At 64.0% G+C, this 56,832-nt stretch carries 50 protein-coding genes, 1 rRNA gene and 1 pseudogene (1 of these 52 only partly in view); 28 read left to right on the top strand and 24 right to left on the bottom strand.

The features are described from left to right. The 4 genes from IZU87_RS11500 to IZU87_RS11485 all read left to right on the top strand — a co-directional run. On the top strand, positions 1 to 1,039 hold the 3' portion of the coding sequence (locus tag IZU87_RS11500; protein WP_213114589.1) for a sn-glycerol-3-phosphate import ATP-binding protein UgpC. 77 nt of this gene lie to the left of the window's left edge; the window shows 1,039 of its 1,116 coding nt (coding positions 78-1,116); the start codon falls outside the window, past its left edge; it ends in the stop codon at positions 1,037 to 1,039. Positions 1,040 to 1,219: 180 nt separating this feature from the next. Beyond that, positions 1,220 to 2,047 carry a glycerophosphoryl diester phosphodiesterase gene (locus IZU87_RS11495; protein ID WP_213114588.1) on the top strand — a complete coding sequence of 276 codons (828 nt, stop codon included), beginning with the start codon at positions 1,220 to 1,222 and terminating at the stop codon, positions 2,045 to 2,047. Next, positions 2,044 to 2,865, top strand: coding sequence for a DeoR/GlpR family DNA-binding transcription regulator (locus IZU87_RS11490; RefSeq protein WP_213114587.1), 822 nt, complete (start codon positions 2,044 to 2,046; stop codon positions 2,863 to 2,865). The genes IZU87_RS11495 and IZU87_RS11490 overlap by 4 nt, the downstream gene beginning before the upstream one ends. A gap of 105 nt (positions 2,866 to 2,970) precedes the next feature. Further along, entirely contained in the window at positions 2,971 to 3,789 is an 819-nt protein-coding gene (locus IZU87_RS11485; RefSeq protein ID WP_213114586.1) for an HAD-IIB family hydrolase, read from the top strand. Positions 3,790 to 3,943: 154 nt separating this feature from the next. Here IZU87_RS11485 and trpC read toward each other — a convergent pair whose 3' ends face one another. The 5 genes from trpC to IZU87_RS11460 form a co-directional block, all read right to left on the bottom strand. Continuing rightward, positions 3,944 to 4,768, bottom strand: coding sequence for an indole-3-glycerol phosphate synthase TrpC (gene trpC, locus IZU87_RS11480; RefSeq protein ID WP_213114585.1), 825 nt, complete (start codon positions 4,766 to 4,768; stop codon positions 3,944 to 3,946). Beyond that, complete coding sequence (gene trpD, locus IZU87_RS11475) at positions 4,768 to 5,814, bottom strand: anthranilate phosphoribosyltransferase (protein ID WP_213114584.1); 1,047 nt, start codon at positions 5,812 to 5,814, stop codon at positions 4,768 to 4,770. The genes trpC and trpD overlap by 1 nt, the downstream gene beginning before the upstream one ends. A 77-nt stretch (positions 5,815 to 5,891) precedes the next feature. Beyond that, on the bottom strand, positions 5,892 to 6,527 hold the full coding sequence (locus tag IZU87_RS11470) for an anthranilate synthase component II (RefSeq protein WP_107336649.1): 636 nt from the start codon (positions 6,525 to 6,527) through the stop codon (positions 5,892 to 5,894). 322 nt (positions 6,528 to 6,849) lie between these two features. Next, complete coding sequence (gene trpE, locus IZU87_RS11465) at positions 6,850 to 8,337, bottom strand: anthranilate synthase component I (protein ID WP_043335326.1); 1,488 nt, start codon at positions 8,335 to 8,337, stop codon at positions 6,850 to 6,852. Positions 8,338 to 8,528: 191 nt separating this feature from the next. Next, positions 8,529 to 9,233 (bottom strand): phosphoglycolate phosphatase, encoded by a 705-nt coding sequence (locus IZU87_RS11460; protein ID WP_213114583.1) that lies wholly within the window; start codon positions 9,231 to 9,233, stop codon positions 8,529 to 8,531. Positions 9,234 to 9,484: 251 nt separating this feature from the next. On the opposite strand from IZU87_RS11460, the gene IZU87_RS11455 reads away from it, so the two are divergent. Continuing rightward, positions 9,485 to 10,786, top strand: coding sequence for an NAD(P)/FAD-dependent oxidoreductase (locus IZU87_RS11455; RefSeq protein WP_043335266.1), 1,302 nt, complete (start codon positions 9,485 to 9,487; stop codon positions 10,784 to 10,786). A gap of 87 nt (positions 10,787 to 10,873) precedes the next feature. Here IZU87_RS11455 and IZU87_RS17725 read toward each other — a convergent pair whose 3' ends face one another. Next, positions 10,874 to 11,215 carry a GIY-YIG nuclease family protein gene (locus IZU87_RS17725; RefSeq protein WP_349305184.1) on the bottom strand — a complete coding sequence of 114 codons (342 nt, stop codon included), beginning with the start codon at positions 11,213 to 11,215 and terminating at the stop codon, positions 10,874 to 10,876. A 4-nt stretch (positions 11,216 to 11,219) separates the two neighbouring features. Next, complete coding sequence (gene rpe / locus IZU87_RS11445; protein ID WP_043335268.1) at positions 11,220 to 11,927, bottom strand: ribulose-phosphate 3-epimerase; 708 nt, start codon at positions 11,925 to 11,927, stop codon at positions 11,220 to 11,222. A gap of 341 nt (positions 11,928 to 12,268) precedes the next feature. On the opposite strand from rpe, the gene ggt reads away from it, so the two are divergent. The 3 genes from ggt to IZU87_RS11430 all read left to right on the top strand — a co-directional run bounded on the left by ggt (position 12,269) and on the right by IZU87_RS11430 (position 16,300). Further along, positions 12,269 to 14,029 carry a gamma-glutamyltransferase gene (gene ggt / locus IZU87_RS11440; protein ID WP_213114581.1) on the top strand — a complete coding sequence of 587 codons (1,761 nt, stop codon included), beginning with the start codon at positions 12,269 to 12,271 and terminating at the stop codon, positions 14,027 to 14,029. 165 nt (positions 14,030 to 14,194) lie between these two features. Beyond that, entirely contained in the window at positions 14,195 to 15,478 is a 1,284-nt protein-coding gene (locus IZU87_RS11435) for an MFS transporter (RefSeq protein WP_349305183.1), read from the top strand. 216 nt (positions 15,479 to 15,694) lie between these two features. Further along, the gene (locus tag IZU87_RS11430) at positions 15,695 to 16,300 is read left to right on the top strand and encodes a YajG family lipoprotein (protein WP_052384762.1); all 606 of its coding nucleotides are present in this window, start codon (positions 15,695 to 15,697) and stop codon (positions 16,298 to 16,300) included. Positions 16,301 to 16,437: 137 nt separating this feature from the next. Here IZU87_RS11430 and tmpT read toward each other — a convergent pair whose 3' ends face one another. Next, on the bottom strand, positions 16,438 to 17,109 hold the full coding sequence (tmpT, locus tag IZU87_RS11425) for a thiopurine S-methyltransferase (RefSeq protein ID WP_225996460.1): 672 nt from the start codon (positions 17,107 to 17,109) through the stop codon (positions 16,438 to 16,440). Positions 17,110 to 17,149: 40 nt separating this feature from the next. Continuing rightward, a complete protein-coding gene (locus tag IZU87_RS11420) occupies positions 17,150 to 17,848 on the bottom strand; it encodes a TIGR04211 family SH3 domain-containing protein (protein WP_082388145.1) in 699 nt (232 codons plus the stop codon). A gap of 834 nt (positions 17,849 to 18,682) precedes the next feature. Here IZU87_RS11420 and miaB point away from each other — a divergent pair. From miaB to IZU87_RS11390, 7 genes and pseudogenes are all read left to right on the top strand, one after another. Then, the gene (miaB, locus tag IZU87_RS11415; protein ID WP_043335279.1) at positions 18,683 to 20,032 is read left to right on the top strand and encodes a tRNA (N6-isopentenyl adenosine(37)-C2)-methylthiotransferase MiaB; all 1,350 of its coding nucleotides are present in this window, start codon (positions 18,683 to 18,685) and stop codon (positions 20,030 to 20,032) included. 273 nt (positions 20,033 to 20,305) lie between these two features. Next, positions 20,306 to 21,415, top strand: a complete 1,110-nt coding sequence (locus tag IZU87_RS11410) for a PhoH family protein (RefSeq protein ID WP_052384763.1) — start codon at positions 20,306 to 20,308, stop codon at positions 21,413 to 21,415. A 32-nt stretch (positions 21,416 to 21,447) separates the two neighbouring features. Continuing rightward, a pseudogene (gene ybeY, locus IZU87_RS18155) lies at positions 21,448 to 21,774 on the top strand (rRNA maturation RNase YbeY); the annotation flags it as partial. 6 nt (positions 21,775 to 21,780) lie between these two features. Then, positions 21,781 to 22,221: an rRNA maturation RNase YbeY gene (gene ybeY / locus IZU87_RS18150; RefSeq protein ID WP_502711610.1), complete on the top strand. Its 441-nt coding sequence runs from the start codon at positions 21,781 to 21,783 to the stop codon at positions 22,219 to 22,221. Positions 22,222 to 22,349: 128 nt separating this feature from the next. Further along, positions 22,350 to 23,258 carry a CorC family transporter gene (locus tag IZU87_RS11400; protein ID WP_052384764.1) on the top strand — a complete coding sequence of 303 codons (909 nt, stop codon included), beginning with the start codon at positions 22,350 to 22,352 and terminating at the stop codon, positions 23,256 to 23,258. Positions 23,259 to 23,344: 86 nt separating this feature from the next. Continuing rightward, the gene (lnt, locus tag IZU87_RS11395; RefSeq protein WP_213114579.1) at positions 23,345 to 24,862 is read left to right on the top strand and encodes an apolipoprotein N-acyltransferase; all 1,518 of its coding nucleotides are present in this window, start codon (positions 23,345 to 23,347) and stop codon (positions 24,860 to 24,862) included. A gap of 103 nt (positions 24,863 to 24,965) precedes the next feature. Next, entirely contained in the window at positions 24,966 to 25,718 is a 753-nt protein-coding gene (locus IZU87_RS11390; protein WP_043335281.1) for a YdcF family protein, read from the top strand. 124 nt (positions 25,719 to 25,842) lie between these two features. Here IZU87_RS11390 and IZU87_RS11385 read toward each other — a convergent pair whose 3' ends face one another. Then, positions 25,843 to 27,057, bottom strand: a complete 1,215-nt coding sequence (locus IZU87_RS11385) for a tetratricopeptide repeat protein (RefSeq protein WP_213114578.1) — start codon at positions 27,055 to 27,057, stop codon at positions 25,843 to 25,845. Beyond that, positions 27,057 to 27,737 carry a zinc ribbon-containing protein gene (locus tag IZU87_RS11380; protein WP_324691608.1) on the bottom strand — a complete coding sequence of 227 codons (681 nt, stop codon included), beginning with the start codon at positions 27,735 to 27,737 and terminating at the stop codon, positions 27,057 to 27,059. Before IZU87_RS11380 ends, IZU87_RS11385 begins: the two co-directional genes overlap by 1 nt. An 11-nt stretch (positions 27,738 to 27,748) precedes the next feature. Between IZU87_RS11380 and IZU87_RS17905 the strand changes: the two genes are divergently transcribed. From IZU87_RS17905 to IZU87_RS11360, 5 genes are all read left to right on the top strand, one after another. Then, positions 27,749 to 27,880, top strand: coding sequence for a hypothetical protein (locus tag IZU87_RS17905; RefSeq protein ID WP_283248899.1), 132 nt, complete (start codon positions 27,749 to 27,751; stop codon positions 27,878 to 27,880). 176 nt (positions 27,881 to 28,056) lie between these two features. Then, the gene (gene leuS, locus IZU87_RS11375) at positions 28,057 to 30,657 is read left to right on the top strand and encodes a leucine--tRNA ligase (RefSeq protein WP_213114577.1); all 2,601 of its coding nucleotides are present in this window, start codon (positions 28,057 to 28,059) and stop codon (positions 30,655 to 30,657) included. A gap of 185 nt (positions 30,658 to 30,842) precedes the next feature. Beyond that, positions 30,843 to 31,388, top strand: a complete 546-nt coding sequence (locus IZU87_RS11370) for an LPS-assembly lipoprotein LptE (RefSeq protein ID WP_213114576.1) — start codon at positions 30,843 to 30,845, stop codon at positions 31,386 to 31,388. A 322-nt stretch (positions 31,389 to 31,710) separates the two neighbouring features. Next, complete coding sequence (gene holA / locus IZU87_RS11365) at positions 31,711 to 32,769, top strand: DNA polymerase III subunit delta (RefSeq protein WP_043335288.1); 1,059 nt, start codon at positions 31,711 to 31,713, stop codon at positions 32,767 to 32,769. Positions 32,770 to 32,790: 21 nt separating this feature from the next. Next, positions 32,791 to 33,141 (top strand): hypothetical protein, encoded by a 351-nt coding sequence (locus tag IZU87_RS11360; protein WP_213114575.1) that lies wholly within the window; start codon positions 32,791 to 32,793, stop codon positions 33,139 to 33,141. A gap of 225 nt (positions 33,142 to 33,366) precedes the next feature. Here IZU87_RS11360 and IZU87_RS11355 read toward each other — a convergent pair whose 3' ends face one another. From IZU87_RS11355 to fadB, 3 genes are all read right to left on the bottom strand, one after another. Next, positions 33,367 to 34,299 (bottom strand): amidohydrolase family protein, encoded by a 933-nt coding sequence (locus tag IZU87_RS11355; RefSeq protein ID WP_213114574.1) that lies wholly within the window; start codon positions 34,297 to 34,299, stop codon positions 33,367 to 33,369. Positions 34,300 to 34,490: 191 nt separating this feature from the next. Beyond that, a complete protein-coding gene (gene fadA, locus IZU87_RS11350; protein ID WP_043335293.1) occupies positions 34,491 to 35,669 on the bottom strand; it encodes an acetyl-CoA C-acyltransferase FadA in 1,179 nt (392 codons plus the stop codon). Positions 35,670 to 35,762: 93 nt separating this feature from the next. Then, positions 35,763 to 37,913, bottom strand: coding sequence for a fatty acid oxidation complex subunit alpha FadB (gene fadB / locus IZU87_RS11345; RefSeq protein WP_213114573.1), 2,151 nt, complete (start codon positions 37,911 to 37,913; stop codon positions 35,763 to 35,765). A 424-nt stretch (positions 37,914 to 38,337) separates the two neighbouring features. Between fadB and IZU87_RS11340 the strand changes: the two genes are divergently transcribed. Both IZU87_RS11340 and slyA read left to right on the top strand, forming a co-directional pair. Beyond that, positions 38,338 to 39,450 (top strand): DUF5924 family protein, encoded by a 1,113-nt coding sequence (locus IZU87_RS11340; RefSeq protein ID WP_192838300.1) that lies wholly within the window; start codon positions 38,338 to 38,340, stop codon positions 39,448 to 39,450. Positions 39,451 to 39,667: 217 nt separating this feature from the next. Beyond that, complete coding sequence (slyA, locus tag IZU87_RS11335) at positions 39,668 to 40,114, top strand: transcriptional regulator SlyA (protein ID WP_043335305.1); 447 nt, start codon at positions 39,668 to 39,670, stop codon at positions 40,112 to 40,114. 124 nt (positions 40,115 to 40,238) lie between these two features. On the opposite strand, the gene IZU87_RS11330 is transcribed toward slyA, so the two are convergent. Beyond that, the gene (locus IZU87_RS11330) at positions 40,239 to 40,787 is read right to left on the bottom strand and encodes a hypothetical protein (protein ID WP_054555152.1); all 549 of its coding nucleotides are present in this window, start codon (positions 40,785 to 40,787) and stop codon (positions 40,239 to 40,241) included. Between the two features lie 209 nt (positions 40,788 to 40,996). On the opposite strand from IZU87_RS11330, the gene IZU87_RS11325 reads away from it, so the two are divergent. Further along, positions 40,997 to 41,449 (top strand): universal stress protein, encoded by a 453-nt coding sequence (locus IZU87_RS11325; RefSeq protein ID WP_043335309.1) that lies wholly within the window; start codon positions 40,997 to 40,999, stop codon positions 41,447 to 41,449. A 183-nt stretch (positions 41,450 to 41,632) separates the two neighbouring features. Here IZU87_RS11325 and IZU87_RS11320 read toward each other — a convergent pair whose 3' ends face one another. Further along, the gene (locus IZU87_RS11320) at positions 41,633 to 43,570 is read right to left on the bottom strand and encodes an ATP-binding cassette domain-containing protein (RefSeq protein WP_213114572.1); all 1,938 of its coding nucleotides are present in this window, start codon (positions 43,568 to 43,570) and stop codon (positions 41,633 to 41,635) included. A 326-nt stretch (positions 43,571 to 43,896) separates the two neighbouring features. On the opposite strand from IZU87_RS11320, the gene IZU87_RS11315 reads away from it, so the two are divergent. Then, positions 43,897 to 44,847: a TatD family hydrolase gene (locus tag IZU87_RS11315; RefSeq protein WP_213114571.1), complete on the top strand. Its 951-nt coding sequence runs from the start codon at positions 43,897 to 43,899 to the stop codon at positions 44,845 to 44,847. 48 nt (positions 44,848 to 44,895) lie between these two features. Beyond that, complete coding sequence (locus IZU87_RS11310; RefSeq protein WP_249330554.1) at positions 44,896 to 45,462, top strand: hypothetical protein; 567 nt, start codon at positions 44,896 to 44,898, stop codon at positions 45,460 to 45,462. Positions 45,463 to 45,553: 91 nt separating this feature from the next. Here IZU87_RS11310 and IZU87_RS11305 read toward each other — a convergent pair whose 3' ends face one another. From IZU87_RS11305 to IZU87_RS11285, 5 genes are all read right to left on the bottom strand, one after another. Further along, a complete protein-coding gene (locus IZU87_RS11305) occupies positions 45,554 to 47,128 on the bottom strand; it encodes a DEAD/DEAH box helicase (RefSeq protein ID WP_213114570.1) in 1,575 nt (524 codons plus the stop codon). 216 nt (positions 47,129 to 47,344) lie between these two features. After that, positions 47,345 to 47,881 carry an HPP family protein gene (locus IZU87_RS11300; RefSeq protein ID WP_043335366.1) on the bottom strand — a complete coding sequence of 179 codons (537 nt, stop codon included), beginning with the start codon at positions 47,879 to 47,881 and terminating at the stop codon, positions 47,345 to 47,347. Positions 47,882 to 47,994: 113 nt separating this feature from the next. After that, positions 47,995 to 49,803, bottom strand: coding sequence for an ABC transporter permease (locus tag IZU87_RS11295; RefSeq protein ID WP_249330553.1), 1,809 nt, complete (start codon positions 49,801 to 49,803; stop codon positions 47,995 to 47,997). Between the two features lie 141 nt (positions 49,804 to 49,944). Next, on the bottom strand, positions 49,945 to 50,991 hold the full coding sequence (locus tag IZU87_RS11290; protein WP_225347558.1) for a Fe(3+) ABC transporter substrate-binding protein: 1,047 nt from the start codon (positions 50,989 to 50,991) through the stop codon (positions 49,945 to 49,947). 236 nt (positions 50,992 to 51,227) lie between these two features. Next, positions 51,228 to 51,800 (bottom strand): elongation factor P hydroxylase, encoded by a 573-nt coding sequence (locus IZU87_RS11285; RefSeq protein ID WP_249330552.1) that lies wholly within the window; start codon positions 51,798 to 51,800, stop codon positions 51,228 to 51,230. A gap of 378 nt (positions 51,801 to 52,178) precedes the next feature. Between IZU87_RS11285 and IZU87_RS11280 the strand changes: the two genes are divergently transcribed. Both IZU87_RS11280 and IZU87_RS11275 read left to right on the top strand, forming a co-directional pair. Further along, on the top strand, positions 52,179 to 53,618 hold the full coding sequence (locus tag IZU87_RS11280) for an MATE family efflux transporter (RefSeq protein ID WP_249330555.1): 1,440 nt from the start codon (positions 52,179 to 52,181) through the stop codon (positions 53,616 to 53,618). Positions 53,619 to 53,935: 317 nt separating this feature from the next. Then, a complete protein-coding gene (locus IZU87_RS11275) occupies positions 53,936 to 54,670 on the top strand; it encodes a hypothetical protein (protein WP_052384769.1) in 735 nt (244 codons plus the stop codon). Between the two features lie 41 nt (positions 54,671 to 54,711). On the opposite strand, the gene tusA is transcribed toward IZU87_RS11275, so the two are convergent. Next, positions 54,712 to 54,957 carry a sulfurtransferase TusA gene (tusA, locus tag IZU87_RS11270; protein ID WP_054555155.1) on the bottom strand — a complete coding sequence of 82 codons (246 nt, stop codon included), beginning with the start codon at positions 54,955 to 54,957 and terminating at the stop codon, positions 54,712 to 54,714. Between the two features lie 62 nt (positions 54,958 to 55,019). On the opposite strand from tusA, the gene IZU87_RS11265 reads away from it, so the two are divergent. Next, the gene (locus tag IZU87_RS11265) at positions 55,020 to 55,304 is read left to right on the top strand and encodes an antibiotic biosynthesis monooxygenase family protein (RefSeq protein WP_043335322.1); all 285 of its coding nucleotides are present in this window, start codon (positions 55,020 to 55,022) and stop codon (positions 55,302 to 55,304) included. A 123-nt stretch (positions 55,305 to 55,427) separates the two neighbouring features. Here the strand turns inward: IZU87_RS11265 and rlmM are convergent, their stop codons facing one another. Both rlmM and rrf read right to left on the bottom strand, forming a co-directional pair. Then, positions 55,428 to 56,501, bottom strand: coding sequence for a 23S rRNA (cytidine(2498)-2'-O)-methyltransferase RlmM (gene rlmM, locus IZU87_RS11260; RefSeq protein ID WP_043335379.1), 1,074 nt, complete (start codon positions 56,499 to 56,501; stop codon positions 55,428 to 55,430). 210 nt (positions 56,502 to 56,711) lie between these two features. Next, positions 56,712 to 56,827 (bottom strand): 5S ribosomal RNA (rrf, locus tag IZU87_RS11255). Positions 56,828 to 56,832: the final 5 nt, after the last annotated feature.

Here is a 56,832-nt window from a genome sequence, read left to right as displayed (position 1 = left end):
TTTCGGCGAAGGCGAGCTGATCGTCATCGTCGGCCCGTCTGGCTGTGGCAAGTCGACCCTGCTGCGCACTCTGGCGGGCCTGGAGGACACCTCCGAGGGCGATCTGGAGATCAACGGCAAGCGTGTCAATGAGCTGGAGCCCGCCGAGCGCGACATCGCGATGGTGTTCCAGAACTACGCGCTCTACCCGCACATGAGCGTGTTCGACAACATGGCCTACGGCCTCAAGAACCGGCGCACGCCCAAGGACGAGATCCAGCAGCGCGTCAGCGAGGCCGCCGAGCTGCTGGGCCTGACGGAGCTGCTCGATCGCCGCCCCAAGCAGCTCTCCGGCGGCCAGCGTCAGCGAGTCGCCATGGGGCGCGCCATCGTGCGCAAGCCGCAGGTCTTCCTGTTCGATGAGCCGCTCTCGAATCTGGACGCCAAGCTGCGCGTGCAGATGCGTCTCGAGATCCGTCGCCTGCAGAAGCGCCTCAAGGTCACTTCCGTCTACGTGACCCATGATCAGACCGAAGCCATGACCCTGGCGGATCGCCTGGTGGTGATGAATGGAGGCCATGTCGAGCAGTTCGGCACGCCGATGGCGCTCTACGATCAGCCCGCCAGCCAGTTCATCGCCGGCTTCATCGGCTCGCCGGCGATGAACTTCCTGAGCGCCACCCAGGCACAGACCGGCCTTGCGCTGCCGTGTGGCGCAACCATTGCCCTGCAGGGCGAAGGCCTGGCCACGGGCGCTGAGCTGACCCTCGGCATTCGCCCCGAGCACCTGCAGGTACTGGGAACAGCCGATGCCCTGCCCGCAGGGGCCGCGGAGCTTGAGGCGCGCATCGAGCTGGTCGAACCGCTGGGCGCGGACACCCTGGCGTACTGCCGACTGCAAGGCCAGAGCGAGCCGCTGGTGGTGAGACTCGATGGCGAGCACGCCGTCGCGGAAGAACAGACGCTGCGCCTGGCCATCCTTCCGGCGCGTGCCCATCTGTTCGGCACCGACGGCAAGCGGCTGGCAACCCGCGAGCAGGCGACAGCGGCCATCGAATGAGCGCTGTCGTCCTGTCGCGGGGCGACGGAACCCCTTGCCCTGATAACGTCATCATTGGATGGTAATGCTTGAGACCTGCCCTGATCCGTCTCGCGTCTGAGCATCAGTGATCCGCCTCGACCGATCAGCGCCACAGCTGCGTGGCGGGCAGACATGCCATTCTTTCTGTGAGGATTCACCATGGTTTCATCGTCACATTCAGCCGACGCATCACATTCAACTGACAGCGTCCTGTCCCTGCCCCTGGCGATCGCACATCGCGGCCTGTCGGCCTATGCGCCGGAAAACACCCTGGCCGCCATTCAGGCGGCGCATGAGGCCGGCTTTCAATGGGTGGAACTGGACGTGCAGTTGCTGGGCGATGGCACGCCGGTCATCTGGCACGACGCCGGCGTGAATCGCTGCTCGGATGGGCGTGGCAAGCTCAAGAATCTCGATTGGGACAGCGTGCAGACCTTCGATGTCGGCAGCTGGTTCAATGCGTGCTTTGCCGGTGAGCGCATGGCCTCTCTCAAGCAGGCGCTGGAGCTGATCGCACGCCTGGACATGCGCCTGAATCTGGAACTCAAGCTCAGCCCTGGCCACGATGCCCAGGCGCTGGTCGATGCCGCCATCCCGATGGCCAGCGCCCATCTGCCCGCCTCACACCTGATCATCTCGTCGTTTGATCCCCAGGCGCTGCGCCTGACGCGTCAACGCGACCCGCAGGTGCATATCGGCCTGCTCTACGATGACATCCCCGACGACTGGCAGAGCCTGGCCGATGAGCTGAACGCAAGTTCCGTGCATGCCGACTGGCGCGCCCTGACGCGGGCCGCGGCCAGTGACATCACCAGCCGTGGCCACAAGCTGCTCTGCTACACGCCCAACGATGCAGCCGCCTTTGCACCGCGCTGGGCCTGGGGTGTGGATGCCGTCATCAGCGATGACCCGGCCATCTTCAGCGAGGAGGATCGCGAGCCCACTCTACCGAACAACACCACCACGCAAGGGCTACCCCAGACATGACCCCGGGCATCGAGCGCGACAGTCGCAGCGTTGAACACGCCAGCAATGAAGCACTGACGCCGCGCCAGCAACAGATTCTCGAGCGACTGGCCCGCGAGGGCCAGCTGGCGGTCGACCCGCTGGCCCACGCCTTCGACGTCACGCCCCAGACCATCCGGCGTGACCTGGGCGTGCTGTGTGAGCGCGGGCTGGCGCGTCGGCGTCACGGCGGCATCGAGCGCCCACCGGGCGGCTACAACCTGGGACATTCCCAGCGCATCATGCTGGCGCGCACTGCCAAGCAGGCCATGGCCGCCAGCGTGGCCGCCGAGATTCCCGATGGCGCCACCCTGGCACTGGGCATCGGCACCAGCGTGGTGGCGGTCGCCGAAGCCTTGCTTGCCCGGCGCGGCCTGCGCGTGATCACCAACAATCTGCAGGTGGCCCAGGCGCTCTCGACCCACCCGGATGTCGCCGTCCAGTTGGCGGAAGGACAACTGCGCCCACAGGATCTCGATGTGGTCGGCAGTGCCACCGTGGCCTTCTTCGCGCGCCATCAGGTCGATATCGCGGTCCTCGGCTGTGGCGGTCTCGATGCCGGTGGACTGCTCGACTTCGACCCGGAAGAGGCCGCGGTCAGCCGTGCGCTGGTCCATCACGCCCAGCGCCGGATTCTGGTCGCCGATGCCAGCAAATGGGGCCGCGCCGCCATGTGCCGCATCGCCCCGCTCGAGGAGATCGACCTGCTGGTCACCGATGAGCTGCCCCATCAACCCGATTATCGCAGCGCGCTTGAGGCTGCCAGCCAGCAGAGCCTGTCGGTGCGCTTCACTGCCTGAACCGAGGCGCGTCGCGCAAGCCGGCACGCATCGACGATACTGAAGGGACACGCGACTGATGACAGCCGCGCTCCCGCTTACCTTCTGAGGATTTCTGGAACCACCATGCAAGCCTTCGCCCACTGTCCTGCCAGCACCCTGTCGGGTATCCGGTATCTGTTGACCGATATCGATGACACCCTCACCCATGAAGGGCGTCTCGCGGCATCGACGCTGGCGGCGCTGGAGCGCCTGGATGCCGCCGGCATCAAGGTCATCCCCGTCACGGGCGGCTGTGCGGGCTGGTGCGATCACATCGCACGCGCCTGGCCGGTCGCCAGCGTGATCGGTGAAAACGGCGCCTTTGCCTTCCGCCGCCAGGGGCAGCGCATCCTCACCACCTGGTGGGAAGACGAGCAGCGCCTGCGCGCTCGCCAACGCCATGTCATGACCGTCGCCCGCCAGCTGCTGCTCAACCATCCGCGCGCGGCACTGGCGCAGGACCAGCCCTTCCGCTTCGCCGATGTCGCGGTGGACCACTGTCAGGCGGTCGGCCCGCTGGTCCAGAGCGAGATTCGCGCCATCATCGCCGGTTTCACGGCCGCCGGTATTCAGGCGCGCGCCAGCTCCATCCACATCAATGCGTGGCAGGGCGAGTTCGACAAGGCGCGCATGGCGGTGCGAGTCCTCACCGAGACCTTCGGCCTGGACCGCATGCAGCTGGAGCAGGAGGTGATGTACGTCGGCGATGCCCCCAATGATGCGCCGATGTTCGCCACCTTCCGCCACACCGTGGGCGTGGCCAACATCATCCAGCACCGCGCGGCACTCGGCTGGGAGCCCAGCTGGGTGACACGCCACAGTCATGGCGCCGGGGTCGAGGAAATCGCCGAAGCTCTGCTCACGGCACGCAAGGGAGTCGAGAGCGTCAAGACAGACGCCTGACCCTGTGACTGAAGGCAGCCACAGGCCTCCAGCAGGATGACGGCCACAGGCCTTTGGACAGAAGTCAGCAGACAGGCATGAAAAAAGCCCGCATGGCATTGCCATGCGGGCTTTTGTTATCCATAAGATAACGAATAACGCCAACTACCGGCTATCAATCCCCGAAAAACAATCCCCGCAGACCCTCGCCCGGATCATCAAAGCGCATGAAGGCTTCTCCCACCAGGAAGCCGTGGACGCCAGCGTCGCGCATCTTCGCCACATCGTCACGGGTATGGATGCCAGATTCGGTGACCACACGCACGCCCTGCGGCATGTCGGTCAGCAGGTCCAGCGTCGTCTCCAGCGACGTCTCGAAGGTGCGCAGGTCGCGGTTGTTGATGCCGACCAGCTCGATGCCCAGCGCCAGTGCACGCTTGAGCTCTTCGCCGTCATGCACCTCGACCAGCACATCCATGCCCAGCTCACGCGCCTGACGATACAGAGCACTCAGGCGCGCATCGTCCAGCGCCGCGACGATCAACAGGATGCAGTCGGCGCCGATGGCACGTGCTTCCAGCACCTGATACGGGTGGATGATGAAGTCCTTGCGAATCACCGGAATCGAGACGGCGTCGCGCGCCTCGATCATGAAGTCCTCATGCCCCTGGAAGAAGTCGGCATCAGTGAGCACCGACAGGCAGGCCGCACCGGCCTGCTCGTAGGCCACGGCGATCTCGGCGGGCACGAAGTCTTCACGGATCACGCCCTTGGAGGGTGACGCCTTCTTCACTTCGGCGATGATGGCCGGCTCGCCACGGTCGATGCGCGACGTCAGCGCCTCGATGAAGCCGCGCGGCGCGCTCTGCTTCTCGATCAGGGTCTGCAGGTCCGCCTCGCTCACCGCGGCGCTGCGCTCGGCGATCTCTTCTTCCTTGCGCGCCAGAATCCTGGCCAGGATGGTCGGCAATGCCTTGTCAGTCGTCTGCTCGGTGCTCATCAGCGGGTCGCTCCTTGATCATTGACCTGGGCGTAGACACGGGTGAAATCCGCCAATTCCTTCATCTTCTCGAATGGCAGCTTGCTGGCCTGCACGTCCTCGGCAATGCTGACACCCTCCTTGAGACTGTCCGCGATGCCCGCCACGTAAAGGGCCGCGCCGGCATTGAGTGCCACGATGTCGCTGGCCGGGCCTTCATCACCGCGCAGCGCCTGCTGCACCAGCTTGAGGCTGGCATCCGAGGTCTCCACCGCCAGACTTTCCAGCGACTGGCGCGCAATACCGAAGTCTTCCGGCGCGATGCGGTATTCGCGGATCTCGCCATCCTTGAGCTCATTGACCAGCGTCGGTGCCGCCAGCGAGATCTCGTCCAGACCATCATCGCTGTGCACCACCAGCACATGCTCGGCCCCGAGGCGCTTGAGCACCTCGGCCATCAGCGGTACCAGCGCCGGGTCATAGACCCCCAGCACCTGTCGGGTGGCGCCGGCCGGATTGGTCAGCGGACCGAGGATGTTGAACATGGTACGCACCCCCATCTCGCGGCGCGGGCCGATCACGTGCTTCATGGCGGCGTGATGATTGGGCGCGAACATGAAGCCGACCCCGATATCATCGATGCAGCGTGCGACCTGCTCGGCGTCCAGCGCCAGATTGATGCCGGCCGACTCAAGCAGGTCGGCACTGCCGGACGATGACGAGACACTGCGGTTGCCGTGCTTGGCCACATGGCCACCGGCGGCCGCCACCACGAAGCTTGCCGCCGTGGAGACATTGAACAGGTTGGCACCATCACCGCCGGTGCCGACGATATCCACTGCATCGGTGGCGCGCACCGTGACCCGCGTCATCAGCTCACGCATCACCTGGGCGGCGGCGGCCAGCTCATCGACGGTCTCGCCCTTCATCGACAGCGCCATCAGCAAGGCCCCGATCTGCGCCTGGGTCGCCTCGCCGGTCATGATGGCCGTCATGACCGCATGAGTGTCGTCGTAGCTCAGGTGCTGGCGGCGCATCACGGCGCCAATCGCCTCACGCATCTGCATGTTGTGTCTCCGCAGGCGCCAGCCTCGGCGGCTGACGCATGAAAAAATAGGATGTGACTCTTGCGATCAACGCACGCTCAGGCGGCTTTCGCAGCCTCGCCGCGACGCAGGAAGTTAGCCAGAAGCTCATGACCCTGCAATGTCAGGATCGACTCAGGGTGGAACTGGACACCTTCGACATCCAGCTCGCGATGGCGCAGGCCCATGATCAACTGCGGCGTGACATCGTCATCATCCGTCCAGCTGGTGACGATCAGACACTCGGGCAGGCTTTCGCGATCGACCACCAGCGAGTGATAACGCGTGACTTCCAGCGGCTCGGCCAGCGCGGCAAAGACACCGCTGTTGTCGTGACGCACGGCGGAGGTCTTGCCGTGCATCACCTGGGGCGCACGTACCACCTTGCCGCCGTAGACCTGACCGATGGCCTGGTGACCGAGGCACACGCCCAGAATCGGCAGCTTGCCGGCGAAGTGGCGAATGGTTTCCAGCGTGATGCCGGCCTCGTTGGGCGTACACGGCCCCGGGCCCAGCACCAGATGTGATGCACCGAGCGCCTCGATCTGCTCGAGCGTGATGGCGTCATTGCGCACGGTCAGCACTTCCGCGCCCAGCTCACTCAGATACTGGACGATGTTGTAGGTGAAGCTGTCAAAGTTGTCGATCATCAGCACGCGTGGCGTGCTGGCGTCCTGCGAAGTGAATGTCTGCATGGTCAGTGTCCATTCTCGGGAGCGGATCATGCGCCGTGTTTGACCGGCCTGCCCGCTCTCCTGTGGTGTCGTTCCCGCCGTCCAGCAACAAAAATGCCGCCCTGGTCGGCGGCATTCTTCTGGTCGTACGTCCTCGAACTTCAGACATGCGAAAGCCGCCCCCTTGTCAGGAGCGCCACCACTGCTGGCTGAGGTCGTGCGGGTTACGTAGCGTCATGGGTCAATAGTGCGTTGAGCTGCCAGGAGTGTCAATCACATGCGCCGTTGCAGGGAGTGACCCGCGAACACTGGCGAGTCACTCCCGAAATGCGTGGCGCGCCGATCAGTCCAGATTGTCCAGACCGCGCTCCGCCATCGCCACGGCACGGAACAGGGCACGCCCCTTGTTGAGGGTCTCGTCCCACTCGGACTGCGGCACGGAATCGGCCACGATGCCGGCGCCGGCCTGGACGTGCAGCACCTTGTCCTTGAGCACCGCGGTGCGGATCGCGATGGCGGTATCCATGTTGCCGTGCCAGGAGAGATAGCCCACCGCGCCGGAATAGATGCCGCGCTTGACCGGTTCCACCTCATCGATGATCTCCATGGCGCGAATCTTCGGCGCGCCGGACAGGGTGCCGGCCGGGAAGGTGGCCCGCAGCACGTCCATCGGCCCCAGGCCTTCCTTCAGCTTGCCGGTGACGTTGGAGACGATGTGCATGACGTGGGAATAGCGCTCCACCACCATCTGGTCCGTCACCTTGACGCTGCCGGTCTGACTGATGCGACCGGCGTCGTTGCGGCCCAGATCGATCAGCATCAGGTGCTCGGCGACTTCCTTGGGGTCTGACAGCAGGTCCTTCTCCAGCGCCAGGTCTTCCTCTTCGGTGGCGCCGCGCACGCGGGTACCGGCGATCGGGCGCACCGCGACCTCGCCATCCTCGAGACGCGAGAGAATCTCCGGCGACGAGCCGATGACGTGGTGGTCATCCAGATTGAAGAAGAACATGTACGGCGAAGGATTCAGGCTGCGCAGTGCACGGTAGAGATCCAGCGGCGCGGCGCGGTAGGGAATCGACATGCGCTGCGACGGCACGCACTGCATGACATCACCGGCCAGCACGTATTCCTTGATCTTCTCCACTGCGCCCTTGAAGCCTTCCTCGGTGAAGCCGGAGGTGAAGTCGGTCTCCTTGACCGGCTCGCCGCCGGTGCCGGGGCTGACGGTGTTCAGCGTCGCGCTGCGCAGCTGGATCTCGAGGCGCTCGAGACGCTCGCAGGCGGCCTCGTAGGCGTTCGGCGTTGCCGGGTCGGCGTGGGTCAACAGCGTCAGACGCCCGGACAGGTTGTCGAAGATCACCAGCTCGTCGGCGACCATCAGCAGGATGTCCGGCACGCCCAGCGGGTCCGGCTTCTCGACGCCGCGCAGGCGCGGTTCGATATAGCGCACGGTGTCATAGCCGAAGTAGCCGACCAGGCCGCCATTGAAGCGCGGCGCACCGTCGATGACCGGCACGCGGAAGCGGGTCTGGAACTGCTCGATCCAGTCGAGGGGGTCCTCGACCTCGGTCATGCCGGTCTGCTCGCCATTGATCAGATGCGAGACCACCTGGCCACGCACCTCGATGCGCTCACGACACGGCAAGCCGATGATGGAGTAGCGCCCCCACTTCTCTCCGCCCTGCACGGACTCCAGCAGGAAGGTCCACGGCATGTCGGCCAGCTTGAGATAGGTAGACAGTGGCGTGTCGAGATCCGCCAGCACGTCACGGGTGACGGGAATGCGGTTGTAACCGGCTTCGGCCAGTTCAGCGAAGTGTTGTGGGGTCATCATGACCTGCAGTTCCTTCCACGGAGGGTGCGTTGCCGACACGGGGCCGGCTTGTCTGGGACTCAGTCTATCATCGCGGATCGCTGGCGGCAGCGCTGGTGGAGGCAAGTTCTGCCATCTCATGCCTCACTGTGCGCCCGAGCGGGACACCAGCCTTGCTCTGTCAATCAATTCCCATCAATCAGCGTCACTCAGCCATCCACGACCAGCTCGGCGAGTGAGTCGACGAGGTAGTCCGGGTGGCTGCGCGCGATCGGCTCGCCATGGTTGTAGCCGTAAGGCACCGCCAGGGTGCGGAAACCGGCGGCGCGGCCTGCCGCGATATCGTGGCGCGAGTCACCGACCATCAAGGCCTGACGCGGCACCACTCCCAGCCGCTCGGCGGCGAACAGCAGGGGCGCGGGGTCCGGCTTGCGCGTCGGCAGGCTATCGCCGCCCAGCGCCAGCGCGAAATGCTCGCTCAGCGCGAAGTGCGAAAGCAGCGGCTCGATGAAGGCTTCCGGCTTGTTGGTGATCAGCACCAGCGGGATCCCGGCCTGGCGCAGCCCCTCCAGGCATTCCCGCACGCCGGGATAGAGTCGCGTACGCGAGCTGGGGTCGGCGGCGTAATGTGCCAAAAAGCTCTGATGCGCCTGCTCGACCCGCGCCAGGTCATCGGTCGCCAGGCCATGTGCTGCCAGGGCGCGCTCCACCAGTACCCGCGACCCATTGCCGACAAAGTCGCGTACCCGCGCCTCCCCCAGCGCCGTCAGCCCCTCTTGCTCAAGCATGCAGTCGATCGCATGGGCGAGGTCCGGCACCGAATCGATCAGGGTGCCATCGAGGTCGAAGGCGACCATCTCGATCGCCCTGAGCGACGGATGTACCGGACCTGTGAATGTGGGATGATCGTGCATCCTTGCTCCTTTTCAGCGACAGAATTCGTGTAGGTGCCAAAAGCGCAACACCGAGTTCTCGCGTGCTCATGGCGAATATACGTAAAATAACGACATTTCGCGCATGCAGCACTATTTAGCACGCTCATTATCTTGTTATCATAGCGGTATCGCGACGCCAGTTATCGACTCCGGGCCTTGCATGTCCTGACTCGATAGCCGGCCGACACTTTTCACACCTTCCCATCAATCTTGTCACTGAGGAGCACTCAATGGCCATTCCCCGCATCGTAGTCGTTGGCGGAGGCGCCGGCGGTCTGGAACTCGTCACCAAACTGGGCCACAAGCTGGGCCGCAAGAAGAAAGCCGAGATCATTCTGATCGACCGCAATTCCACGCACATCTGGAAGCCGCTGCTGCACGAAGTGGCCACCGGCGTGCTGGATTCCGGTCTCGATGAAGTCTCCTACCAGGGCCATTCCAAGGCCCACGGCTACAAGTTCCAGCGCGGCACCCTGGAAAGCCTGGAGCGTGAAGAGAAGCAGCTGACCCTGGCCGCCATCCATGACGCCAAGGGCAACGTGCTGCTGCCCGCCCGCCAGCTCAGCTATGACTATCTGGTACTGTCACTGGGCAGCGTATCCAATGATTTCGGCACCGAAGGCGTCGCCGAGCATTGTCACTTCCTGGACAGCCCGCAGCAGGCCGAGAAATTCCGCCGCGACATGCTCGACACCTTCCTGCGCTTCAGCGCCAACGGCGAGGAATGTGAGCGCCAGCAGCTCAACGTCGCCATCATCGGTGCCGGCGCCACCGGGGTCGAGCTCTCCGCCGAGCTGTTCGATGCCTCCAAGATGCTGCACAGCTACGGTTTCTCCTCGCTGGAAGACCGCCAGGTCAAGGTCCACCTGATCGAGGCCGCACCGCGCATCCTGCCCGCCCTGCCGGAACGCATCGGCAAGCCGGTCGCCAAGGAGCTGACCAAGCTGGGCGTCGATATCCACGTCGATACCCGGGTGACCTGCGCCGACTCACGCGGCATCACCACTGCCGATGGCACCCTGATCGAAGCCGACCTGAGCGTCTGGGCCGCCGGTATCCGTGCGCCCGCCTTCCTGTCCGAGCTGGGTCTGTCCACCGAGCGCAACCATCAGGTCAAGGTGCACCAGACCATGCAGAGCATCGATGATGAGTTCATCTTTGCCCTCGGTGACTGTGCCAGCTGCCCGCAGCCAGATGACAAGCGCGTCCCGCCGCGCGCCCAGGCCGCTCACCAGCAGGCCAGCCTGATGGTCAAGAACCTGCGCGCCGCGATGGCCAACAAGCCGCTCAAGGACTTCGTGTTCAAGGACCACGGCTCGCTGATCTCGCTGGCACACTTCGATGCCGTCGGCTCGCTGATGCGCGGTGCCTCGGCGCGTTCGCTGTTCATCGAGGGCCGCCTGGCCAAGTTCTTCTACGCCTCGCTGTATCGCATGCACCAGATGGCGATCCACGGCGTGGTCAAGACCGGCATGACGGTGGTGGTCGATGGCCTGAACCGCTACCTGCGTCCGAAGATGAAACTGCATTGATCGCTCGCCAGTAACGCAAAACGTAAAACGCCCCCGACGGATTCCGTCGGGGGCGTTTTCATTTCACGCATTCAATCAAGCAGACCGTCAGGTCTCGCCAAGCAGGCTGTCCAGTGTCATCTCGCCGGCGATCAAGCGACGCTTGGCCGCCACACTCAACTGCTTGACGCGATACTCGAGCTTGAGCGCCCGCGAGCGATCGCCGACCACCTGTTGATAACACAGCGTCAGCGGCCCCTTGCCGCGCAGCGCTCGCGCACCGCGCTTGCCGCCCTCATGCTCGCTCAGGCGGCGCGCCACATCGGTACTGATACCGGTATAGAGGCGCCCCTGGGCCGTCTCGAGCACATACAGCGACCACTCGCTGAGCGCCGCGCCGTGAGCCGAGCCGTCGGCTGCCTCGCCAGCTCGCGCGCTGTCATCCGTCACGCGATCAGCTGCGCACGCTGGCAAGCTCGGCACGCAGCTTCGCCAATACACTGTCGTAGCGGTTGGCATCGCTGTCACTGCGCGCATTGAAGATGGCGGAACCGGCCACGAAGGTGTCGGCACCGGCACGCGCGATCTCGGCGATGTTGTCGACCTTGACGCCACCATCGATCTCGAGACGGATGTTGTAGCCGGAGGCATCGATGCGACGACGCGCTTCACGCAGCTTGTCGAGGGTACCGGGGATGAACGACTGGCCGCCGAAGCCCGGGTTGACGCTCATCAACAGGATCATGTCGACCTTGTCCATCACGTAGTCGAGGTAGGAGAGCGGCGTGGCCGGATTGAATACCAGACCGGACTTGCAGCCCGCATCACGAATCAGCTGCAGCGAGCGATCGACGTGATCGGAGGCTTCCGGATGGAAGGTGATGTAGCTGGCACCGGCCTCGGCGAAGTCACCGATCATGCGGTCGACCGGCGTGACCATCAGGTGGGCATCGATCTCGGCGCTGATGCCGTAATCACGCAGCGCCTTGCACACCATCGGCCCGATGGTCAGGTTGGGCACGTAATGATTGTCCATCACGTCGAAGTGGACGATATCGGCCCCGGAGGCCAGCACATCCTCGACCTCCTGCCCCAGGCGGGCGAAGTCAGCGGACAGGATCGACGGGGCAATCTTGAAGTCATTCGGCAGTAGTTCAGACATGTCATCAGGCGCCAGCGAGAAGTGGAAGGGGCATTTTACGCCACCCTCTCACAAAAGACAGGCGCTGTGTGAATGTGCACCGCCAGCCTGCTGGTCCGTCGCTGCCGCCCTACATCTGCCTCCCTACTGAGAGTCACTCCCCCCAAAGTCGCCACATCGCCTTTCCAAATCAGACACCAACAAGAATATTGCCGTGCAAAGTTGAAATTGGTGCATTAGCAACTGATAGTTAAGCTGTTCTCTCGGCCCAGTGAGCAGCTCGCTGGCCTTCTGCGCATGTTCCTCGCACTGCACGCGTCATGTCGCATCTCTTATAACGATAACAGGAACCGACACCTCTCATGTTCGACACCTCTCTCGCAAACCGCAGACATCTCAAGGCGCTGGCCGCCGCCGCACTGTTGCCGCTGGCCGGCCTGCTGCCGACGGCGATCCCCGCCGCCTTCGCCGAGTCTTCCGCGATTCTGGAAGGCGAGCGCTTCCACCCCCAGGAAGGTCAGCACGGCATGGTCGCGACCAGCCACTATCTGGCCTCTCAGGTCGCACGCGATGTGCTGGCCGATGGCGGCAACGCCGTCGACGCCGCCGTGGTAGCAGGCTTCGCGCTGGCCGTGACCCAGCCGCGTTCAGGCAACATCGGTGGCGGCGGCTTCATGCTGGTGTCGGATGAGAAGACCGGCGAAGTGGTGGCCATCGACTACCGCGAGAAGGCCCCGGCGGCGGCCAGCGAGACGATGTTCCAGGACGAGAATGGCGAGGCGGTCTCCGAGTGGTCACGCTTCACCCACCGTGCGGCAGGCGTGCCCGGCACCGTCGCCGGCCTGGCCAAGGCGCTGGAAGACTACGGCACCCTGAGTCTCGAGCAGGCGCTCGCCCCGGCCATCAAGCTGGCCGAAGACGGCTTCGTGATTCCGACGCGCTTCGCCAAGGGCTTGAGCGATGCCAAGGACCGCCTGGCCAAGTGGGACAGCACCGCCAAGGTGTTCTACAAGCCGGATGGCAGCAACTATCAAGCGGGTGAGCTGTTCAAGCAGCCGGAACTGGCCGCGACCCTCAAGCGCATCGCCGCCAATGGTCCGCGCGAGTTCTACGAGGGCGAGACCGCCCGGCTGATCGTGGCCGAGATGGAGCGCCACGACGGCATCATGACGCTGGATGATCTGAAGGCCTACGAGCCGGCCATCCGCGAGCCGGTCCACGGTACCTATCGTGGCTATGACATCTTCTCGATGAGTCCGCCCTCCTCCGGCGGCGCGCACATCGTCGAGATTCTCAACATGCTCGAAGGCGATGATATCCAGGCGATGGGCTTCAATTCCGCCGCCACCCTCCACGTGATGGCGGAAGCGATGCGCCGCGCCTACGCCGACCGCTCCGAGTATCTGGGCGACACCGACTTCGTCGATGTGCCGCTGTCGGGCATCATCTCCAAGGACTACGCCAAGGAATTGCGCGCCCAGTTCGAGCTCGACAAGGCAACGCCCTCCAGTGAGGTCAAGCCCGGCAAGCCACAGCCGTATGAGTCCAATCAGACCACCCACTTCTCGATTGCCGATGGCAATGGTCTGGCCGTTTCCAATACCTACACCATCAACTTCAGCTACGGCTCCGGCATCGTGGTCGATGGCGCAGGTTTCCTGCTCAACAACGAGATGGATGACTTCTCCGCCAAGCCGGGCGTGCCGAATGCCTATGGCCTGATCGGTGGCGTCGCCAACAAGATCGAGCCGAACAAGCGCATGCTGTCTTCCATGAGCCCGACCATCGTGATGAAGGATGGCAAGAACTTCCTCGTCACCGGTAGCCCCGGCGGCTCGCGCATCATCACCACTACCCTGCAGGTGATCATGAACGTGATCGACCACGGCATGAACATCCAGTCGGCGGTCAGCGCACCGCGCATCCACCACCAGTGGCTGCCGGACGAGATTCGCATCGAGGCGGGCATCAGCAAGGACACCATCCGTCTGCTCGAGGCGATGGGCCACAAGGTGGTGACCAAGGACGCCATGGGCGCCATCCAGTCGATCATGATCGACGACGGCACCTTCTACGGCGGTGCCGACCCACGTCGCTCCACCTCTTCGGCCATGGGGCTGTAGACGACGGCTGCGACGGGGTAGCCTCTGCACCGCATCACCGAGCTGCCCCATCAATGACGCCTTGACCCCATTGATGGGGCGGGCTATCTGTGACGGGCGACACTTCAGTGTCGCCCGTTCGCGTCTTGCTGCGCCATCACGCCCTCTGCCCTACAAGGTGCCCTCGTGTCCTCAACCAAGTCACTCACGCCACCCATCTCTGGCTGGCGGCAATGGGCCAACCGCTATCCGGTCGCCTTGATCGCCCTGGCGCAGCTGTTCGGCACCAGCCTGTGGTTCACCCCCAATGCAGTACTCACGCCGATGCTGGCGAGCTGGGGCTTCGCCGGCGATAGCGCCGCGGCACTCGGCCAGCTGACCTCCTCGGTGCAGGGCGGCTTCATCGTCGGCACCCTGGGGCTGGGGCTTGCCGGCCTGGCGGACCGCTTCGCGGCGCGCCATCTGTTCATGGCTTCCTGCGTGCTGGGCGCGCTGACCAATCTGGCGTTGCTGATCGCGCCGGGACTGCTGAGCGCCTCAGGCTTGCGCGTGCTAACGGGGCTGGCACTGGCCGGCATCTACCCCATCGGCTTGAAGCTGATGGTGCAGACCGCACCGGACCGTGCCGGTGCCGCACTCGCCTGGCTGGTCGGCATGCTGGTGCTTGGCACCGGGCTGCCGCATGCGCTGGCCGCACTGCAACAGGGCGAAGGCATGCAGCTGCCGTGGGGCGCGGCCATCAGCACCGCCTCGCTGCTGGCCATCGTCGGTGCCGGTCTGGTCGCCTTGCTGGCTCCACCGGTGGCGAAAGCCACCTCAGCGCCCCGCCAAGCACCAGCGGCGAAAGACAGCCGCAACACCTTTCTGGCCCGCGCTACTCGGGGACTGGCGGCCTGGCAATATCCCGGCTTCGTGCGCGGTGCACTGGGCTACTTCGGCCACATGTGGGAGCTGTACACCCTGTGGGCGCTGACACCTCTGCTGCTGCCCCAGATGGCCAGCGCGACAGGCGTGACGCTCTCTCCTGCCACCCTGGCCTGGCATAGCTTCCTCGTCATCGCCATCGGCGCGCCCGGCTGCGTCATCGGGGGCTGGCTCTCGCGCAGCCGAGGCAGCCTGTGGGTCGCGCGTCTCGGGCTCGCCGGTTCGGTGACGCTGACGTTGGTCTTCGTCGCCGCCACGCAGCTTGAGGCCGGTTACGGCGTGCTGCTGGCACTGCTGGCGCTGTGGAGCCTTCTGGCCGTGATCGACTCACCGCAGTTCTCGGCGCTCGCCGCGGGCGGCACCCCGGTCGAGCTGCAGGCCAGTGCCCTGGCGATGATGAATGCCTTCGGCTTCAGCCTGTCGCTGGTCTCGATCGCCTTGCTCACGCCACTGATCGCCGGCCACGGCAGCCTGCTGCTGCTGGCCTTGCTGCCCGGCCCGCTGCTGGGCCTGCTGGCCTTGAGCAGACGCGTCGACGGCGCATGAGCCATGGACCATGGGCTACGGGCTACGGGCCATGAACCTCGACCACTGTCGCTTGCAGAGGACAGCCGTGAGCCTGAATTTCCACTACGCTCAGGCGCCATTCTGGCCCTATACTCGCGCCATTGTGCTCCGGCCATCCCGCGCGGCAGGCGAGATATTGGCAACGGATGGCCGAGATGACTCCCATGACAACCGGCCTCAGGCCCAGGAACCCCGATGATGATGCACAAGTTGCGCACCACCTGCATGAGCGTGGCACTGATCGCCACGGCGGCACTTCTCAGCGCTTGCGGCACCAGCCCGCAGCGCCTGTACGTCAATCCGCAGGTCGGCGAGATGGGCGTGGTCGGTCACGGGCAACAGGTGGTGGTGGACGTGCTCGATGAGCGTCCGTCAGAGCGCATCGGCTCTCGCGATGGCGCCACCAATGCCTCGAGCTATCTGGTCGTGCCGACCGGCGACCTGACACCCAAGCTTGAGGCCCAGACCGTCAGCGCCCTGCGCCGCATGGGCTTCGTGCCGGTGTCCGCCGAACAGGCCAACCAGGGCGCAGCAGAGCTGACCATCTCGCTGACCGAGCTGGCCTATGGCGTGAAGCGTGGCGGCCTGATCACCGATACCGCGACACTCAATGGCGTGATCAAGGCCGTCGCCGTGTCCGGCAAGCAGCGCTATACCGGCAGCTACACCGCGACGCGTGACCAGGGCTATGCCCTCAAGCCGAGCCAGGAGAAGAACACCGAGATGGTCTCTGAGGTGATCGGCGATGCGCTGACTCGCGCCTTCCAGGACACCACGCTGATCCGCCAGCTCGACCAGTAGGCTTGATCAGCAAGCTCGATCAGCAGCTCGCCACCAACGAAAACGCCACCGCCGCCCATTGGGCGGCGGTGGCGTTTTTCATGAGGACTGAACCTTCATGAGGACTGGACCTGACTGACAAGGTCACCCCTGAGTCGTCAGCGACGCGGTCCCTTGCGCACTAGACTCCATACCGTCTCACGCAAACCGCGCTCATCCGGGGCGCGACGCTCCAGCACCTCAAGCGTGAAGTTGGCGCTCAACAGCTGACGAATCTCGTCTTCAGCGACATGGAACGGCGGCCCCTGATGCTGCTCCGTCTGCCGCTCGAGACTGATCAACAGGCCACGCGCGCCCGGGGGCAGCAGCTGCGCCAGATGGAAGGCATAGCGCTGCCGGGTGGCCGGCGGCAAGGCGATCAGCGCGGCGCGATCATAGAAGGCGTCCAGATGATCGACATGGTCGATATGGAAGTGGAAGAAGTCTCCGCACCACAGCTCGACCATGCCCTGGCGGAAGCATTCGAAGTGCTCCAGCCGATAGCGCGAGACATCACCGGCGCCTTCGGCGACGAACTGCTCGCAGGCCTGGCGCGCAAGCTCGATGCCCAGCACCGGATAGCCCTGCGCCGCCAGCCAGCGCATGTCGAGACTCTTGCCACACAACGGCACCAGCACCTTGGCGCCCGCCGCGATCTCAAGCCGCGGCCACCAGCGCTCCAGCGCCGAATGCGTGGCGGGCAGATGAAAGCCGATCCGCCCTTCCTGCCATCGCGCCAGCCAGGGGTCACTGGCCGGCGTCGCGTCCATCGTCGTGTCTTGTGCCGACATGAGCTGGCGCACTCCCTCTGCTATCGGTTACCGGGATGCCTTACAGGAAGCCGTGACGCTTCTTCTTGCGACGCGGCAGGTGCGGCACGATCAGGCCGACCAGCAGGCCGACCCCAGCCACGCCACCGCCGTACATGAAGTAGCGCATCAGCAGGTCCTGCTTCTTGGTATCGAGCTTGGTTTCCATGTCCTGCATCTTGCTGCGCGCCTGGGCAAGCTCGGCTGACTGGCTGTTGCTGGCCTGCTCAAGCTCTTCGATGCGCGCCTGACGCGTCTCGAGGCCGGTCTTCATGTCCTCGACACGGGTTTCCCACTCTTCATTGATGCCATCGAGCTTGGCAGTCAATTCCTTGACCCTGGCGCTCAGCTCGGGCACCCGGGCATTGACGCTCTGGGTGTCCTGCAGGTCAGCGGAGGGAATCCACACCACGTCGCCGCTGGCGGTGCGGATCTTGCTGTAGTCATTCTGGACCTCGAGCAGCTCGACCGGCTGGCCGGCTTCCACCGTGCCCACGATGCGGTAGCCATCCGTCGGGCCACTGCGCACGAAGGTGGTGAGGTCATCGGCGACCCAGCGGTCGGTGGCCGCATTGGCCAGCGGTGCGCCCAGCAGCAGGCTGCCGGCGACGCCAGCCCCCAGCACCACACGGCGCAGTGAGCGCGCAAGCGTCGAACACGGCGATCGGGGTGACAGGAGACCGAAAGATGAAGGGGTGCTGGTAATGGAGAATCGCGTCATATCGTGTTCTTCATGGCTGTCTAAGGGCGTAAGCCGACCGTGTCAGGCGTGTGGGCACGAGGAGCAAGCGCGCTGAATCCTGCGTCCCCACATGCCGAACATGATCGACCGCTTTTGGGCGAAGGAAGGCTCGCCCTGTCTGCCCATGCGGTGTCTGCCAGGTTGCGCAATGCAAGGCGTCCTGCCTGGCATCGCTGTCGCGCTTGGACGTACGGTAACGAAATTGCCGCGAGAAAAATCCGAGACTGTCATTTCAGTGTCTTCAGACATCCACACTTTCTGTGGATAAGTCTTGGGACAACCTCAAAGGGGCAGGTCTGCGCACGGCGAAATGCCTGCCCCGCCAACAAATCGATCAAATTTTAACCAGCTCAGGCAGCCGGGCTATCGGCATGAAAACCTCAACAAATCAAGCCATTGACAGCCTGATGTGCGTTGCGCAACACCTGCCTGATAACTATGAAACATGCCAAGCCCCTGTTGTAGCGTCAGGGCATGCGCGGGCTTTCTCGTGAGGATACCACAGCCACCATCAGGCTGAACCGGTGGTTGGCAGGCATCCTCCTCATTGCTGACAGCGATGCGACAGGGCTGGCCGCATGGCCGGCAGACTCCTATACTGTGCCGTCCCGATTTTGGCCTCGACCCGATCAGCATGCCGCTTGGCACAGTATCGTCGCGCCCTCGATTCCCGGCCAGCCATCGGCGCCGGGGCTCATTCATTACAAGTCGCGCCCGCTTCTCCTGACCGCTGACGCTGCCCGCCACCACCATGTGCCCGGGCGCGAGGCGCACGAAGCCCGGGCGCGCAGCTCAGAGCGTTCACACAAGGCAATGGCGAAGAAACTCTTCATCAAGACTCACGGCTGCCAGATGAACGAGTATGACTCCGCGCGCATGGCGGATCTGCTCGGCGAATCGCATCAGATGGAAGTCACCAGCGACGAATCCGAAGCAGACGTCATCCTGCTCAACACCTGCTCCATCCGCGAGAAGGCGCAGGAGAAGGTGTTCCACCAGCTGGGACGCTGGAAGAAGCTCAAGGAAAAGAACCCGGAGCTGGTGATCGGCGTCGGCGGCTGCGTGGCCAGCCAGGAAGGCGACAACCTGCGCAAGCGTGCCCCGCATGTGGACATGGTGTTCGGCCCGCAGACCCTGCACCGCGTGCCGAAGATGCTCGACACCCGCCGCGACAGCCTCAAGCAGATTTCCGTGGTCGACGTGACCTTCCCCGAGATCGAGAAGTTCGACAACCTGCCCGCGCCCAAGAGCGACGGTGCCAGCGCCTTCGTCTCGGTGATGGAAGGCTGCTCCAAGTACTGCACCTTCTGTGTGGTGCCCTACACCCGCGGTGAGGAAGTCTCGCGTCCCTTCGAGAAGGTGATGGATGAAGTCATCCACCTGGCCGACCAGGGCGTGCGCGAGATCAACCTGCTGGGCCAGAACGTCAACGCCTACGCCGGTCTCAACCAGCTGGGCGAGGAGATCGACCTCGCCGAGCTGATCAGTTGCGTGGCGCAGGTCGAGGGCATCGACCGCATCCGCTTCACCACCTCGCATCCGCTGGAGTTCAAGGACTCGCTGATCGAGGCCTTCGGTGAGATCCCGGAGCTGGTCAGCCACCTGCACCTGCCGGTGCAGTCGGGCTCCAACCGCATCCTGGCGGCCATGAAGCGCGGCCACGAGCGTGACCTCTACATCGACAAGCTCGAACGCATCCGCGCGCTGCGTCCGGACATCAGCTTCTCCTCCGACTTCATCGTCGGCTTCCCGGGCGAGACCGATCAGGACTTCATGGACACCATGGACCTGATCGGCCAGATCGGCTTCGATCACTCCTTCAGCTTCATCTACTCCGCGCGTCCGGGCACCCCGGCGGCGAATCTGGAAGATGACACTCCGGAAGAGGTGAAGAAGGAGCGCCTGCTCATCCTGCAGGAGCGCATCAACCAGCAGGCGATGCAGATCGGTCGCAAGATGGTCGGCACCACCCAGCGCATCCTGGTCTCCGGCTTCTCGCCGCGTGACCCGGGCCTGCTGTCCGGGCGCACCGAGAACAACCGGGTGGTCAACTTCCGCGCCGCCAACCCGACCGAGCTGATCGGCTACCTGGTGGATGTCGAGATCACCGAGGCCTACCCCAACTCGCTGCGCGGTGAGCTCAGCTCGCCCTACCGCTATTGATCGCTCCTCGCTCACGACATTGACGAGGCGCCATCAGCCCCCACTATCAAGCAGATAGCCACGCTGGCCGTACAGGACAATTGCCCTGTACGGCCATCGCGCATTAAGCTCTCTTGAGACTTCGGCAACGCGTCACCATTGACACTGAAATGGCGCCGTCATGCGCCGTGGCGGGCAGAGCGCCCCGTGCATAACGCGCAGGTATCCGCCATCGCGGCTGCCCCTCATCGCCAAGCATCATCGTCACTCATCACTATCAGGATATTCGACGCCTTGAGCCACCAGTCACAGCAAGCCAATCGCATTCTCAACATGACGCTTGAGCCGGCAGACCCGCAGCGTCTGGCCAGCCTGACCGGCCAGCGCGACGAGCATCTCAAGCTGATCGAATCCCGGCTCGGTGTCACCCTGCGCAATCGCGGCAACGACTTCCAGATCGCAGGCCCCGCGGCCGCCGTGAAGGCGACCGCCAACGTGCTGGAGCATCTGTATCGCGAGACCGGCGCCGGCGAAGTCGATGCCGAGACCGTTCATCTGTTCCTGCAGGAATCCGGCGTCGAGGCGCTGGTCGAGGCCGCCGAAGACCAGGGCGCCACCTACGGTGATGTGGTGATCCGCACGCCCAAGGTGCTGGTGCGCCCGCGCGGCTTCAACCAGCAGGGCTATGTCACCGAGATGCGCAATCACGACATCAACTTCGGCATCGGTCCTGCCGGTACCGGCAAGACCTATCTTGCCGTCGCCGCTGCCGTGGAAGCGCTCAACAACAACGAAGTGCGACGCATCCTGCTGGTGCGTCCGGCGGTCGAGGCCGGCGAGAAGCTCGGCTTCCTGCCGGGGGACCTGGCCCAGAAGATCGACCCCTACCTGCGCCCGCTCTACGACGCCCTGTACGAGATGCTCGGCTTCGAGCACGTCAACAAGATGATCGAGCGCCAGATCATCGAGATCGCGCCGCTGGCCTACATGCGCGGCCGGACGCTCAACAACGCCTACATCATTCTCGATGAGTCCCAGAACACCACGCGCGAGCAGATGAAGATGTTCCTGACGCGCATCGGTTTCGGCTCCACCGCCGTCATCACCGGTGACGTCTCGCAGGTCGATCTGCCACGTGGCACCCAGTCAGGTCTCGCGCACGTGATGGAGGTCCTCAAGGACACGCCGGGGATCAGCATCACGCGCTTCCTGGCCAAGGACGTCGTGCGTCACCCGCTGGTGCAGCGCATCGTCGAGGCCTACGACACCTTCGAAGCCGCGGAAGAGCAGCAGGAAGGCGAGCGTCGCGAGCAGCGTCAGGCCGAGCGCGAAGCCCGCATGGCGGCGCTGAATGCCCAGAGCAACGTGCCGCCTGCCAGCACCCCGACGGGAGGTAGCCAGTGAGCGAAGCCCCTGCGGTCGTCGTGGACCTGCAACTGGCCATCGGCGAGAGTGAATTCGATGGCCAGCCGCTGCCGGCCAGCCATCAGCTGGAAGCCTGGGTGGCGGCTGCGCTGCTGGCCGCCGCGGAAGACGGCGCGCTGGAGCGCGATGCCAGCGACGCCGCGGCGCCGTACGAGCTGACCGTGCGTCTGGTGGAAGAAGCCGAGAGTCAGGGCCTCAATCGCGATTATCGCGGCAAGGACTCCCCGACCAACGTGCTGTCCTTCCCGCATGAGCCGCTGGATCTGGACGACTTCGCCCTGCCGCCGGAACTGGCCGCGCGCTTCGCCGAGGAAGGCGATGACGACAGCCTGCCGCTTGCGGGCATGCCGGAGGGCGATCTGGACGCCGGCGAAGAGGAAGGTCTCGACGGTCACAACAGCGACGATGTCATGCTGGCGTCAGACGCCATGAGCGAAGCTGATGAGGCAGACGTCTCTGATGCCTCGACTTCTGACGCCGCGTCTTCTGCCCTCGGCTCTGCGGCCACCGAGACCGCGGCTGAGCAGGCTCTTGATGAACAAGCTCTTGATGAGCAGCGCTTTCTGGGCGACCTGATCATCAGCGTGCATGTCGTCGCCCGCGAAGCGCGGGAACAGGGCAAGTCGCTGGAAAATCATTTCGCCCACATGCTGGTTCATGGCACCTTGCACTTGCTCGGCTATGACCATATCGAGGACGATGAAGCCGAACGCATGGAAGCGCTCGAGCGTCATGTGCTGGCAGGGCTCGGCATCGCCGACCCCTACCGGGAAGAGAATCACTGATGCCGGCGCTCCTGCGCATCGGCAGCACCCGCCGTCGGGTGACTCGGGACTTGTCCCCGGATCGCTCGGCTGCCCCGATACCACCACGACGATGGGGTATCGCCACCGAGGAAAAGAGAAACTAACGCATGAGCGAAGACCGATCGGGAAGCCAATCGAAAACCTGGCTCGATAAGCTGTTCGGCGCCTTCTCAAGCGACACCGACGAACCCAGCTCCCGTAGCGAGCTGCTCCAGTTTCTGGCTGAGGTAGGCCCACGCCTCAACCTCGATCAGGACGCCATCGCCATCATCGAAGGCGCGCTGGAAATCAGCGACCAGCAGGTGCGCGAGGTGATGATCCCCCGCTCCCAGGTGCAGGCCATTCAGGTCGATCAGCGCCCGGAGGAGTACCTGCCGCTGATTCTCGAATCGGCTCACTCCCGCTATCCCGTCATCGACGAGAACCTCGACGAGGTGCTCGGCATCCTGCTGGCCAAGGACCTGCTGCCGCTGATTCTGCAAAATGACAGCGAGCGCAAGCGCTTCGATCTGCGCGAAGCGATCCGTCCGGCGATGTTCATCCCCGAATCCAAGCGCCTCAACAGTCTGCTCAAGGAATTCCGCGAGACCCGCAATCACATGGCGGTGGTCATCGACGAGTACGGCGGCACGGCAGGCCTTGTCACCATCGAGGATATCCTCGAGCAGATCGTCGGGGATATCGAGGATGAGCACGACACCGATGAGGATGAGGACATCCGCGAGCTGGGCGATGGCCAATTCGCCGTCAGCGCGCTGACCACCATCGATGACTTCAATGAGCACTTCGATACCGACTTCTCCGATGAGGAATTCGACACCATCGGCGGTCTGATGATTCAGCGCTTCGGTCACATGCCGCGCCGTCAGGAATCCACCGATTTCGCCGGCTGGCGTTTCACGGTGCTCAATGCGGACAATCGTCGCATTCGTCAGGTACAGGTATGCCGTCTGGAAGATGCCACCGGTGACGCGCCGCCCTCGGCCGAGCATCGTGCGCACATCAGCGGCGAGTGATTCATGGCCTGATCACAGGCTGACCCGATAGAGGACAATGCCAGACACATCCGCCGATGTGTCTGGCATTTTACAAGGAGAGCGGCATGTCAGATTCCCCCCGCGCGAGGAGCTTCCCGGGCGCCTCGTTGCTGGCCAATGTACTGGCGATCATTGCCGGGGTACTGGTCACCTTGAGCTTTGCCCCCTTTGAACAGTGGTGGCTGGGCCCGATCGGCGCAGGCCTGCTCTACGGGGCGCTGCGCATGGAAGGCGGTGGCTTCCTGCGCGCCTGGTGGTTCGGGGTCGGCCTGTTCGGCAGCGGGGCCAGCTGGGTCTACGTCTCGATCCATGATTATGGCTATACCGGCATGCCGCTGGCGGTGCTGCTGACGATGCTGTTCGTGGCCTGCATGGCGCTGTTCCCGATGCTGTGGCTGGGCCTGTGGCAGCGCTTCTGCTCACGCAAGCTCGATGTGCTGTCATTCGCCGCGGTATTCGTGCTCAGCGAGCTGTTCCGCACCTGGGCCTTCACCGGCTTCCCGTGGCTGCTGCTGGGCAACAGTGCCGTGGGCTCACCGCTTGCCAGCTGGGTGCCGGTGCTTGGCGTCTACGGTATCTCGCTGATCATCGCGCTGTCCGGGGCGCTGCTGTGGAATCTGGCGCTGCGTCGCCGCTGGTGGGCGATCGCGCCGCTGCTCGTGCTGTGGAGCGCGGGTCTGCTGCTGCCGACCGACTGGACACAGTCCGGCGGCCAGCCGGCGCGCGTCGCCCTGCTGCAAGGCAACCTGCCGCAGTTGATCAAGTGGAGTGCCGAAGGGCAGCGTCGTGCGGCCAATACCTACGCCGCGATGACGCGCGCCGTGCAGGACGATGCCGACCTGATCGTCTGGCCGGAGACAGCACTGCCGATGCTGCGCGACCAGGCCGAGCCCTTCCTCGAGCGCATCCAGGCAACTCTGCCGCCCAAGACCGGTCTGATCACCGGGATCGTCGAGCGTGACGCCGACAATCGCTTCTACAACAGCGTGATTCCCATCGATGACCCGTCGGCCCAGTATCGCAAGGAACACCTGGTGCCCTTCGGCGAGTATGTGCCGCTGGAAAGCTGGTTGCGGGGCATCATCGGCTTTTTGGACCTGCCGATGTCGAGCATGCAGTCAGGCGACAGCCAGCAGCCGCCACTGATGGTCAGCGGTCTGCGTATCGGCGTGGCGATCTGCTACGAGATCGTCTATCCGGAGCTGGTCCGCCAGCGCGCCTTGAGCTCTACCGTGCTGCTGACCGTCTCCAATGACACCTGGTTCGGTCACTCCATCGGCCCGCTGCAGCACCTGCAGATGGCTCAGCTGCGCGCGCTGGAAAACGGCCGCTATCTGCTGCGGGCCACCAGCAATGGCGTCACGGCGATCATCTCGCCGCAGGGTGAAATCATCGCCCGGGCACCTCAGTTCGAGGAGGCCACCGTCACTGGCGATATCCGCCTGCAACTGGGCATGACGCCCTGGATGCACTACGGCCTGCTGCCGGTGTGGATCCTGATCGCGCTGCTGCTGGCGCCGGGCCTTGTGCTGGGCATCAACGAATGCCTCAAGTCGCGCCGTCAACGCCCGCAGGACGCCTGAGGGCCAGAACGTGTGAGCCCGCAGGGCCTCAGACGCTTGAACGCTCAACCTTACCCGTTGCCGGGCCGATGCCCGGCACTGCCTCTGCACAAGCGAGACCACAATGGGCATCACCGAGTTACTCGGCATCATCAAGGACCTGGTATTGCCGCCCGGCGGGCCTCTCCTGCTGCTGTTCCTGGCCATGCTCGTGCTCAAGCGCTGGCCGGGCCTGGCACGCGCCATGATGGTCGTGGCCATCCTGGGCATGTGGCTGCTGTCCTCGCCGGTCGTCTCCACGCGCCTGATGTCAGGGCTGGAGCGCATTCAGCCTAGTGAACCGGCAGAGTGGATCCAGGCGCAGGCCGTGGTCGTGCTTTCCGGCGGACGCTACTACGACGCCCCGGAACTGCAGGGCCGTGATCGCATCAATGGCGAGACGCTCAGCCGTCTGGACGAAGGCGTCCGCGTGGCCCGCAACGCGGAGCTGCCGATTCTGCTCACCGGTGGCAAGGTATCGTCTTCCGATGACGGCACCCTCGCCGAGCTGATGCAGCGCTCGCTGATCGATGAATTCGACTACCCGGCGCGCTGGCTGGAGAACCGCAGCGAGAACACCCAGCAGAATGCGCTCTTCACGCGCGAGATGCTCGAGCAGGACGACATCAACAAGATCGTGCTGGTGACCAGCGCCTGGCACATGCCGCGCGCGATGCGCAATTTCCAGAACCAGGGCTTCCGCACCATCATCCCGGCGCCGGTGGGCTACACCACGGTCTCCGGGCTGGGCATCGATGCCTGGATCCCCAACAGCTCCGCGCTGACCCAGTCACGCTGGGCACTGCATGAATGGATCGGCTGGCTGGTGGGTCGCTAGACCCGACAGCACTGCTGGCAAGACAATCGAAGGACTGCTGGCAAGACACACGAAGGGCTGCCCATGGGCAGCCCTTCGTGTGTCTATATAACCCGCTCATCAGTCGCTTATCGCAGGATTGTGCTCATTCGCTGTCACGCATCCAGCTGGCCTCCTTGAGCCACGGCCCCAGCTGGCGGAGCTGGAAGGCGCGATCGCGCGTCCACTCGTCACTGCCGACATGCGCCGTGCCGCCAGGTGCTTCTCCCAGCACATCATCCGGGAACTTCAGGCTGTCGCGCCCCTTGATCAGCAGCGAGTAACACCGGTCGTGGCTGACCAGACTTTCGCGCAGGTAGCGCCACACGCATTCCTTCATGAACCACTGATCGATATTCGGCGTCTCGACATGCTGTGGCTGCCACTGGGCCAGCAATGTCTCGAGTGGCGGCAGGACACCGGCCACCCCGCCCCACAGCCCCGCCAGCACCAGATCGGTATGACTCCACCAGTCACGCATGACATGGAAGAAGCGCCCGGAGGTCAGCCACATCTGCACCGCGCGCACTTCGCGCAGACTGATGACGCTGTCGCAGTCGCGAACCACGAAGTAGCCCACCGTCGGGTCATCGGCGACCGCGAAGCGCCAACACAGCCGCTGTCTCAGGGTGTCACTGGAGGGACGCTCGATCAGCTCGGCGTCCAGTTCCCGCGCCAGGGCCAGGAAGTCGTCGGGCACGCTGTCATCGTGATAGAGCCAAACCCGCCACCCCGGATACAGCACCGGCGCCAACAGCAGGTTATGCAGCATGCCGTTCAAGTAGCGCGGCCCCTTGCCCCAGAGGCCGAAGGACAGCACACGCGTCTTGCCGGCGGCGACTGCCGAGGGGGATTCAGCGGGCAGTCGCCAGCCCTTCGCCAACGGCAGCCCCCCATGCTGCTCGTCCTTGAGCGCCAGGGCGCGACTGCCATGCTCGCGTGCCTCGTCATGACGCTTGAGTCTGGCCGCACTGCTGGCCAGCGAGTCGAACAGCACCGGATTGAGGCAGCCTCGTGCGGCCAATGCCTCACCGGCCGCCAGCGAGCCGGCGGCATCATTGGCGCGCGACAGACACACTACCTGATTGAGCGCGATCTCTTCATCGGCCGGACACTCCACATGCCCCTGGGCCAGAATCTGGCTGGCCGAGCGATAATCCGCGAGCAGAAACAGGTAATAGGAGATCTGCTTGAAGAGACCCGCCTCACGTGGATGCGGGCGCTGATTGAAGTGATCGATCAGCTGTTGCAACGCCTTGTGGCGCTGCCCGGCGCTCCAGGTGGCATGCGCCGGGGCGAACCAGTCTGACGGTGTCGCCATCAGCCCTGATCACTCTCATCGGCCGCGGGAGGCTGACGAGTGACGGGCGGCGCGCCACGCGAGAAGAATCGATGTCCACAGGCATGGCAGGGTTCCAGCACGCTGGGCCGCGTGAGCGTGGTGGTCGACTCACAGTGCACGCAATGCAATAGCCCCGGCGCGATGACCTCGCCGCTGGTGTAGTCGGCGCGCGCGGCCTCGAGGTCTTCCTCGAAGTGGGCGCGGTCCACCACGGTGCGGTCCGCGATCGACATCAGCGCGGAACTGACACTGCGCGACAGCACCGAGAGGTCGATCCCCAGCCAGCTGGCGATCCCTTCTCCACCGGTCGCCAGATGGCGGCGGAATTCACGCATGTCACGCTCGACCCAGGCACGCAGCAGCGCCAGCTCGTCGAGCGTGAATTCCTCGACCTCGGCCTCGAACTTGACCGCCTCATCCAGCTCGGCCTTGAGGCCATCCCACGACAGCTCACCGCTGCTGTCTTCCAGCCGCGTCAGGATTCGCCCATAGGCATCGCCGAGACGTCCTTCACCTTCGCCCTGCGGCTGACTGGAGGCTGAGCGCGAGGGCATCGGCGTATCTTCAAAGCCACTGTCGTGCGAGGACGTGGCAGCCGTATCACGATCCGTGGCGCTGATCGGCTCATGGGGATCGCGGGGTTCACGTGGTTGGCTCATGGACTCTCCTTGTGTCTTCACCTTCTCCCGTACTGCGGGAGGGCATGGCGCTCTACCTTCAGCATGGTGGCGTTGGCGTTGCGACACAAGCCACACGCTTCCACTCCCTGACACGCATCAAGGGCGTGGCACTGGCAGCATGAAGCGCATTCGCCTGGCGCCACAGCACTCGCCTCCCCTACCTGAGTCCTGGCGTCTGGGGTAGACTTGACCCCATCGCAGACAGCGGCGGCCCATCCCGATGTGACCGCCCACCTCTTCACGCCCTGCCTGTCCCTGGTGACGGGTAGCGGCCAAAGCCAAGGTAGTGACGGACCCGATGGATTCACAGGATACTTCTCAACAGTACGCTCCCGATCAGATCGAACAGGCTGCCCAGCAGTACTGGGAGAAAAATCAGTGTTTCAAGGCGGTGGAAGATGCCAACCGCGAGAAGTTCTACTGCCTGTCGATGTTCCCCTACCCCAGCGGCAAGCTGCACATGGGTCACGTGCGCAACTACACCATCGGTGACGTGATCTCGCGCTTCCAGCGCATGCAGGGCAAGAACGTCATGCAGCCGATGGGCTGGGACGCCTTCGGCCTGCCGGCGGAAAACGCCGCGATGAAGAACAACGTCGCGCCGGGCAAGTGGACCCACGAGAACATCGCCTACATGCGCGATCAGCTCAAGGCGCTGGGCTTCGCCTACGACTGGAGCCGTGAGTTCGCCACCTGCGACCTGGAATACTATCGCTGGGAGCAGTGGTTCTTCGCCAAGCTGGTCGAGAAGGGTGTCGTCTACAAGAAGAGTTCCATCGTCAACTGGGACCCGGCGGACCAGACTGTGCTCGCCAATGAGCAGGTCATCGACGGCCGTGGCTGGCGTTCCGGCGCGCTGATCGAGCGCAAGGAAATCCCGCAGTGGTTCCTGCGCATCACCGATTACGCCGAAGAGCTGCTGGCCGACCTCGACAAGGTCGAGTGGCCGGAGCAGGTCAAGACCATGCAGCGCAACTGGATCGGCAAGTCGCGCGGTGTCGAGCTGAGCTTCGGCCTCGATGCCAAGGCCAGCCAGGTGCAGGAATCCCTGACCGTCTTCACCACCCGTCCAGACACCCTGATGGGCGTGACCTACGTCGGCGTCGCCGCCGCTCACCCGCTGGCCAAGGCCGCGGCGGAGCACAATGCGGAGCTTGCCGAGTTCAACGCCGAGTGCGCGCGTGGCGGCACCAGCGAAGCCGACATGGCGACCATGGAAAAACGCGGCATGGATACCGGCTTCAAGGCCATCCACCCGCTGACCGGCCGTGAAGTGCCGGTCTTCGTCGCCAACTTCGTGCTGATGGAATACGGCACCGGTGCCGTGATGGCCGTGCCGGCCCACGACGAGCGTGACCACGAATTCGCCACCAAGTACGACCTGCCGATCGAAGCCGTGATCGCCGATGCCGACGGCAATGCGCCTGACGTCAGCGAAGCCGCCTTCACCGAGCACGGCGTGCTGATCAACTCCGGTGACTTCAATGGCCTCGACTTCGAGAGCGCCTTCGATGCCATCGCCGCGCGCCTGGTCGAGCAGGGTCGTGGTGAGGTCAAGACCAACTTCCGTCTTCGCGACTGGGGCGTCTCCCGTCAGCGTTACTGGGGCGCGCCGATTCCGGTCAAGAATGGCCCGAACGGTGAATCCATCCCGCTGACCGACGACGAACTGCCGGTCGCTCTGCCGCTGGAAGTCGAATTCGACGCCTCCGGTGGCTCGCCGATCAAGAAGATGCCGTCCTTCAGTGACCTGGGCGATGGCTGGCAGCGCGAGACCGATACCTTCGACACCTTCATGGAGTCCTCCTGGTACTACGCGCGCTTCTGCTGTGCGGACAACGCCGATGCCATGCTGGACGAGCGCGCCAACTACTGGCTGCCGGTCGATTACTACATCGGCGGCATCGAGCACGCCATCCTGCACCTGCTCTACTCGCGCTTCTTCCACAAGCTGATGCGTGACTTCGGTCTGGTCGAAAGCGACGAGCCGTTCAAGCAGCTGCTGACCCAGGGCATGGTGATCGCGGACACCTACTACCGCATCAACGCCAAGGGCGGCCGTGACTGGTTCAACCCGCTGGACGTGGACGTCGAGACCGACGACAAGGGCCGCGCCATCAAGGCCGTACTGAAGTCCGATGGTCTGCCGGTGGAAATCGGTGGCACCGAGAAGATGTCCAAGTCCAAGAACAACGGCGTGGACCCGCAGTCGATGATCGACCGCTTCGGTGCCGACACCGTGCGCCTGTTCATGATGTTCGCCGCGCCGCCGGAGCAGTCGCTGGAATGGTCCGATTCCGGTGTCGAAGGCGCACACCGCTTCGTCAAGCGCGTCTGGCGTCTGGTCCACGAGCATGTCGCCGCCGGCACTCCGGGCGCGCTGGACGTGACTGCCCTGAACGATGATCAGAAGGCGCTGCGTCGCAAGACACACGAGACCATCGCCAAGTGCAGCGATGATATCGGCCGCCGCACCACCTTCAACACCGCCATCGCGGCCGTGATGGAGCTGGTCAACGCCATCAGCCGCTTCGAGGACACCTCCGAGCAGGGCCTGGCCGTCAGCCGTGAAGCCGTCGAGGCCTGCGTGCTGCTGCTGTCGCCGATCATCCCGCATGCCAGCCACTCGCTGTGGGCGACACTGGGCCACGACGAAGCCGTGATCGACGCCAGCTGGCCGGCCGCCGATGCCGAGGCGATGAAGAAGGACAGCATCGAACTGGTCGTGCAGGTCAACGGCAAGCTGCGTGCGCGCCTGTCCTTCGCCGCCGATGCCGATCGCGATGCCATCGAAGCCGCGGCGCTGGCAGATGCCAATGTCACCAAGCACACCGATGGCAAGACGGTGCGCAAGGTGATCGTGGTGCCGGGCAAGCTGGTCAATATCGTCGCCAACTGATAGCGACCCGACCAGGCAGAGCAAGATACCGGCGGCCCGAGTCGCCGGTCCCGTCAGAGGCCGACAGGCAGCTGGAAGGATGTCGGTCTCTGACGGCCATATTCCGTGCGCTGCGTGATGCTGACAGGCCCCACGCAGCGCTCTCGCAAGATATTCATGACACTCGTTCATGACAGGAGGTCACGGTGACGCAAGCGAAGTCTTCCAGTGTTTCAGCAGACACATCAGAGCGTGCATCCCGCGGCCTCGGCCGCCGTCGTGTGCTGGCCGCCCTCGGCGTCGGCCTGGCGCTGACACTGAGCGGCTGCGGCTTCCAGCTGCGCGGCGTGAACGATGCGCCGATGGCCATCACCGAGCTGGACGTCCAGGCACCGATCACCAAGACCCACGACGCCCTGCGCGACGCTCTCGAGCGTGCCGACGTCCGGTTGAGCGACAGCGCCCCGCTGACCCTCAATCTGGGCAAGGTTCGTGAGAACGTGCAGCAGATCACCTACGGCGATGCCGGCAGCATCAAGCGTGAACTGACCTATCGCCTGACCTACTCGCTGCAGCGCAAGTCCGATGGGGCCTACCTGGCCAACCAGCAGGAGCTGCAGGCCAGCAGCTTCTTCTATACCAACGATGATGACCTGCTCAACACCGACAACGTACATGAGCGTGCGGCCGGGGAAGTCAATCGTGACCTGAGCCGTCAGTTGCTGGAGCGCCTGCGCGCGATCAAGCCCTGAGCTCCACGCTCCCGCACTGAGGCACCCCGTTCCTAAGTCATGAGTCGTGATCCATAAGTGCTGAAAGGCCAGACGATTGACGACAAGCCGATTGACGACAGGCGAAGCCGGGAGAAGCGGAAGGAAGCAGGCAGCAGTTGGTAGAGATTGGAAGTCGCAACGTTCGCCAGGCACGGCTCCACGATATCGGGCAACCGATCATCATGGGGCCGTGCCTGTTCAGGGCCACCATCACGCCGGGGCTAGCACCCTGCTCGTGACTGGCCGCCCGAGCCTTTAGGCGCACTTGCCCACCAGACCCGCGCAGTATCGAAGGACATTCATGAAGGTCTATCCCGACAAGCTCGACGAGCAGCTCAACAAGCGCCTGTCTCCCGTCTATATCGTGGCCGGTGATGAGCCACTGATTCACCAGGAAAGCTGCGACGCCATCCGACGTGCGGCACGCGCTGCCGGTGTCGAGGAGCGCGAGGTACTGCATGTCGAGAACGGCTTTCAGTGGGGCCGTTTGACCGAGTCTGCCGCCAGCATGTCTCTGTTCGCCTCGCGCAAGCTGATCGAGCTGCGCATGGGCACCCAGAGTGCCGGCCAGGAAGGCAGCAAGGTCCTCAAGGCCTACGCAGAGCGCATCGAGAAGGATGGCGACATCCTGCTGATCACCGCAGCGCGCCTCGACCGCAAGGTGCAGCAGACGGCGTGGTTCAAGGCATTGGAGAAGGTCGGCGTCTTCATCGCGGTGTGGCCGGTGGACCATTCCCGCCTCGGCTTCTGGATTCGCGATCGCGCCCGTCGTCACGGCCTCGAGCTGAATCAGGACGCCGCTCGCCTGCTGGCCGAGCGCATCGAGGGCAATCTGCTGGCCGCGGATCAGGAGCTGCAGAAGCTGGCGCTGCTGCACCCGCCGGGCGCACGCCTGGATGGCAATGCCATCGTCCAGGGCGTCGAGGACAATGCCCGCTATGATGTCTTCACGCTGGCCGATGCGTGTCTGAAGGGGGAAGTCGAGCGCAGTGGCCGCATCGTGCTCGGGCTGCGGGGAGAAGGCGTCGAGCCGCCGGTGATCCTGTGGGCGCTGACCCGCGAGCTGCGCACCCTGCTCTCGCTGCGCCAGCACCTCGATCAAGGCCAGAGCTTCGAGCATGCCTGCAAGGCGCAGAAGCCGATGATCTTCGACAAGCGTCGCCCCTTCTATCAACAGGCGCTCAACCGCCTGCCCCACAAGCGCCTGCACAAGCTGCTGCTGTTCTCGCAGCGACTCGACATGGCGATCAAGGGCGGGATGACGCTGCCCATCTGGGACGGGATGGTCGATCTCGCCCTGACGCTCGCCGGCGGACGCGGCCCACTGGCCGAGCTGCCTCACGCCTACAAGGTGGTGTGATTCAGACACCCGGGAGAACGCATGCAGACTTCCTCCAGCACGCTTGGCGAAGCCGTCGACGTCAAGACCCTTCGGCTGTGGCTCGCCGAGGGCAATACCCTGACAGTGGAAGTGCAGACGCTGGATCAAGGGCTTCATGTGGTTCGCCTGCATCACGCCGCAGGCATCAGTCGCCTGGTCGATGACAACGGCCAGTCCCTGAGTTTCACCGGCACCCAGTGGATCAGTCGCCTGCTGTTGCCGCTGGGGCTGACCCACGGCGTGCAGACCTGGGCGGAAGTGCAGGGTGAGATGATCGGCCTGCCCACGACGCCGATCGACAATGCCAGCCTGCTGGCCCATGGCACGCGCGTGGCCTTCCAGACCCGCTAGACGCTGCGGGCCACGCCTCTCCTCGCTTGACTTGCTCCCCTGCTCCTCGCTTGTCTTTCTCTTCGGCTCCCCTCTTGTCTTTCTTCGCCAATCATCAAGACGCCCCCACCAGCAGGCTGATGGGGGCGTCTTGTCATTCGGATTCTGTGCCTTATGCGGCTTTTCGGCTTACACAAGTGATGCCGCGTCACTCAATTGCGCCCTGCGAGCGTGGCAACTCTTCGCTCAGTGCGCCGCATCCGCGTTGGACTTCACGAACGCCTTGTAGCCATAAAGCTTGCGCGGGTTGTCGCGGAAGATCTTCTCGCGCATCTCGCGCTCCGGCAACCAGCGCTGCATCAGCTCGGCCAGGGTGTCCTCCTCCGGCATCTCGACGCCGATATAGGGATGCGGCCAGTCACTGCCCCACACCACGCGCTCCGGATTGGCCGCCACCAGCGCCCGCACCAGCGCCGTGACATCGGAGTAAGGCAAGCGACCACGCGTGGTCAGCCGGTAAGGCGCCGACAGCTTGACCCAGGTGCGCCCCTGCTTGAGCAGTCGACACAGCGCGGCAAAGCCGGGACATTCAGGGCCACGCGTGGCCGCCAGATGGCCCATGTGGTCGATCACCACCGGCACCGGCAAGCTGCCGAGGCGCGCTTCCATGTCACGAAAGGTCGAGACATCGATCAGACATTCCAGGTGCCACTTGAAGCGTGCCAGGCGATCCGCCAGCAGCACCACATCACGCCAGCGCAACCCGCCGGCGAAGATCAGGTTGAGGCGAACGCCACAGACACCCAGCTCGGAGAGCCGCTCAAGCTCGGCATCACTGATGTCGGGGGTGACAACCGCCACGCCACGGTAATCCAGCCCACGCTCACGACAGCTCTGCAGGCTGTCGCACAGCAGGCGATTGTCATAGCCATAGACACTGGGCTGTATCAGCACGCCGTGGCTGGCGCCCAGTGCATGATGCATCTCGAGTGCTTCATTGAGCCCCACGGGGGCCGGGTCATAGGTTCTGTCCGCCGCCAATGGGTAACGCACCGGGTCACCAAACAGGTGAAGGTGACAATCTATACTGCCCGCCGGCAACCGGAAGGTCAGGGGGTGTGGCAAGGGTCTGGGCGGCGTGGCGCGCGGCAGATCCTGCTCGACATGATTCCAGTCCATCGATGCGACTCCCTCGCGTAACCTCAATCATCAAGCCCGGGGCGACGTGACGCTCGATCGCCCATTGCCACGATACTGCGCCGCCCCTCTCGTTTCCAGACAAAAGCCTGCCGACGAAAAAGCGGCATGTCCGAAGACATGCCGCTTGAGGTATCAGGCGAGGCCTGATCGCTTGTCGAAGACGCTGACGTTCAGTCGAGGCGCTCGAACACGGTCGCGACGCCCTGGCCCATGCCGATGCACATGGTCGCCAGACCCAGGCGCGTGTTCTGCTGCTTCATGACGTTGAGCAGCGTGGTGCAGATACGCGAGCCGGAACAGCCCAACGGGTGGCCCAGTGCGATGGCGCCGCCGTTGAGGTTGACCGCCGTATCGACACGCTCCAGCAGGCCAAGGTCCTTGAGTACCGGAATCGACTGCGCCGCGAAGGCCTCATTGAGCTCGACGGTCTGGATGTCCTCGATGGTCAGGCCTGCCGCCTTGAGCGCCTGCTTGGAGGCCGGCACCGGCCCGTAACCCATGATGGAGGCGTCACAGCCTGCCACGCCAGTGGACAGCACGCGAGCGATGGGCTTGAGGCCCAGCGCTTCGGCGCGCTCGGCACTCATCACCGCCATGCCCGAGGCGCCCACCGACAGCGCGGAGGAGGTACCCGCCGTCACGCTGCCGCCCTTGGGATCGAACACCGGCTTGAGGTTGCCCATGGATTCCATGCTGGCATCGCCACGGATGACCTCATCACGGGTCACCATCACGCGACGCCCCTCGGCATCATGGCCCTCGACGCCGATGATCTCGTCATCGAAGCGACCTTCATCGGCGGCGGCCTGGGCACGCTGATGAGAGCGCACACCGAACTCATCCTGCTGCTCACGACTCACGCCATGCATCTTGCCGAGCAGTTCAGCGGTCAGGCCCATCATCATCGCCGCCTTGGCCGCATGCTTGCTGGCCGCCGGGTTGACGTCGACCCCGTGTGCCATCGGCACGTGCTCCATGTGCTCGACACCGCCGATGATATAGAAGTCACCCATGCCGGCCTTGATGTTGGCGGTGGCGATATGCAGGGCGCTCATCGAGGAGCCACACAGGCGGTTGACCGTCTGCGCCGGCACGGTACGCGGAATGCCGGTCATGATGGCGGCGTTGCGCGCGATGTTCATGGACTGCTCCAGGGTCTGGTTGACGCAGCCCCAGATGATGTCGTCGACCTCTGCCGGCACCAGGCCGGGATTGCGATCGAACAGCGCCTGCATCACCGCGGCGGACAGATTCTCGGCGCGCACGTGTCGGAAGGCGCCGTTCTTGGCCTTGGCCATGGCGGTACGCACGCCATCGACGATTACCACATCTCTCGGATTCAGATTCATTGTCTGGCTCCCTCATGGCCCTCGCTGTCGCGAGGGCCGAAAATTCTGGTCGGATAGTGCTGGCGGCCACTCGGGCGCTCAGCCATCAAAGGCTCAGGAGTAGAAGGCTTCGCCACGCTTGGCGCGCTCGCGCAGCGCCTCGGTCGGGCGATACAGCGGCCCCAGCTCATCGGCCAGGCTGTCGGCCAGCGCGACGAACTCGGCCACGCCCATGGCATCGACATAGCGCAGCGCGCCACCACGGAACGGCGGGAAACCGATGCCGTAGATCAAGGCCATGTCGGCCTCGGCCGGGCTGCCGACGATGTCGTCTTCCAGGCAGCGGATGGTTTCCATGCACAGCGGCACCATCATGCGCGCGATGATGTCTTCATCGGAGAACTCGCGCGTCTCGCTGACGACCTGTGCCACCAGCGCCTGAGCCTCATCATCCGCCAGCTTCTTCGGCTTGCCCTTGCGGTCTTCCTCGTAGCGGTAGAAGCCCAGATCGTTCTTCTGGCCGAGGCGCTGGTTGTCATACATCACCTGGATGGCCGTCTTGCCGTCTCGCGCCATGCGGTCCGGGAAGCCTTCCGCCATCACGGCATTGGCGTGTACCGCGGTATCCATGCCGACCACATCCAGCAGGTAGGCCGGACCCATCGGCCAGCCGAACTTCTCCATCACCTTGTCGACGCGCTGATAGTCGGCGCCCTTCTCGACCAGCAGGCTGAAGCCACCGAAGTAGGGGAACAGCACACGGTTGACCAGAAAGCCCGGGCAGTCGTTGACGACGATCGGCGTCTTGCCCATCTGGCGGGCATAGGCGACGGTCGCGGCGATGGCCGCATCGCTGGACTTCTCGCCACGGATGACCTCGACCAGCGGCATGCGGTGCACCGGGTTGAAGAAGTGCATGCCGCAGAAGTTCTCGGGACGCTTGAGCGACTCGGCCAGCCGCGTGATGGAGATGGTCGAGGTGTTGGAGGTCAGGATGGCGTCCTCGGCGACGTTGTCCTCGAGCTCGGCCAGCACAGAGGCCTTGACCTTGGGATTCTCGACCACCGCCTCGACGACCAGGTCCACATTGCCGAAGTCACCGTAGGACAGCGTCGGGCGGATGTTGGACAGGCCCTGCGCCATCTTCTCGGTGGTCAGCTTGCCGCGCTCGACGCCCTTGCCGAACAGCTTGCGAGCCTCCTTCAGGCCCAGTTCGATGGCCTCGCCATTGATGTCCTTCATCAGGATCGGCGTGCCCTTGCTGGCGCTCTGATAGGCGATGCCGCCGCCCATGATGCCGGCCCCCAGCACGGCAGCCTGCTTGATCTCGCTGGCCTGCTTCTCGTAACCCTTGGCCTTCTTCTTGACCACCTGATCGTTCATGAACAGGCCGACCAGATTGAAGGCCACGTCGGTCAGCGCCATCCTGGCGAAGGTCTTGGCCTCGATGGCCTGGGCACGCTCACGCGATTCCCCCGCGCCCTTCTGGATGACCTTGATGGCCTCCACCGGCGCCGGATAGTGCGGACCGGCCTTGCCGGCCACGAAGCCCTTGGCGGTCTCGAAGGCCATCATCTGCTCGATGGCATTGAGCTTGAGTGGCGAGGTCTTCTCGAGACGACGCGCCTGATAGTCCAGCTCGCCGGCGTTGGCACGCGCCAGAATGTCGAGTGCCGCCGCGTCCAGCTCGGCCACCGGCAGGACGGCATCGACGGCGCCCACTGCCAGCGCCTTGTCGGCACGGTTCTCGGTGCCACCACAGATCCACTCGATGGCGTTGTCTGCCCCGATCAGACGCGGCAGTCGTACACAGCCCGCCCAGCCCGGGATGATGCCGAGCTTGGTTTCCGGCAGGCCGATCTTGGCGCTGTCGGCCATGACCCGGAAATCGGTGGTCAGGGTGATCTCGCAGCCGCCGCCCAGCGCCAGCCCATTGATGGCAGTGACGGTGGGGAACGGCAGGTCTTCGATGGCATTGAAGATGCCATGGATGTTCATGTTCATGTCGATGAGGAAGGCTTCATCCTTCTCGAACATCTGATGGAACTCGGTGATGTCAGCACCGACCACGAACGCTTCCTTGGCGGAGCGGATGACCAGCCCCTTGAGATCGGACGTCGCCTTGATGGCCTCGACCGCCTCTCCCAGCTCCTTGAGTACGTAGCTGGCCAGCTTGTTGACCGATTCGCCTTCAAGGTCGAGGGTCAACAGGGCGATGGCGTCCTGATTGGCCTCGACGGTTAGCGTTTTGCCTGAATAGATCATCCACGGATCTCCACAAGAGAAAGAGGTGAAGGGGCTGCCCGGCGCTCGAGGGTCACTGCCATTTGGCGTTGGCCATGAGGGCGCTGGCAACCGGCCTCGCCGGACTCGCCGCTGGCAGAGGCACCGCGCGAGAGTCATCTCTCATCACAGCGCTTCATACAAGCGTTTGAATACAGCCAGCTTGGGCCAGTGACGGGCAAAGATCAAGCCTGCGGACATTAGCGAAAGGTCGGGGGTCACGGGCCGTCTGTATACTGGCCCGGGCAGACTGGCGCACGCCATCGACAGCCGATGTAGGCAAAGATCGACGCTACACCGCGCAAGGCAGCCGCGTTACCCTGAACGCTTTCCCAATCCGCAGGCTGGCCGCGACACCTCCTCGCGCGCCAGCGGCTTTCATAGGCCTCATCGATATCATGCTTTCATGAGCAGCACTCTCACCGCCCTGTATCTGCGCCTGACCGGCCTTGTCGAACGCACCAAGCGCTGGCACTGGCTATGGCCGCCCATCGGCTTCGCCGCCGGCATCTGCAGTTTCTTCCTCGTCAATCGTCAGCAATGGCTGGGTGGCATGCTGGCGCTGGGCATGATGCTGGCCTGGTTGATCCTGATCGCCGAAGGCCTGTGGAGCCGTCTGCGCCGCCATCGCGGCCAGAATGCCCTGCCCCGCAAGCTGGCGACCTTCGTGGCCCAGCTGATCCAGCAGGAGACACTGTGTTTCACGCTGCCGTTCTTCCTGGCGACCACCGACTGGGCCAGCGGCCAGGCGGGCTTCACGCTGCTGCTGTGCGGCGCGACCCTGCTGTCGATTCTCGATCCCTTCTACTACCGGCTGGCCGAGCGCCATCGCTGGCTGTACTTCGGCTTCCACGCCCTGTGCGTGTTCGTGGTGGTACTGGTCACCCTGCCCCTGCTGCTGGAACTGACCACGGGCGAGAGCCTGCTGGCCGCCTGTGCCGCCATGAGCCTGTTCGCGCTGCCCAGCGTCGCCAACCTGCGCATCGCGCGTGGGGTGGTCGGCGGTCTGGCGATGATCGGCATCAGCGTGATGCTCGGGGTAGGCGCATGGGGGGCACGCGCCTGGATTCCGCCCGCCACGCTGTGGATCAATGCCAGCAGCCTGTCGCCGGACTTCGATACCGCGGCGCGCGCACCGCGTGGCGAGATGCAGCTGACGCCTGCGCAACTCTCCGCCCGAGGTCTCTACGCCTTCACGGCCATCCGCGCGCCGCGCGGCCTGTCGGAGAAGGTCTATCACGTCTGGCGGCATGACGGCGAAGTCGTCGATCGCATCGCCCTGAACATCAACGGCGGGCGCAGCGAAGGCTACCGCGCCTGGACGCACAAGACCGCCTTCCCGCAGGGCAGCGAGGGCGAGTGGCGCATCGATGTCGAGACGATGAACGGACAGCGCATCGGCAGTCTGCGCTTCGTGGTCAGCGATGATCCGCAGCTGGCGACCCTGGCCGACAGCACCATCAGCCAGCCACCCGGCATCCCCGGCTGGCGTATCACCAACCTGATTCCGGGTTTGTGACAGTCGCCATCATGAGTCACTTTGCAAGCGGGAACGCTGAGTTACTCGACCTTGGACGTAAAATTCGTTCGCAGGCTTGTAATTATCCAGACTGCCTAGCATGCTGATGTGAAGGGCGGCGCGCACAAGGAATCAGTCTCATTCAGGTTTGAGTGATACTGGACGCGCGCCAATGACAAAAGCCCCTTCACATTTGCACTCAGCGGACGACCTATCCATGCATGAAGATATCGGACTCAAGCTTTCCCGCCTGCCGCGCCTGTGGCGCGCCATTCTGGACCAGCGACTGTCCCCACTAGGGCTGACCCAGACTCGCTGGATGACGCTGGTACACCTGTGGCGCATGGGCGATGGTCAGCCCCAATGTGATCTGGCTCGCTCCATCGGTATAGAAGCCCCATCGCTGGTTCGCACCCTGGACCAACTGACCGAACAGGGCCTGGTCGAGCGCCGTGCCTGTGAGGAAGACCGCCGCACCAAGCGCATCTTCCTGACCCGCAAGGCGCTGCCACTGATCGAGAAGATCGATGCCATCGCCGAGCAGACTCGCATCGAGATGCTCGAGGGTCTGAGCGAGGCGCAGGTCGATCAATTCTGTGAATGCCTGCGCGTCATGGAGCGCAATGGCCTGGAAATCTCCGAGAAGGTGCCGGAGAGCGCCTGAGCCTATACGCCGACCGGAAGTTGCCGGCCGCGCCAGCAGGACATGAGCGCAAGCGGGACATGAAAAAGCCCCCATCGAGTGACTCGATGGGGGCTTTTTTCTGCAGGCGGGCAGGCTGCGCGTGTCAGGCGTCCGGCATCTTCGGCTCGGTGCCCACCAGCGGTCGACGCTTGTGCGAGATAGGCGCCTTGTCGATCAACAACGCATGCAAGGCCTCGAATTCGCGCCGCCAGTCGTGGCAGCTCTCCACATCCAGACTCTCGCCCCACCACAGCGTCAGGCCGGAGAGCGACGACTCCAGCATCAGGGCATCCTCCGGCAGCGTGCGCGTGAAGCGCAGCAGGGCCGCGGCAACATCAGGGTCATCCGCCAGGCGACTCTCCTCGCGCCAGCGATAGCCCGGCACCGCCTCACGCAGGGCATCACTGGCCCATTCATCCTGCACCAGAATGAAGGGCGTGACATCGCGCTCGGTCGGCCAGGGGCGGCGGTAACCGACGATGCCCTTGGGCGCGTCAGAAAGCGCCGGCGCCTTGAGGTCCACCCGCATGCCATCGGCGATCACCGCCTTGCGGACCAGTGAAGTGCGCGTCTCGCGTTTGCTGGGGCGTAACCAGGTCAGCGGCGACAGCATCGCCAGCACGACAAAAATGATGATCAGCGCAGTCGTCATCGTCTATCCAACAGTTGTCTATTCAAGGGTTTCATCAAGCAGGACGTGGCGTGAAAGCGCAGGATAGGCTATGCAGCCCCGCAGTGTTGCGTATCACGCACTGCCATTACGTTGATGTAAGTCATTGTGTTCAAGGGGGCGGCAAGCCTAGCATGGAAGCAGGTGCACGACGCCACTCGAATGGCCAACCTCTGCGGGAGGACCTCAGGATGAGCAACGAATACAAGCATGTACTGGTCGCTGTCGACCTGACCAAGGATTCCCATCTGGTGCTGGAGCGGGCACTGCCGATCGCCAAGCGCAACGGCGCCAAGATTTCCATCATCCATACGCTGGAACCGCTGGGTTTTGCCTATGGCGGTGATATCCCGATGGACCTGACAAGCATCCAGGACCAGCTGGATTCCCACGCCCGTGAACGGCTTGGCGAGATTGCCTCCCCTCATGATATCGCCGCCGAAGACCAGTACGTGGTGGTCGGCATGCCGGACAGCGAGATTCATCGCTTCGCGGCCGAACACGACGTGGACCTGATCGTGGTCGGCTCACATGGTCGCCATGGCTTTGCGCTGCTGCTGGGCTCTACCTCCACGGGTGTCCTGCACGGTGCCCAGTGTGACGTGCTGGCGGTGCGCGTCGGCGCGGATGACAGCGAGGAATGATGGCGGCCGGCTAGACGACACCTCATGCCAGACGACACCTCACGTCGACGACATGTGAGGGACGACAAGAGGGCTGCCCATGGGCAGCCCTCTTGTGTGTTCAGCTGACGGGCTTTCTGCACCGCACGGTCATCAAGCATCGTCACTCATGACCGTACGTGCTCAAGACCGTCACTTGCGACTTCAGCCTTCCTGCATGGCCTCAAGTTCCATCCAGCGTTCCATCGTCTCTTCCAGCACCTGCTGCTTGTGGCTGAGCTTCTCCAGCGTGTTCTTCACCGCCTTGGCATCCCCGGTGTAGAACTCCGGTGCCGCGATCTCGGCTTCCAGCGTCGCGATCTCCGCTTCCAGCTTCTCGATGGTCGCCGGAATCAGGTCCAGCTCGCGCTGGAACTTGTAGGGCAGCTTGACCTTCTTGTTGGCCTGCTGCGCCTGGGCGGCCTCACGCTTGCGGCGCTCGTCTTCTGCCTGGGCATCACGACGGTGCTTTTCCTCGCGCTCACGCTCGACTTCCCACGGTGCCGGCGGCAGATGGCCGCCCTGACGTATCCAGTCGCTGTAGCCCCCGACATACGGCTTGACGACCCCGTCGCCCTCGAAGGCGAGGATGTTGGTGACCACGTTGTCCATGAAGGCACGGTCGTGGGAAACCAGCAGCACGGTGCCGTCGAAGTCGAGCAGCAGCTCCTCGAGCAGCTCCAGCGTCTCGACATCCAGGTCGTTGGTCGGCTCATCGAGCACCAGCACGTTGGCCGGCATGGTGAACAGACGCGCCAGCAGCAGGCGGTTGGACTCGCCCCCTGACAGGGAGCGAACCGGCTGACGCGCGCGGTCCGGCGTGAACAGGAAGTTCTGCAGGTAGCTCATCACGTGCATGTCACGCCCGCCGACCGTGACACGGTCGCTGCCGCGCGCCACGTTGTCGTAGACGGTGGCTTCCATGTCGAGGCCCTTGCGCAGCTGATCAAAGTAGGCGATCTGCAGCTTGGTGCCTTCGATGCGCTTGCCTTCGCTGGCTTCCAGCTGACCGAGCAGAATGTGCAGCAGCGTGGTCTTGCCCGCGCCGTTGCGCCCGAGCAGGCCGACCTTATCGCCGCGCTGGATCTCGACGCTCAAGTCACGGATGACCCACTGCTCCTGCGCCTCGTCGTAGCGATAGCTGACGTTCTCCAGCTCCACGACCCGCTTGCCGCTGCGCTCGGCGGAGTCGACGGCGATACGCGCACGGCCCTGCACTTCACGCCGCTGGCCACGCTCGGCACGCATCTTCTCCAGCGCACGCACACGGCCTTCATTGCGGGTACGACGCGCCTTGACCCCCTGGCGGATCCAGGTCTCTTCCTGGGCCAGTTTCTTGTCGAACTCGGAGTTCTCCTTGGCCTCGACATCCATCTCGTGCTGCTTCTGGGCCTGGTAGGCCGCGTAATCGCCCGGGTAACGCCCGAGACGGCCACGGTCCAGCTCCAGAATCTGGGTCGCGAGGCGCTTCAGGAAGGCCCTGTCGTGGGTGATGAACAGCACGGCGCCGGAGAAGGCCGCGACCTGCTCTTCCAGCCAGGCGATGGTATCGAGATCCAGATGGTTGGTCGGCTCATCGAGCAGCAGCAGGTCCGGGTCGGACACCAGCGCACGCGCCAGCGCGACACGACGACGCCAGCCGCCGGACAGGTCTTCCATCATGGTGTCTTCCGGCAGGCCCAGACGGATCAGCACGGTATCGATTCGCTGCTGGAACTGCCAGCCATCGACGCTTTCCAGCGCGACCTGCACGTGCTCGAGACGCTTGAGGTCCGGCTCCGGGTCGCTGATCAGGTGATGATATTCCGCCAGCAGCGCGCCCGCCTTCGGCAGGCCTTCAGCGACGATATCGAAGATGGTGCGTCCTTCGGCGGCCGGCAGGTCCTGCGAGAGCACGCCGATCTTGAGGCCCGGCGCCTTCCACAGCTCACCGGCATCGGCCTGGAATTCGCCGGTGATCAGCTTGAGCAGGGTCGACTTGCCGGTGCCGTTGCGGCCGACGAGCGCCAGACGCTCGCCGCGCTCGACGACAAGGTCCGCCCCGTTGAGCAAGACGTGATGGCCATAGGCCAGCTGAAGATTTTCCAGTCGTAACAATGCCATGTGCAGCAGCAACTCGTGACGGGTCCACGGCCGGGAAGGCCACGGAGGAAGTGGGAGTCAGGCGGACAGGCCGCCGCCAGCGACGCGCGCCGGAGAATGCTGCCATTCTACCCGAGGCGCAGCGTGCAGGCGATGGAAGACGCCGCAAGGGCTGAAAGACGCCGGCGCCTTGGGTAGAATGGCCGACCGCTTGAAATCACGTCACGTGCCCTGCACTGCCAAGGCTCGCCTGTCATACAGCGCTATCGAGTGCCAGGCCGACGGGCTGTTGTCAGGCCTTGCACTGTCATGTGTCTTCTCCCTCCCCGCGATCCCAAGGGTGTCCGATGTCCGCGCTTCCCCCGCATGCCGATCCTGCCTCCCTGCCCTACTATGATAGCGAGCGGCTGTCCGACGAGACGCTTGCCGCCTTGTGTGACGACCTTGAACTCGGCGAGGCCGATATCGCGGCCGCGCTGACGCTGCTGGCACCGGAGCTGCGTTTCGCCAGCCCCTCTGCGCTGGTCGACATCGGCGTCAACCTGACGCATGAGAGCTACGCGCGCGACATCGAGGGCACCTTGCTGCGAGCACGCGCGGCGGGCGTCAGCCAGCAGATTCTGACCGGCACCAGCCTGGATGGCTCGCGTGAGGCCCAGGCGCTGGCGGCACGCTATCGTGGCCTTTCTGCCACCGCCGGTGTGCATCCGCATGATGCCAGCCAGTGGAACGATGGCGTCGAACGCGGCATCCGGGAGCTACTGGCGCAGCCGGAGGTCGTCGCGGTGGGGGAATGTGGCCTCGATTTCAATCGCAACTTCTCGACGCCCGCCGAACAGGCCCGAGCGTTCGAAGCGCAGCTGACGCTGGCCGCCGAGTCAGGCCTGCCGCTGTTTCTGCATGAACGTGACGCCGGTCGCCGGATGCTCGAGATGCTCAAGCACTGGCGCGACGATATCAGTCACGCCGTCGTGCACTGCTTCACCGGTGAGCGCGAGACGCTCTACGGCTATCTCGATCTCGACCTGCACATCGGCCTGACCGGCTGGCTGTGTGATGAGCGCCGAGGCGAACACCTGCGCAGCCTGTGCCGCGAGATTCCCCTCGAACGCCTGATGCTGGAAACCGATTGCCCCTATCTGGTACCGCGCAATCTGCCCGCCAAGCTCAAGGGGCGCCGTCATGAACCCTCACTGCTGGTGTGGATCATGGCGGAGGTCGCGGCGCTGCGTGGTATCGACATGGAAGAACTCGCAGAGGCCACCACCGCCACTGCCACACGCTTCTTCCGCCTGTGATCGGCATCAACGACTTTCCCTGCACGCTTCCCTGCTCTGGACATCACCATGCACGAATATGAACCCGAAACAGGGGACTTCCCCGCCTTCATCGCCGTCGAGACCGGCGAGGACTCCAGTCTGCCGCTGGCCATCGCCTGGGCGCTGCCCGATGGCCAGATGAAGCATGTGCTGATCCAGCCGGATGATGAGTGGCTGGATGGCGAAATGCTGGAGCTGGGCGACTACAGCCTGGACGACCTGCGCAGCTTCGGCGTCAGCCCCCTCGATGTGCTCAAGGAGCTGGAGCAGGACTACTACCAGACCACGCTCTATACCACCGGCGTCATGGATGATGAGCAGGCACTGGCCCGCCTGTTCGACGCCTACAACATGGACCCCTTCATCGAGTTCGCGCCGGCGGAAGGCCTCTACTCCGAGCTTGCCCCGGGTGACTGGGCGCGCGAGCGCAACAACATGCTGTTCGAACAGGGCCTGCAGCCGTTCCGCCCGGACAACGAGGTGCTGGTGATGCTGGCCATCCATACCCGCCTGCGCGGTGATGGCGTGCGTGGCGAGCAAGACATCCAGGGCACTGGCCCGGATTACGAGATCGACTGGGAAGAAGACGTCTGATCAGACGCTCCTGCTCCTGACACGCAAACGCCCCGACAACCTTGCGGTTGTCGGGGCGTTTCTGTTCAAGCCTTGGCCTCTACGGCGCGGCTCAGCCGTTGGAGCGGCCACCACCGTTGCCACCGCTGGAGCGGTTGCGACCACCACGTGAACGGCGACGCGGACGCTCATCATTGCTCGGCGCATTCGGCGCACGGTTGCCGTTCACTTCCGGCTGCGGCGCGACGCGATTGCCATCGACTTCACGCTGCACCGGCGCACGATTGCCGCGGTTGTCATCATCGACACGCGCGGTCTGCTGAGGCTGGCCGCCAGTGCGCTGGCCGCCCGAGCGCGCGCCGCCATTGCCACGGCCTTCACCGGCAGGCTTGCTGCCAGTACGCTGGCCACCAGAACGCTGGCCGCCATTGCCACGGCCTTCACCGGCAGGCTTGCCGCCAGTGCGTTGGCCGCCAGAGCGCTGGCCACCACGCGGCTGACGCGGCTCACGTTCCGGCTCGACATCGATTTCCGGCACGAAACCTTCCACTTCGACGCGCTTGAGCTTGCCCTTGAGCAGACGCTCGATGCCGCCGAGTTCCTTGCGCTCATCGCTGGAGACCAGCGAGATGGCACGCCCACTGGCGCCGGCACGGCCGGTACGCCCGATACGGTGCACGTAGTCTTCCGGCACGTTGGGCAGTTCGTAGTTCACGACCTGTGGCAACTGCTCGATATCCAGACCACGCGCCGCGATGTCCGTCGCGACCAGCACGCGCACTTCGCCGTTCTTGAAGCCGGCCAGTGCCTTGGTACGCGCATTCTGGCTCTTGTTGCCGTGAATCGCCGCAGCACTGATGCCGGACTTCTCGAGCTTGGTCGCCAGACGGTTGGCACCGTGCTTGGTACGGGTGAAGACCAGCACCTGGTGCCAGTTTTCCTTGATGATCAGGTGCTTGAGCAGCGAAGGCTTGTGGCTTTTCTCCACGGTGTGGATATGCTGCTCGACCTTCTCGGCCGTGGTGTTGCGCGGGCTGGCTTCCACCGCCACCGGGTCATTCAGCAGCTTGTTGGCCATGCCGCGAATCTCATCGGAGAAGGTCGCGGAGAACAGCAGCGTCTGACGCTTGGTCGGCAGCAGCTTGAGCAGACGGCGGATGTCGTGGATGAAGCCCATGTCCAGCATGCGGTCCGCTTCATCCAGCACCAGCGTCTCGAGATCGGAGAAATCGATGGCCTTCTGGGAGTGCAGGTCCAGCAGGCGGCCCGGCGTGGCGGTCAGGATCTCGACGCCAGAGGACAGGCGGCTGATCTGCGGGTTGATCTTCACGCCACCGAATACCACGGCATTGCGCAGCTTCAGGTGACGGGAATAGGCAGTGACGTTCTCGTCGATCTGCGCGGCCAGTTCACGCGTAGGCGTGACGATCAAGGCCTTGATCTTGCGGGCACCCGCGGGAGCGCTCTGTGAGAGGCGCTCGACCAGCGGCAGGGCGAAACCGGCGGTCTTGCCGGTACCGGTGCGCGCGGCAGCCATCACATCACGGCCTTCCAGCACGGCAGGAATCGCACCTGCCTGGACGGGAGACGGCGTTGAATAGCCCATCTCGGCGATCGCTTTCAGGACAGGAGCGGACAGCCCCAGGGAGGCAAACGCCGGGACGGAATTGGCAGTAGTCTCAGTCATCAATATCTCTTCGGCTGACCGGCCACGTGCTGGTCGATCATTAAGGAATGGCGCCTGGCCGGGCACGTGCCGGGAGAGGGAGCGAGGCGTATCAGGCGCAGAGAAGAAAGAGTCGGTCAGAGGGACCTCATCCGGCTGCTGCCAGTCGCTCGCGTCAGGCGATGGCCCAGTCTACCATCTTCCGCCGTCGCCTGCAGAAACGCGCATCCGATGGGCTCAATGCCAGTGCAGCGGATAGCGGCGATGACGCGCCAGATTGTTGATCAACACCGCCAGCACCAGCATCGCCAAGCAGCCAAGCCCCACCGGCAACAGGGCGTACCAGTAGCCCAGCTCGTGCAGCGGCTGACCGCCGATCACCGCGATCAAGGCCGTGGCGCCGCCCGGCGGGTGCAGGGTGTGCGTCAGCTGCATGACCAGCAGTGCCACCGAGACCGCCATGGCCGCTGCCAGCCAGCCATCGCCCAGCCAGTGATAGCAGGCGACACCGACCAGTGCCGACAGCATGTTGCCGCCCAGCACATTGCGCGGCTGGGCCAGCGGACTGTGCGGCGCGCCGTAGAGCAGCACCGAGGTCGCGCCGAAGGACCCCACCAGCAACAGCGAGCTGACCGCCAGATAGTGCGAGGACAGCCAGCCGATCAGCGCCATGCCCAGAAAGGCCCCGAGCCATGACCACAGGGCATCGGCAACATGCGGCCTGCCCCGCTTCAGGGGGCCACCACGCATCTTGGCTACGTAAGGCTTGAGCATCGTGCGAACCATCTCCGGCGTTGTCCTGTCAGTGTCGAGCGCTGCACCCTAGGCGATCTCCACACGAGGAACAACTCCCGTTTGGCAATAAGCTGATGCCGACGCTGTCGCAGTCATGATTCGCTGCGCGAGGCCACGATGGTGCGCGAGATCACGATCACCGGCAGGATGCCGACCACCACGATCACCAGCGCCGGCAGCGCCGCCTGCTCGAGCATTTCATCCGAGGCGTACTGATAGACGTGGGTGGCGAGCGTGTCGAAGTTGAAGGGCCGCAGCAACAAGGTGGCCGGCAGCTCCTTCATGGCATCGACGAACACCACCAGCGCCGCGGTCAGCAAGCCGGGACGGATCAAGGGCAGGTGCACCCGGCGCAGTGTCGAGAAGGTGTTCTCGCCCAGCGAGCGCGCCGCCATGTCCATCGAGGGCGTGACCTTGTCGAGACTCGATTCGATGGAACCCGCGGCGACGGCGAGGAAGCGCACCACATAGGCGATGATGATCGCGCCCATCGTCCCCGTCAGCAGCAGACCGCTGGAGAACCCGAAGTTGGCGCGCAGGAAGCTGTCCAGCGCGTTGTCGAAACCGGACAGCGGCACCAGCACGCCCAGCCCCAGCACGGCCCCCGGCATGGCATAGCCGAGACTCGAGAGCTTGAGCGCCTGCTGTACGCTGGCGGTGCGATCCAGCCGCTTGGCGTAGGCCAGCAGCACCCCGATGATCAGCGTCAACACGGCAGCACTCACCGACAGCATCAGGCTATTGAGCGCGTAACCGGCGAAGTCCGGCGTCCACGACTCCTCGAAGTAGCGAATGGCATGCCGCGTCAGCAGCCCCACCGGCAACAGGAAGCCGAACAGCAGCGGCAGCAGGCAGGCCAGTGTCGCCAGTCCGGCGCGCCAGCCATGCAGGGTCGGACGACGATAGCGACGATAGCGATCGCCCTTGCCGAACTGACGCTGCCGGCGCCGGGCATGCCGTTCCAGCCAGATCAGCGTGACCACGAAGATCATCAGACACAGCGCGATCTGGGCCGCACCGCGCAGGCTGCCCATGTTGAGCCACACATTGAAGATGCCGGCGGTCAGCGAACGCACCGCGAAGTAATCGACGGTGCCGAAATCATTGAGCGCCTCCATCATCGCCAGCGCCAGACCGACGGCGATCGCCGGGCGTGCACTGGGCAACGCCACGCGCCAGAAGCTCTGCCAGCCATTGCAGCCCAGGGTGCGGCTGGCATCGCGCAGTGACGGTGATTGATCGAGAAATGCCGAGCGCGCCAGCATGAAGACATACGGAAACAGCACCAGCGACAGCATCAGGATGGCGCCACCCAGACTGCGTATCTCGGGGAAGTAGTAATCCTGCGGCGAGTCCCAGCCGAACAGCGCACGCAGCGCGCCCTGGAAGGGCCCGGCATACTCGAAGACATCGGTATAGATGTAGGCGATGACGTTGGCGGGAATCGCGAACGGCAGCAGCAATGACCACTCGAAGGTGCGCCGCAGCGGGAACTGATACATGGTGGTCAGCCACGCCGACACCACGCCCATGCTGCCGCTGAGCACCGCCACCCCGGCCACCAGCGCCAGACTCGTCATGACGTAGTCAGGCAGCACGGTGGAGACGAGGTGCGGCCAGATGCCGTCACCGGCCTGATCACTGCCATCATCGCCGAACAACGCCAGCCAGATGACGGCCAGCACCGGCATCACCACCAGCGCGGCGACCCCCCAGGCCGTCGCGAACCACCCCATGTGCGTGCCCAGGCGCCGCTGACGGCGCCTTATCGCCGCGTCTTCGGCGACTGACGTGCTGTGAGTCGCGCGCTCCAGGGCGAGCTCCGTCGCGCTGGTTGCCGTGCAGGCTTCCTCTTCAAGGCTCGCACCTCGCTTTGCCAACAGCCGCTTGCCTTGCGTCATCTGTTCTTCCTCACTGACCTGCCAACTGCAATTGCGTCTATTTTACATTGTTCACTCAAACGAAGAGGGGCTGTCGCATCGCGACAGCCCCTCTTCGTTCATGACATCCCACCCGATGGCTTACGCCAGCGGTGAATGCCGTTACTGGTTGAAGCCGACTTCATTGACCATCTGAGCAGCACGCTTGCGGTATTTGGCGACCTCGGTCAGCGAGAGGTCATCCTGCTTGAACTCGCCCCAGGACGTCAGCAGCTCCGAGCTTTCGGCAGCCGGGTTGGCCGGGTACTCGAAATTGACCTCGGCATACATGTGCTGGGCGGTCTTCTCGGTCAAGAAGCGCATCAGCTTGAGCGCATTCTCTTCGTGCGGCGCGTACTTGGTCATCGCCATGCCGGAGATGTTCATGTGCGTGCCGACACCGTTCTGGTCCGGGAACTCGATGCGTGCCTTCTCGGCCCACGGACGCTGCTCGTCGTTGTCGAGCATCTTGCCGTAGTAGTAGCTGTTGCCGATGGCCACGTCACAGACGTTGTCACGAATCGCCTTGATCTGATCGCGGTCCCCGCCCTGCGGCTTGCGCGCCAGGTTGTCCTTGAAGCCTTCCAGCCATTCGCGGGTCGCTTCCTCGCCGTTGTGGGCGATACGCGAGGCGATCAATGCCACGTTGTAGGGGTGATCACCGGCACGCGAACAGACACGGCCCTTGAGGCTCGGGTCCGCCAGGTCGTCATAGCTTGCGACCTGACCGGCCTCGAGGCGCTCGACGCTGGTGTAGAGCACGCGTGCACGGGTGGTGATACCGAACCACTGGTTGTCAGGACCGTGATACTGCTCGGGCAGGTTGGCTTCGATGACGTCGTCATTGACGCTCTTGACCAGCTCTTCGTCGACCAGCTCCTGCAGGCGACCGATATCCACCGTCAGCAGGACGTCAGCCGGCGTGTTGCGACCCTCACGCTTGAGACGCTCGGCCAGACCTTGCTTGGCGAATACCACGTTGACCTTGACGCCGGTCTCCTCGGTGAACTCCTTGAGGAACGGCTCGATCAGATAGGCCTGACGATAGGAGTAGACGTTCACCTCTTCCTGGGCTTGCGCCGGCATGGCCGTGACAGCCGTCACGCCGACCAGCGCACTCAACAACAGCTTGCGAGCGGAGGATGCAGAAATCATGGATACAGCAGTCATCGAATACCCCTGTTCAAGGTGTCCTGTCCTGGCGAGGACTGCCATGAGCAGACCTGCAGGTCAGTAAAAGCGGAACCATTGTGTCAATGCGAATCATTCTAATCACAAAGCCCTGACACCTGCAACGTGAGTGCAACGCTGATTTGCAGATAATGCAATCCCGCTCAGGGAGGTGAGTACCGGGAGGCAAGCCCAGCGGGCGACGCCACTGCCGCCTGGCATGCTCAGACAAGGCATCACGCCAGTCGGCCGTCCTCCCCCACCGCAGGCAACAGGGGCCTGGCATGGGCGATGGCCTGCTCAAGCGGCATCCCCTGCTGCCAGACACCGGCGAGTGCGTGGCGGAAGGCAGCGGCCCGGGCGGGCAGGCCGCGCTGCTCGACATCGACAGCGCGCTGCATCACACGTTGCGCGAAGGCGTCTCGATCCACCTCCAGCTCAAGATTGTCGACGCTGACATGAAACGGCTTGCCCACCGCCCGGTGAAACAGCAGCTCCAGCGCTTGCGGCGCGACCTCGACACTCTCGAAGGCACGCTGCTGCTCGGCGTCGCGGCCATCCGGCGCATACCAGTAGCCGTAATCTTCCTCGAGCCGCCGTCTGGCGCCTGCGATGCACCAATGGCTGATCTCATGCAGCGCGCTGGAAAAGAAGCCACGTGCCAGATAGATGCGGTGATAGCCAAGCTCTGATTCCGGGACATGCCTGCCTCCCCCTCGCATGCCGGCCGGAAGATACAGCGGCTCTTCGGGATCACAGCGCAGCAAGGTGTTGAAGGTGTCGCCGAACAGGCCGTCAAACAATGCCATCAAGGTGGCGAGGTCATGCGCACGACGGGGACTCCCGCTGGCGGAATCAGAGCAATGGACGGCAGGTAGGGACTCATGGGACGACACGGCAATTCTCGGCAAGCGCTGGCAGTGTGTGGGCATTCGATGGCGGCAGGAAAACCTGCTCTGTCGGATGGCTCATTGTACGTGGCTAGCGTATAGCGCGTCATTTCAGCTGACAGTGTCGCTTACAGCCGTGATAATTCATCAGCTTGCGTTCATGAAACCTGCTTATCTGCTAGGATGGCGCGCCAAGCAAGAATGATTCTCGATTACTAGCAGGAGCCTGCCGTGCCCCCCGCCGATTCATCCACCCCCTCCAAGCCTCAGACGGCCCCCGGTTCTCCGCCTCCGCCACTGATTCCCCGCGTCAGAGCGGAAACCTCACGCCTGCTGACCCTGGCGCTGCCGATCTGTGGCGCGCAGCTGGCTCAGGCAGGCATGAGTGCCGTGGACGTGTTGATGACGGGACGCTCCTCGGCCACGGACCTGGCAGCCGTGTCGGTGGGCTCAAGCCTGTGGGTGCCCCTGCTGCTGCTGATGGCGGGCACCCTGATGGGTCTGACGCCGGTGGTCGCGCAATTGATGGGGGGCAATCGCAGCGGTGAGGTGCGTGGCAACGTGCATCAATCGCTGTGGATCTCGCTGGTGCTCGGCAGCCTGTCCGGGCTTGCGCTGTGGTATCTGGCCGCGCCGATCTTCACCCTGATGGAGGTGCCTGAGGCCGTGGCCGAGCAGGCGACCCTCTATCTGATGGCCATCGCCTGGGGCATGCCGGGTGCCGCCTTCTATCAGGTCCTGCGCGCCTACTCGGACGGCATGAACCATACCCGCCCAGCACTGATCATCAGCCTGATCGGCCTGATATCGAACATCCCGCTCAATTACGTGCTGATCTACGGGTCTGCAGGCGTGGATGACCTGCTGGGGATCACCTTGCCAGGACTGTTGGGCGACATTCCGGCCATGGGCGCCGCCGGCTGCGGTATCGCCACCGGCCTTGCGATGTGGATCATGTGCCTGAGCATGTTCGCCTACACGCGTTACAGCAGCGCGTATCGCGCCGTGGCGCTGTGGTGCCAGCCCAGCGCCCCCCACTTCAAGCAGATGGGCGAACTGCTCAAGGTCGGCCTGCCGATCGGGATAGCGATCTTCTTCGAGGTCACTCTGTTCACGGTCATCGCCCTGTTCGTGGCCAGCTTCGGCGAGATCAAGGTCGCGGCCCACCAGGTCGCGCTCAACTTCACCTCGCTGCTGTTCATGCTGCCGCTGTCGATGGCGATGGCCCTGACCGTGCGCGTCGGCCACACCATCGGCCGCGGCGACATGCGCGAAGCACGTTTCGTGGCCTGGAATGGCGTGGCCTTCTCGCTGGTGGTGGCGCTGGTGAATGACATCGTGATCTGGGTACTGGCCGAGCCGGCCGTGGCGCTCTACACCAGCAACCTCAAGGTCCAGGCCCTGGCCATGACACTGATCACCCTGGCGATGCTCTATCAGGTCTCGGATTCCCTGCAGGTCGCGATGGCAGGCGCACTGCGCGGCTTCAAGGACACGCGCATCATCATGCTGATCACCATGTTCGCCTACTGGGTGGTCGGGCTGGGAGGCGGACACCTGCTGGGTGTCGGCAGTGAGGCCTTCCCGATCTCACCCTGGTCCATCGAGCAGATGGGCGTCTATGGCTACTGGATCGGCATGGTGGCCGGTCTGACCGTGGCGGCGCTGCTGCTCGGCTGGCGCCTGTGGATCATCGCGCGCCGTGGCGTGCGTGACGAGACATTGGCGAGCCAGTGATGCATGGCGGATAGCGCCGGCATCTCAGCCTGCATCCCAACAGGAAGCTCGGCCGGGATGCTGGGCTGACAGCTGCCTGAAACGCCTTGATGAGCAAGCCCCGCGACACCCGACAGGGTGACGCGGGGCTTTTGCGTTTAAACACGAAAAAGCTGATAGACGGTCATTTCGTCCAAGGAGGGGTTACCGTCAGGGCTCTGGCTGTGCTAATGGTTATTCAAGGCAGTGCTCTCTCGCTGACGACACACATGGCAGAAGCGAGAGAACGCACCAGCACACGCCGAGGACGATCGACAAGCTGCTGAGGAGGGTTCGTCATGGGCGTACCAGTATCTTCCCCCCGCTCCGCCAAGGTCATCGACCTGAGTGTCATGCGTGACAGGATGCGTGCACGACGTCGTATTCTCCGGCTGGCGCCGGAACACGACGGGTTGGAAATGCTCTATCAGCTCGACAGCGATCCGGACAGCTATTACAGCATTCCGGTACTGGCCTGGGGGCTGCGCGAGGATGGTGAAGTCGTCGGCATGGTGCCGTGGATGGAGGGGCTGATGCCCTGCCACGAGCTGGAAGACCCCCAGCAGGGGCATTTCGTCGGCTATCGCGACCCGGAAACCGACGAAGTCTTCATGCTGGCGCCTGACCACAAGGTGTTCGAGCTCGAACATGCCGCGGCCTATTACGACTATGAAGTCTCGGACAAGACGACGCTGCTCCAGCAACTGCCGGACACGCTGGGTACCCACGCGCTGTGCATGACCAACGGCGAGACACAGTGGCAGCTCAAGCAGGTCTTCGGCTGGCGTCTCTACAGCGATGGCAACATCGAGGCCTTGCTGGTCGATGAAGCTCGCGTCACCCAGACACCGGTGCTGGCCGGTGACGACTGCCTGTACCCGGGGCGCAGTCGGCATGATGTGGTCTATTTCTTCCAGCGCGCCATCGCCAATCAGATTCGCGAGCAGGACCCCGCGACGCTGGAGGCTCTCGCGCTGATGATGACCGGCGAGAGCGACCAGGTCTGCGTCGAGGTCCATGACCGTGAAGCCTGAGGGCCAGTCATGGCCAACGACTCAGCGGCTGCGGATGGAGCTCAACTGATGCGGATGTAATACAGGAACTGTTCCGGCGTCTCGTGGCTCAGTTCCAGGGTGTGGCCGAGAAAGGCGCAGAACTTGGGCACATCACGGGTGGTGGCAGGGTCGGTCGCCACTACCCGCAACAGGTCACCCGAGGCAAGCTCACGCACCTTGTTGTGCAGCATCATGATGGGTTCCGGGCAATACAGGCCACTGGTTTCCAGCTCGGCATCGGCCTCGGGCAATGTGATATCGGTCATCGAAGACTCCTGACAATCCTGCCGCCCTGGCTGGCGGCACGTACAAAAAAGGGGAGACAGGCATGATCAAGGTTCTGATCGAACGGCATATCATGCCGGGACTGGAACAGGATTACGAACAGGCCTCGCGTGAAGTCGTACGCGAGGCTACGCATGTCCCGGGCTTCATCTCGGGCGAGAACCTGATGGAAACCGGCCGCGCGGGTCACCGCATCCTGATCACCTCATGGCGCGATGCACGAGCGTGGCAGGAATGGTCGGTCAGTCCGGCCAGAGATCGCATGATGGCGCGCCTGGCGCCCATGCTATCCCAACCGGAGCGGATAATCCTGCTGGAGCATACTTGAGCGCGCCTCTCCGGCGAGCGAAGTCATCAGGCGCCCCATACAAGAACCCCACGACCTGGGCAGGCCGTGGGGTTCTTGTATGGGCCATGTGCCACTCGTGCATGCTGATTGAGCAACAGCCAATCAGTGCGTGATGCGCACGTGCACAGTGACCTCTTCACGGTCGTGATACAGATGACGACAGCGAATCTCGGCACCGACGTTGGAACGCTCGAGACTGGCGGCCAGATAGTCGAGGCAGCGAGAGACTTCCTTCCAGCGCTGCTTCATCGGCAGCTTGAGGTTGAAGACGGCCTCGTTGCACCAGCGCTTCTTCAGCCAGCGCTCGACCATCTCGGTCACACGAATCGGCTTGTCGACGATATCGCAGACCAGCCAATCCAGGCGCAGCGGTGGCTCCCAGGTGAAGCCATCTTCCTTGAGATGCTCGACCTGCCCTGTCGCCATCAGGTCCTTGTTCATCGGGCCATTGTCGATCGCGAACACGAACATGCCCTTCTCGACCAGCTGGAAGGTCCAGCCACCCGGGGCGGCACCAAGATCCGCTGCCTGCATGCCAGTGGCGATGCGACGCTCCCACTGATCGCGCGGCACGAATTCGTGCCACGCCTCTTCCAGCTTGAGCGTGGAGCGGCTGGGCGCACGACTCGGCGAACGCAGGTGACGAATGCCATTGGCATATTCGCTGCGGTTGCCCGGGAAGCTCATGCCCAGCTGGACTTCATCGCCATCCGTCCAGAAGACATGCAACGCCCGACCACCGGCCTTGCGGCGCAGGGCGCCCCGCTTCTTGAGCGCGGACTCCAGCGGGCGACCGACGGCCTTGCCCAGCCCCGACAGCGCCTTACCATCATTGGTATCCGGCATCTCGTGGCGGATCTCCTCGAAGCTCCAGCCGGCGTCGACCACCTGCTGCAGAATCGGCGAGACACGATTCTCCCGCGACATGCCGACCAGCGGCTCCAGTGCCACCAGTGTCTGACGAGCGAAGACCAACGCCTGTAGCGGCATGTCACGATGCAGGGCGTTGGCGGGCTCATCACCCGTCACCACATAACGCACGAAGCCACTGTCGCGTGCCGCAATCGGATAACCCGGCGTGCCGATATACGCCGCTTTCTCGCTGACTTCTGAGGCCAGGTCGGCCTCGAAGCCAGGGCGGCAATACAGCAACAGTTCTTGAGGTTGCATCATCATCTCCAATACAGAAGGCTGGGGAGTCTAGCTTCTCGCCGCTGCCTTCTACAAGCGTGCATGTACGTGATGGGGCTGTGACAACGCTCAGGCCGTCGTCATGGGCGCAGCAGACGCCTCACGAAGCGCGTACATCTCTTGCTTTGCGCAACTTTTCTCACCACAAAGAGAACCGCCCCTGCAGCAAGGCTGCAGGGGCGGTTCAGTATAAGTGCCTGACGATGACCTACTCTCACATGGAGAAACTCCACACTACCATCGGCGCTAAGCGGTTTCACTTCCGAGTTCGGCATGGGATCGGGTGGTTCACGCTCGCTATGGTCGTCAGGCGAAA

It is taken from the genome of Cobetia sp. MC34 (assembly GCF_018340035.1).
Taxonomy (GTDB): Bacteria; Pseudomonadota; Gammaproteobacteria; order Pseudomonadales; family Halomonadaceae; genus Cobetia; species Cobetia amphilecti.
This window is presented reverse-complemented; position numbering and strand designations above follow the sequence as displayed.

What these genes read in the sequence shown, in the direction of transcription:
- fadA (WP_043335293.1), bottom strand. Translation starts at nt 35,669, where the DNA reads ATGAATCTGAATCCGAGAGATGTGGTAATCGTCGATGGCGTGCGTACC.
- IZU87_RS11385 (WP_213114578.1), bottom strand. Translation starts at nt 27,057, where the DNA reads ATGGCGACACCGTCAGACTGGTTCGCCCCGGCGCATGCCACCTGGAGC.
- IZU87_RS11265 (WP_043335322.1), top strand. Translation starts at nt 55,020, where the DNA reads ATGATCAAGGTTCTGATCGAACGGCATATCATGCCGGGACTGGAACAG.
- IZU87_RS11340 (WP_192838300.1), top strand. Translation starts at nt 38,338, where the DNA reads ATGAGCAGCACTCTCACCGCCCTGTATCTGCGCCTGACCGGCCTTGTC.
- ybeY (WP_502711610.1), top strand. Translation starts at nt 21,781, where the DNA reads ATGCCGGAGGGCGATCTGGACGCCGGCGAAGAGGAAGGTCTCGACGGT.
- IZU87_RS11390 (WP_043335281.1), top strand. Translation starts at nt 24,966, where the DNA reads ATGGGCATCACCGAGTTACTCGGCATCATCAAGGACCTGGTATTGCCG.
- fadB (WP_213114573.1), bottom strand. Translation starts at nt 37,913, where the DNA reads ATGATCTATTCAGGCAAAACGCTAACCGTCGAGGCCAATCAGGACGCC.
- IZU87_RS11460 (WP_213114583.1), bottom strand. Translation starts at nt 9,233, where the DNA reads ATGCACGATCATCCCACATTCACAGGTCCGGTACATCCGTCGCTCAGG.
- IZU87_RS11420 (WP_082388145.1), bottom strand. Translation starts at nt 17,848, where the DNA reads ATGACGCGATTCTCCATTACCAGCACCCCTTCATCTTTCGGTCTCCTG.
- IZU87_RS11485 (WP_213114586.1), top strand. Translation starts at nt 2,971, where the DNA reads ATGCAAGCCTTCGCCCACTGTCCTGCCAGCACCCTGTCGGGTATCCGG.
- trpE (WP_043335326.1), bottom strand. Translation starts at nt 8,337, where the DNA reads ATGACCCCACAACACTTCGCTGAACTGGCCGAAGCCGGTTACAACCGC.
- IZU87_RS11290 (WP_225347558.1), bottom strand. Translation starts at nt 50,991, where the DNA reads ATGACTGCTGTATCCATGATTTCTGCATCCTCCGCTCGCAAGCTGTTG.
- rlmM (WP_043335379.1), bottom strand. Translation starts at nt 56,501, where the DNA reads ATGATGATGCAACCTCAAGAACTGTTGCTGTATTGCCGCCCTGGCTTC.
- IZU87_RS11355 (WP_213114574.1), bottom strand. Translation starts at nt 34,299, where the DNA reads ATGGACTGGAATCATGTCGAGCAGGATCTGCCGCGCGCCACGCCGCCC.
- leuS (WP_213114577.1), top strand. Translation starts at nt 28,057, where the DNA reads ATGGATTCACAGGATACTTCTCAACAGTACGCTCCCGATCAGATCGAA.
- ggt (WP_213114581.1), top strand. Translation starts at nt 12,269, where the DNA reads ATGTTCGACACCTCTCTCGCAAACCGCAGACATCTCAAGGCGCTGGCC.
- IZU87_RS11495 (WP_213114588.1), top strand. Translation starts at nt 1,220, where the DNA reads ATGGTTTCATCGTCACATTCAGCCGACGCATCACATTCAACTGACAGC.
- IZU87_RS11330 (WP_054555152.1), bottom strand. Translation starts at nt 40,787, where the DNA reads ATGACGACTGCGCTGATCATCATTTTTGTCGTGCTGGCGATGCTGTCG.
- IZU87_RS11305 (WP_213114570.1), bottom strand. Translation starts at nt 47,128, where the DNA reads ATGACTGAGACTACTGCCAATTCCGTCCCGGCGTTTGCCTCCCTGGGG.
- IZU87_RS11400 (WP_052384764.1), top strand. Translation starts at nt 22,350, where the DNA reads ATGAGCGAAGACCGATCGGGAAGCCAATCGAAAACCTGGCTCGATAAG.
- miaB (WP_043335279.1), top strand. Translation starts at nt 18,683, where the DNA reads ATGGCGAAGAAACTCTTCATCAAGACTCACGGCTGCCAGATGAACGAG.
- tmpT (WP_225996460.1), bottom strand. Translation starts at nt 17,109, where the DNA reads ATGTCGGCACAAGACACGACGATGGACGCGACGCCGGCCAGTGACCCC.
- IZU87_RS11490 (WP_213114587.1), top strand. Translation starts at nt 2,044, where the DNA reads ATGACCCCGGGCATCGAGCGCGACAGTCGCAGCGTTGAACACGCCAGC.
- slyA (WP_043335305.1), top strand. Translation starts at nt 39,668, where the DNA reads ATGCATGAAGATATCGGACTCAAGCTTTCCCGCCTGCCGCGCCTGTGG.
- trpD (WP_213114584.1), bottom strand. Translation starts at nt 5,814, where the DNA reads ATGCAGATGCGTGAGGCGATTGGCGCCGTGATGCGCCGCCAGCACCTG.
- IZU87_RS11325 (WP_043335309.1), top strand. Translation starts at nt 40,997, where the DNA reads ATGAGCAACGAATACAAGCATGTACTGGTCGCTGTCGACCTGACCAAG.
- IZU87_RS11310 (WP_249330554.1), top strand. Translation starts at nt 44,896, where the DNA reads ATGCACGAATATGAACCCGAAACAGGGGACTTCCCCGCCTTCATCGCC.
- IZU87_RS11470 (WP_107336649.1), bottom strand. Translation starts at nt 6,527, where the DNA reads ATGCAGACATTCACTTCGCAGGACGCCAGCACGCCACGCGTGCTGATG.
- IZU87_RS11320 (WP_213114572.1), bottom strand. Translation starts at nt 43,570, where the DNA reads ATGGCATTGTTACGACTGGAAAATCTTCAGCTGGCCTATGGCCATCAC.
- holA (WP_043335288.1), top strand. Translation starts at nt 31,711, where the DNA reads ATGAAGGTCTATCCCGACAAGCTCGACGAGCAGCTCAACAAGCGCCTG.
- tusA (WP_054555155.1), bottom strand. Translation starts at nt 54,957, where the DNA reads ATGACCGATATCACATTGCCCGAGGCCGATGCCGAGCTGGAAACCAGT.
- trpC (WP_213114585.1), bottom strand. Translation starts at nt 4,768, where the DNA reads ATGAGCACCGAGCAGACGACTGACAAGGCATTGCCGACCATCCTGGCC.
- IZU87_RS11455 (WP_043335266.1), top strand. Translation starts at nt 9,485, where the DNA reads ATGGCCATTCCCCGCATCGTAGTCGTTGGCGGAGGCGCCGGCGGTCTG.
- IZU87_RS11430 (WP_052384762.1), top strand. Translation starts at nt 15,695, where the DNA reads ATGATGATGCACAAGTTGCGCACCACCTGCATGAGCGTGGCACTGATC.
- IZU87_RS11360 (WP_213114575.1), top strand. Translation starts at nt 32,791, where the DNA reads ATGCAGACTTCCTCCAGCACGCTTGGCGAAGCCGTCGACGTCAAGACC.
- IZU87_RS11295 (WP_249330553.1), bottom strand. Translation starts at nt 49,803, where the DNA reads ATGACGCAAGGCAAGCGGCTGTTGGCAAAGCGAGGTGCGAGCCTTGAA.
- IZU87_RS11275 (WP_052384769.1), top strand. Translation starts at nt 53,936, where the DNA reads ATGGGCGTACCAGTATCTTCCCCCCGCTCCGCCAAGGTCATCGACCTG.
- IZU87_RS11300 (WP_043335366.1), bottom strand. Translation starts at nt 47,881, where the DNA reads ATGCTCAAGCCTTACGTAGCCAAGATGCGTGGTGGCCCCCTGAAGCGG.
- lnt (WP_213114579.1), top strand. Translation starts at nt 23,345, where the DNA reads ATGTCAGATTCCCCCCGCGCGAGGAGCTTCCCGGGCGCCTCGTTGCTG.
- IZU87_RS11315 (WP_213114571.1), top strand. Translation starts at nt 43,897, where the DNA reads ATGTCCGCGCTTCCCCCGCATGCCGATCCTGCCTCCCTGCCCTACTAT.
- IZU87_RS11285 (WP_249330552.1), bottom strand. Translation starts at nt 51,800, where the DNA reads ATGGCATTGTTTGACGGCCTGTTCGGCGACACCTTCAACACCTTGCTG.
- IZU87_RS11380 (WP_324691608.1), bottom strand. Translation starts at nt 27,737, where the DNA reads ATGAGCCAACCACGTGAACCCCGCGATCCCCATGAGCCGATCAGCGCC.
- rpe (WP_043335268.1), bottom strand. Translation starts at nt 11,927, where the DNA reads ATGTCTGAACTACTGCCGAATGACTTCAAGATTGCCCCGTCGATCCTG.